Annotated in this window: 38 protein-coding genes, 1 tRNA gene and 2 pseudogenes (1 of these 41 running past the window's edge); 19 read left to right on the top strand and 22 right to left on the bottom strand. The window is 60.7% G+C overall.

The features are described from left to right. Positions 1-123: 123 nt before the first annotated feature. The 4 genes from CXR43_RS16710 to CXR43_RS16695 all read right to left on the bottom strand — a co-directional run bounded on the left by CXR43_RS16710 (position 124) and on the right by CXR43_RS16695 (position 4,336). Positions 124-1,635 (bottom strand): tripartite tricarboxylate transporter permease, encoded by a 1,512-nt coding sequence (locus tag CXR43_RS16710; protein WP_103336141.1) that lies wholly within the window; start codon positions 1,633-1,635, stop codon positions 124-126. Further along, complete coding sequence (locus CXR43_RS16705) at positions 1,636-2,118, bottom strand: tripartite tricarboxylate transporter TctB family protein (protein ID WP_103336138.1); 483 nt, start codon at positions 2,116-2,118, stop codon at positions 1,636-1,638. 70 nt (positions 2,119-2,188) lie between these two features. Beyond that, positions 2,189-3,187, bottom strand: coding sequence for a Bug family tripartite tricarboxylate transporter substrate binding protein (locus tag CXR43_RS16700; protein WP_103336136.1), 999 nt, complete (start codon positions 3,185-3,187; stop codon positions 2,189-2,191). A gap of 45 nt (positions 3,188-3,232) precedes the next feature. After that, positions 3,233-4,336 carry a dihydrodipicolinate synthase family protein gene (locus tag CXR43_RS16695; protein WP_146036548.1) on the bottom strand — a complete coding sequence of 368 codons (1,104 nt, stop codon included), beginning with the start codon at positions 4,334-4,336 and terminating at the stop codon, positions 3,233-3,235. On the opposite strand from CXR43_RS16695, the gene CXR43_RS16690 reads away from it, so the two are divergent. Together CXR43_RS16690 and CXR43_RS16685 are read left to right on the top strand one after the other, a co-directional pair. Beyond that, a complete protein-coding gene (locus CXR43_RS16690; protein WP_103336132.1) occupies positions 4,283-5,278 on the top strand; it encodes a Gfo/Idh/MocA family protein in 996 nt (331 codons plus the stop codon). The genes CXR43_RS16695 and CXR43_RS16690 overlap by 54 nt on opposite strands. Before the next feature lie 51 nt (positions 5,279-5,329). Further along, positions 5,330-6,001, top strand: coding sequence for a FadR/GntR family transcriptional regulator (locus CXR43_RS16685; protein ID WP_246831439.1), 672 nt, complete (start codon positions 5,330-5,332; stop codon positions 5,999-6,001). A gap of 203 nt (positions 6,002-6,204) precedes the next feature. Here the strand turns inward: CXR43_RS16685 and CXR43_RS16680 are convergent. From CXR43_RS16680 to CXR43_RS16660, 5 genes are all read right to left on the bottom strand, one after another. Continuing rightward, positions 6,205-6,279 (bottom strand) — tRNA-Glu (locus CXR43_RS16680). Between the two features lie 64 nt (positions 6,280-6,343). Then, positions 6,344-8,092, bottom strand: a complete 1,749-nt coding sequence (recJ, locus tag CXR43_RS16675) for a single-stranded-DNA-specific exonuclease RecJ (RefSeq protein WP_103336161.1) — start codon at positions 8,090-8,092, stop codon at positions 6,344-6,346. Between the two features lie 138 nt (positions 8,093-8,230). Continuing rightward, complete coding sequence (glpX, locus tag CXR43_RS16670) at positions 8,231-9,211, bottom strand: class II fructose-bisphosphatase (RefSeq protein ID WP_103336127.1); 981 nt, start codon at positions 9,209-9,211, stop codon at positions 8,231-8,233. A 390-nt stretch (positions 9,212-9,601) separates the two neighbouring features. Continuing rightward, on the bottom strand, positions 9,602-10,912 hold the full coding sequence (locus tag CXR43_RS16665) for a homoserine dehydrogenase (RefSeq protein WP_103336159.1): 1,311 nt from the start codon (positions 10,910-10,912) through the stop codon (positions 9,602-9,604). Positions 10,913-10,997: 85 nt separating this feature from the next. Beyond that, positions 10,998-11,309 carry a hypothetical protein gene (locus tag CXR43_RS16660; RefSeq protein WP_146036547.1) on the bottom strand — a complete coding sequence of 104 codons (312 nt, stop codon included), beginning with the start codon at positions 11,307-11,309 and terminating at the stop codon, positions 10,998-11,000. 132 nt (positions 11,310-11,441) lie between these two features. On the opposite strand from CXR43_RS16660, the gene CXR43_RS16655 reads away from it, so the two are divergent. Then, complete coding sequence (locus CXR43_RS16655) at positions 11,442-11,936, top strand: hypothetical protein (RefSeq protein WP_103336121.1); 495 nt, start codon at positions 11,442-11,444, stop codon at positions 11,934-11,936. Between the two features lie 12 nt (positions 11,937-11,948). On the opposite strand, the gene CXR43_RS16650 is transcribed toward CXR43_RS16655, so the two are convergent. From CXR43_RS16650 to CXR43_RS16640, 3 genes are read right to left on the bottom strand one after another with little or no spacing between them, the layout of a single operon-like run. Then, on the bottom strand, positions 11,949-12,548 hold the full coding sequence (locus CXR43_RS16650; protein WP_103336118.1) for a TadE/TadG family type IV pilus assembly protein: 600 nt from the start codon (positions 12,546-12,548) through the stop codon (positions 11,949-11,951). Between the two features lie 16 nt (positions 12,549-12,564). Then, positions 12,565-13,101, bottom strand: coding sequence for a TadE/TadG family type IV pilus assembly protein (locus tag CXR43_RS16645; RefSeq protein ID WP_103336115.1), 537 nt, complete (start codon positions 13,099-13,101; stop codon positions 12,565-12,567). After that, positions 13,098-14,693: a pilus assembly protein TadG-related protein gene (locus CXR43_RS16640; protein WP_168219871.1), complete on the bottom strand. Its 1,596-nt coding sequence runs from the start codon at positions 14,691-14,693 to the stop codon at positions 13,098-13,100. The genes CXR43_RS16645 and CXR43_RS16640 overlap by 4 nt, the downstream gene beginning before the upstream one ends. A 367-nt stretch (positions 14,694-15,060) precedes the next feature. Here CXR43_RS16640 and CXR43_RS16635 point away from each other — a divergent pair, with 367 nt between their 5' ends. The 5 genes from CXR43_RS16635 to CXR43_RS16615 all read left to right on the top strand — a co-directional run bounded on the left by CXR43_RS16635 (position 15,061) and on the right by CXR43_RS16615 (position 21,695). Continuing rightward, positions 15,061-16,491: a Glu/Leu/Phe/Val family dehydrogenase gene (locus CXR43_RS16635; protein WP_103336109.1), complete on the top strand. Its 1,431-nt coding sequence runs from the start codon at positions 15,061-15,063 to the stop codon at positions 16,489-16,491. Between the two features lie 116 nt (positions 16,492-16,607). Continuing rightward, a complete protein-coding gene (locus tag CXR43_RS16630; protein ID WP_103336156.1) occupies positions 16,608-17,858 on the top strand; it encodes a sarcosine oxidase subunit beta family protein in 1,251 nt (416 codons plus the stop codon). A 120-nt stretch (positions 17,859-17,978) separates the two neighbouring features. Then, positions 17,979-18,257 (top strand): sarcosine oxidase subunit delta, encoded by a 279-nt coding sequence (locus tag CXR43_RS16625; RefSeq protein ID WP_103336106.1) that lies wholly within the window; start codon positions 17,979-17,981, stop codon positions 18,255-18,257. After that, positions 18,254-21,172, top strand: a complete 2,919-nt coding sequence (locus tag CXR43_RS16620; protein WP_103336103.1) for a sarcosine oxidase subunit alpha family protein — start codon at positions 18,254-18,256, stop codon at positions 21,170-21,172. The genes CXR43_RS16625 and CXR43_RS16620 overlap by 4 nt, the downstream gene beginning before the upstream one ends. After that, the gene (locus tag CXR43_RS16615) at positions 21,165-21,695 is read left to right on the top strand and encodes a sarcosine oxidase subunit gamma (protein WP_168219870.1); all 531 of its coding nucleotides are present in this window, start codon (positions 21,165-21,167) and stop codon (positions 21,693-21,695) included. Before CXR43_RS16620 ends, CXR43_RS16615 begins: the two co-directional genes overlap by 8 nt. 121 nt (positions 21,696-21,816) lie before the next feature. Here CXR43_RS16615 and CXR43_RS16610 read toward each other — a convergent pair whose 3' ends face one another. Beyond that, entirely contained in the window at positions 21,817-22,245 is a 429-nt protein-coding gene (locus tag CXR43_RS16610; RefSeq protein ID WP_103336098.1) for a VOC family protein, read from the bottom strand. A gap of 231 nt (positions 22,246-22,476) precedes the next feature. Here CXR43_RS16610 and thyX point away from each other — a divergent pair, with 231 nt between their 5' ends. The 3 genes from thyX (at position 22,477) to parA (ending at position 24,851) form a co-directional block, all read left to right on the top strand. Continuing rightward, positions 22,477-23,382, top strand: coding sequence for an FAD-dependent thymidylate synthase (gene thyX / locus CXR43_RS16605; RefSeq protein ID WP_103336095.1), 906 nt, complete (start codon positions 22,477-22,479; stop codon positions 23,380-23,382). Between the two features lie 245 nt (positions 23,383-23,627). Beyond that, positions 23,628-24,113, top strand: coding sequence for a DUF4145 domain-containing protein (locus CXR43_RS16600; RefSeq protein ID WP_146036546.1), 486 nt, complete (start codon positions 23,628-23,630; stop codon positions 24,111-24,113). Positions 24,114-24,224: 111 nt separating this feature from the next. Continuing rightward, a complete protein-coding gene (gene parA, locus CXR43_RS16595) occupies positions 24,225-24,851 on the top strand; it encodes a ParA family partition ATPase (protein WP_103336089.1) in 627 nt (208 codons plus the stop codon). On the opposite strand, the gene CXR43_RS16590 is transcribed toward parA, so the two are convergent. Continuing rightward, a complete protein-coding gene (locus CXR43_RS16590) occupies positions 24,842-25,075 on the bottom strand; it encodes a hypothetical protein (protein ID WP_103336086.1) in 234 nt (77 codons plus the stop codon). The genes parA and CXR43_RS16590 overlap by 10 nt on opposite strands. Positions 25,076-25,197: 122 nt before the next feature. Here CXR43_RS16590 and CXR43_RS16585 point away from each other — a divergent pair, with 122 nt between their 5' ends. Beyond that, positions 25,198-25,767: an NYN domain-containing protein gene (locus CXR43_RS16585; RefSeq protein ID WP_103336084.1), complete on the top strand. Its 570-nt coding sequence runs from the start codon at positions 25,198-25,200 to the stop codon at positions 25,765-25,767. Here the strand turns inward: CXR43_RS16585 and uvrB are convergent. Next, the gene (uvrB, locus tag CXR43_RS16580; RefSeq protein ID WP_103336082.1) at positions 25,764-27,944 is read right to left on the bottom strand and encodes an excinuclease ABC subunit UvrB; all 2,181 of its coding nucleotides are present in this window, start codon (positions 27,942-27,944) and stop codon (positions 25,764-25,766) included. The genes CXR43_RS16585 and uvrB overlap by 4 nt on opposite strands. A gap of 345 nt (positions 27,945-28,289) precedes the next feature. Between uvrB and CXR43_RS16575 the strand changes: the two genes are divergently transcribed. Continuing rightward, on the top strand, positions 28,290-28,601 hold the full coding sequence (locus tag CXR43_RS16575; protein ID WP_103336080.1) for an ETC complex I subunit: 312 nt from the start codon (positions 28,290-28,292) through the stop codon (positions 28,599-28,601). A 302-nt stretch (positions 28,602-28,903) separates the two neighbouring features. Here the strand turns inward: CXR43_RS16575 and CXR43_RS16570 are convergent, their stop codons facing one another. From CXR43_RS16570 to CXR43_RS16560, 3 genes are read right to left on the bottom strand one after another with little or no spacing between them, the layout of a single operon-like run. Beyond that, positions 28,904-32,146: a type I restriction endonuclease subunit R gene (locus tag CXR43_RS16570; protein WP_103336078.1), complete on the bottom strand. Its 3,243-nt coding sequence runs from the start codon at positions 32,144-32,146 to the stop codon at positions 28,904-28,906. A gap of 15 nt (positions 32,147-32,161) precedes the next feature. After that, positions 32,162-33,235, bottom strand: coding sequence for a restriction endonuclease subunit S (locus CXR43_RS16565; RefSeq protein ID WP_103336076.1), 1,074 nt, complete (start codon positions 33,233-33,235; stop codon positions 32,162-32,164). Then, positions 33,232-35,328, bottom strand: coding sequence for a class I SAM-dependent DNA methyltransferase (locus CXR43_RS16560; protein ID WP_103336074.1), 2,097 nt, complete (start codon positions 35,326-35,328; stop codon positions 33,232-33,234). Before CXR43_RS16560 ends, CXR43_RS16565 begins: the two co-directional genes overlap by 4 nt. A gap of 492 nt (positions 35,329-35,820) precedes the next feature. Between CXR43_RS16560 and CXR43_RS16555 the strand changes: the two genes are divergently transcribed. The 3 genes from CXR43_RS16555 to CXR43_RS16545 all read left to right on the top strand — a co-directional run bounded on the left by CXR43_RS16555 (position 35,821) and on the right by CXR43_RS16545 (position 38,753). Continuing rightward, positions 35,821-37,083 carry a nucleotidyltransferase family protein gene (locus CXR43_RS16555; protein WP_103336072.1) on the top strand — a complete coding sequence of 421 codons (1,263 nt, stop codon included), beginning with the start codon at positions 35,821-35,823 and terminating at the stop codon, positions 37,081-37,083. An 80-nt stretch (positions 37,084-37,163) separates the two neighbouring features. Next, positions 37,164-37,589 (top strand): type II CBASS E2 protein, encoded by a 426-nt coding sequence (locus CXR43_RS18285; RefSeq protein ID WP_494338059.1) that lies wholly within the window; start codon positions 37,164-37,166, stop codon positions 37,587-37,589. A 12-nt stretch (positions 37,590-37,601) separates the two neighbouring features. Next, complete coding sequence (locus CXR43_RS16545) at positions 37,602-38,753, top strand: SAVED domain-containing protein (RefSeq protein ID WP_146036545.1); 1,152 nt, start codon at positions 37,602-37,604, stop codon at positions 38,751-38,753. 142 nt (positions 38,754-38,895) lie between these two features. On the opposite strand, the gene CXR43_RS16540 is transcribed toward CXR43_RS16545, so the two are convergent. Continuing rightward, positions 38,896-40,503 (bottom strand): ComEC/Rec2 family competence protein, encoded by a 1,608-nt coding sequence (locus CXR43_RS16540; protein WP_146036544.1) that lies wholly within the window; start codon positions 40,501-40,503, stop codon positions 38,896-38,898. 111 nt (positions 40,504-40,614) lie between these two features. Continuing rightward, a complete protein-coding gene (locus CXR43_RS16535; protein ID WP_103336064.1) occupies positions 40,615-42,495 on the bottom strand; it encodes a DUF6119 family protein in 1,881 nt (626 codons plus the stop codon). Positions 42,496-42,639: 144 nt separating this feature from the next. Between CXR43_RS16535 and CXR43_RS18010 the strand changes: the two are divergent. After that, positions 42,640-43,019: pseudogene (locus CXR43_RS18010) on the top strand (integrase core domain-containing protein); the annotation flags it as partial. A gap of 334 nt (positions 43,020-43,353) precedes the next feature. Here CXR43_RS18010 and CXR43_RS16525 read toward each other — a convergent pair. Both CXR43_RS16525 and CXR43_RS16520 read right to left on the bottom strand, forming a co-directional pair. Further along, a complete protein-coding gene (locus CXR43_RS16525; RefSeq protein WP_103336061.1) occupies positions 43,354-45,054 on the bottom strand; it encodes a GmrSD restriction endonuclease domain-containing protein in 1,701 nt (566 codons plus the stop codon). A 162-nt stretch (positions 45,055-45,216) separates the two neighbouring features. Then, positions 45,217-45,333, bottom strand: a pseudogene (locus tag CXR43_RS16520) (transposase); the annotation flags it as partial. 294 nt (positions 45,334-45,627) lie between these two features. Here CXR43_RS16520 and CXR43_RS16515 point away from each other — a divergent pair. Both CXR43_RS16515 and CXR43_RS16510 read left to right on the top strand, forming a co-directional pair. Next, entirely contained in the window at positions 45,628-48,777 is a 3,150-nt protein-coding gene (locus tag CXR43_RS16515) for an AAA domain-containing protein (RefSeq protein WP_103336058.1), read from the top strand. A gap of 118 nt (positions 48,778-48,895) precedes the next feature. After that, on the top strand, positions 48,896-49,837 hold the 5' portion of the coding sequence (locus tag CXR43_RS16510; RefSeq protein ID WP_146036543.1) for a coiled-coil domain-containing protein. The gene runs 426 nt beyond the window's last position; 942 of the gene's 1,368 nt are visible here — the first part of the coding sequence; its start codon is at positions 48,896-48,898; its stop codon lies beyond the right edge, outside the window.

The following is a 49,837-nucleotide window of genomic DNA, read 5'->3' as shown; positions in this document are numbered from 1 at the left end:
AAACCCAGTCGCCCGCGATAAGGTGCTTGCCTGTCAGCATGTCAGTCTCCGATTGTTGGCCGGCGGAACCGGGGGTTTCACACCCCCGGACCCCCGTGGGATATTTGAAAACAGATAATGGGGTCAGGCGGTCTGTCTTGTCCGTGAGGCGCGCACAAGCGCACTGAGCAGGGCGTAGCCCCAGAGCAGCAGGACGCAGATGCCCAGAACAGCGGCGATGGGACGGTCGAAGAATGCCGTCAGATCACCGCCCGACTTGATCATCGAGGTCATGAACATGCGTTCGAACATGGGGCCAAGCACAAGCCCAAGGATGACGGGCGCGACCGGAAAGCCGTTTTCTTCCATCAACCAGCCAAACACCCCCATGGCGAGCATGACAATGATACCGAACGGAGAGTTTGTCATGGCGAAGGCGCCGACCAGACAAAAGCTGAGCACCATGGGCAAAAGGATGCGGCGCGGCACGCGCAGCACCTGACGCGCGGCACGGACGGCGGCCCAGCCCAAAGGCAGCATGAGAAGGGTGGAAAGAATGAAAATGAGGAATACCGCGTAAATCAACTGAGGATTTTGCAGGAAGACTGTGGGTCCGGGGTTCAGCCCCTTCATGTAGAGCACGCCGATCACGATGGCCGTCACGCTGTCGCCCGGGATGCCAAAGACAAGGGCCGGGATCCAGGATCCGCCGACTGCGGCATTATTGGCAGAGGAGGCATCAACCAAGCCTTCGACATGGCCCTTGCCATAGGCCTGTGGCGTTTTCGAAAAGCGTTTCGAGACGGCATAGGCCATCCAGGCTGCGATATCGGCCCCTGCACCTGGCAAAGCTCCGATCAATGTGCCCAACATTGAACTTCGCAAGATGTTCTTGGGATGCTTGCGGACGACCGCACCCACACCTTTGAACAATGACCCGGGGGAGGGCGGCACGACCTGTACCGGTTCTGCGGCGTTGAGGCGGATGACGCCGCGCAGGATCTCGGCCAGCGCAAAGAGGCCGATCATGGCCGGAATGAACTCGACCCCCGCCAGCAGGTCTGTGCTGCCGAAGGTGAAGCGGGGGACACCGGTCGTGGGGTCAAGCCCGACGGTGGCAAGGGTGAGGCCGATCAGCAGCGCTATCCCCGCCTTGAGCGGCGCGGAGGAGGCGATGAAAATGGCACAGGACAAGCCAAGCGCTGCAAGCCAGAAGTATTCGTATGAGGTGAACTTGAGCGCAAATTCGGCGAGGGTGGGGGCGGCAAGGAACAGGACCGCGATCCCGAACATCCCGCCGATGCAAGACACAACCAGGCTGACCCCCAGCGCCAGGTTCAGCTTGCCTTGCTGCGCCAAGCGATGGCTGTCTTCCACATAGGCCGCAGATGCGGGGGTGCCGGGAATGCGCAGAAGCGCGCCGGGAATGTCTCCGGCAAAGATTGCCATGCCACTGGCGGTCACGATGGCTGCGAGGGCAGGGATCGGATCCATGAAGAAGGTGATCGGCACCAGAAGCGCGGTTGCCATTGTGGCTGTCAGGCCGGGCATCGCGCCGACAAACATGCCGAACATGCCCGCCAGCAAGGCGGTCAGCAGAACTGTCGGATCCATCACAAGAAGCGCGGCAACATAAATGGTGTCGAAGGTACCCATTCAAAGCACTCCTTCCAGCAGGCCACGGGGCAGGGGCACGCGCAGCAGCCCGGCAAAAAGCCACCAGCACAGCAGGCTGCCTGCGATGGCAAGACCCAAGGAGGAGAGTGCCGACAGCCGCACCGTTAGAAAGAGCAGCGTCAGACCCACAATCGAAACCGCCAGATAGCCAAATGTTCCGGCCAGCAGGATCTGACCGAGGATCAGGACCATCACCATTGCGACAGGCAGCAACCCGCGGGCCGTTTTGAGTTCGGGGTCAAGGGAGAGAACAGAAGGGGTGATTTTCGCCGTCCTGCGCGCAAGGATATCGCTGATGACCAGCAGGCCGCCGCCAATCATCAATCCCAGGCCCAGCAGGCTGGGAAGCAGGGATGCGCCGTGAGGCATGCCACCCGGATTGGGAAAGCCGGCTGCGGTCTGAAACACAAATAGCCCGACCGCCAAGAAAATCGCGCCCGAAAGGGCGTCTGTGACGCGCATGATACCTTCCCCCCAAATTCTGTAGGGGCGGGCATTGATTTATGCCCGCCCTTCGGTCCTGCGCCGGGGATCACCCCTGGCTCAGGCCCGCAGCACGCAAGGTTTCTCCCATTGCCACATCGGCCTCTGCCATCATGGCCGCATGCGCGGAGGGATCGAGGTATTCGATATTGAAGCCGCGATCGCCCATGAAGGCGACGAATTCGGGATCTGCCGCGATTTCGGCCAAGGCGTCAGAGATGGTTTGTGCCACATCGGCCGGCAGGTCCTTGGGTCCGCAAACGCCGCGCCAGGTTGCAAGCGCAAAATCGCCCCCACCGGCTTCGGCAAGCGTTGGCAGATCGGGGTGGCTGCTGGCACGCGCAGCCCCCATCAGCGCCAGATTAAGGGCGCGGCCCGCATCCACCATCGCCTTGGTTTCGGCCAGAGACACGGTGACGATATCGACGCCGCCGGCAATCAGATCCTGCATTGCGGGGGCAGAGCCTTCGGACGGCACCCAGATCACATGATCGGCGGCCAGACCAAGCGCCTTGAGCCAGCCGACGAGCGCCAGATGCCAGATACCGCCCTGGCCCGTGCCACTGGCCTTGAAGGTTCCGGGCGCAGAGCTGCGGATCGCTTCGGTGAGTGCCGCGATATCCTTGTAGGGGCTGTCCGCGGACACAGTGACAGCGGGGCTGTCCGCATTCATCAGGCCGAGCGCAGTATAGTTGTCAGGGCCAAGCTCGGTCAGGCCAAGGTGGTGCATCATGGTGATTTCCACCGTCACAATGCCCAAGGTGTAGCCGTCCGCTTCGGCCGAGGCGATGGCCGAATGCCCGACAACCCCCGCCCCGCCGGTGCGGTTGACCACAGAAAAGGGCTGACCCAACCGCTTTTCCAGCAAGGCCGCGATCATGCGAGCGGTCGCATCCGTGCCCCCGCCAGCCCCCCACGGAACCAGCAAAGTGACCGGGCGGTCAGGGTAGCCTGCCGCCAGAGCGCGGGCCGGGCTGAGGCCGAAGGCACCAAGGGCCGCAGCCCCTTGCAAGAGTTGCCGACGGGTTGGTTTGATGAAATTGGTCATAAGGTTCCTCCCTTTTGATCTATGGTCTGGCATGGCAGGCCAGTTTCAGGCGGCAGATGCGGCCCTGAAATCTTCTTCGGCTGCGCGCAGCAAGATGGCCGCCTTCGCGATCTCTGCGCGGCGATCGTCTGGCACAGGTGAACTTGGCAGCAGGATCGGCCCGGTCTCCGCGATGCCAGCAAGCGCAACAGCCTCGTGCAGCACACGGATCTCATTGATCTGCCCCCGAAGATTTTCGAGCGGCTGAATGGGCCGCAAAAGCGCTTCGGCGCGGGTTTTGTCCCCCTGTTTCAGGGCCTGGAAGAGGGCGTTGGACAAAGATGGCGCGATACAGACAGAGCCTGCGGTGAACCCCGGCAGCCCGAAGTCCAGCATGTGCGGAATTGCAGGCGGCTCGCCAAAGCCCGAGATCACGCGCTGTGCGCCGATGGCTGCGATGATTTCGCTCAGATACGGGTCATCGCCACCAAGGTCACGCGGCACCGCATATTTCACCCCGAAAACAACACCTTCTGCGACCAGGTCGGCCAGCGTCTGGGCTGGAATGTACGCATCGGTCTTGATGTAGACCAAGAGCTGCACGCCCGCGTCTGCGGTGAAACGGCGCAGGGCGTTCGCCAGTCCTGTGTGGGTCAGCGGTGCCCCCATCGGCAGCAGCAAAGCCACCGGAAAATTGCGGGTTTTCAGAATGGCAGCCTGATCCGCCAGTTTGCCGGCGTCCGGCCCGACCGATGGCAGCAACCAGCTGTCAGGGGCAACCAAAGCCTCCAACCTGTCCAGCCAATCGGCATAAACCGACATCGGCCAATGCTGCGCCAATGCGTTCCCGCCATAGAGAAGCGTCGTGACGCTGCCTCCTTCCAGATGACGGATCACCGCCCCGTTTGCAGCATCGTCAAATGTGCCATCAGCCGTGCGGGCCAAGGGCGGAACAGCCATGATGGACAGGGCCAGATCAACGGGGGTTACAGTATGGCGCATGGGCTCGGATCCTTGTTGGTCGTAAAAACGGGTAACTGTGATTCCAATATTAGTCAATAGTTGTAAACAAAGTAAAAAGCAGATATCAGAACCCAGCGTTTTCAGGAGAGCAGGATGAAACACATCAAGGTAGCGATTGCCGGGGCAGGAGCGATCAGCGAATTTCACTTGAAGGGATGGCAAGCCCAGGAGGCGGTGTCTTTGGTGGCCATCTGCGACCCCGACCGGGAAAAGGCCCAAGAGAGGGCGCGCGCGTTCGGTATTGCGCAGGTCTTTACCGACGTGGCCGAGATGTTGTCGGCAACCAAGCCGGATGCCATCGACATCATCACCCCGGTGGGCACCCATGCGCCATTGGTCAGGCTGGCAGCAGACCATGCTGCGCATGTGATGTGCCAAAAGCCGATGACACCCACTGTTGCCGAGGCGGAAGCGCTGATCGCGGATGTGGGCGATCGCGTTCGGTTCATGGTGCACGAGAACTACCGGTTCAGGCCGCATTACGCTGAAATCGCGCGCCGCGTTCAGGCGGGCGAGATCGGCACCCTGCGCCATGCGCGCCTCACGGTCAGATCGTCTTCACTGTTCGATTATCCCGGCAAGGTGCCATTCCTGCTGGGCCGCCAGCCCTATCTGGCAGGGTTCAAGCGGCTCCTGGTGTTTGAAGTGCTGATCCACCACCTTGATGCCTTGCGCTCGGTCTTGGGCGAGATGGAAATCTTGTCCGCCCGGTTGGACCGTATCAACCCCGATCTGCAAGGTGAAGATGTCGCGCTTGTGACCCTCAAGACCGCGCAGGGGGCGCTGATCCAGATTGATGCCAATATTTCCGCCCTTGGGTATCCGCCGCTGCCGACCGATCGCCTGGAATTGCTGGGCGATGCCGATACGCTGATCTTTGACCGTGATCGTATTTTCCGCCTGTCACGACCAGAAGAGTTGTCGTTGCATGACCTGACCGCGAATTATCAGGCTTGCTTTACCGGCGCTGTGACCGAGTTTGTTTCAGGTTTGCGCAGCGGCAAACCGTTTGCGACCGACAGGCTGGACAATTTGCAGACCCTGCGTCTTATGGAATCGATCTACCGGATCGCGGGCGTCGATGTATAGATCCAGCAGCAGGGGACGGTCATGACACCATCAGGACGGCGCGAACCGACTTTGGCCGATCAGGTCTATGATCGCCTGCTTTCGGATATCGTCGAAGGCCGGTATCCGCTGCAATCGCGCCTTCCCCCTGAAGAAGTGCTCGCGCAGGTCTGCGGCGTATCGCGCCCTGTCTTGCGCACGGCACTGGCGCGCCTGCGCGATGACGGGATGATCGCCTCTCGCCGCGGATCAGGGAATTATGTGGCGCGGCGTCCGGATCGGTCGGTGATGAAGTTTGTTCCCCTTGGGTCGATCACCGATATTCAACGGTGTTATGAGTTCCGAGCCGACGTCGAAAGCGCCGCTGCAGCCTGGGCAGCGCAACGGCGCGATGAAAACGATCTTGCCGCCCTCGAAGAGGCGCATCACCACATGGCGGCAAGCTATCTGCAACAAGCCCTGGGCGTCGAAGCGGATCAACTGCTGCATGTCTCGATTGCAAAGGCGACAAAGAACCCTTTCTTCCAGACGGTGCTGGAATCTTTGGCGACGCAGATCACCTTCGGCATGCAGCTTTCACGGTCCTTGACGTTGTTGGCGCCACCCGATCGCCAGGCCATCGTCCAGGCCGAGCATCAGGCCATCATCGACGCGATCAAGGACCAGAATCCCGAAGCAGCCGCCTTGGCAATGCGGCGTCACATCATGGGCGCGCGCGACAGGATGTTTGTCGGCAGCCCGTGACACCGGACATCTCAGCGCCGGGCGCAGCTTCAACAAGGGGCGGAAAGCGACAAGCCCTGGACAGGCGGGTATAAGACCGTGGCCTGTTCGGGCAGATCTGTCCTAGTCATAGGCCCGCCCACGCTGAAGCAGAAAACCTGCGAGATCCCTAATGGACAAGGAGGGCGGTCAGTAATTTTATCGACTGTGAAAGGCGGAAATGGTGGCAGCCCGTAGGGGAGTCGAACCCCTCTTCCCAGGTTGAAAACCTGGTGTCCTAACCGATAGACGAACGGGCCACGCTGTCGGTGGGGGGTGTGTAGTGGTACGGGCCGTGACTCGCAAGAGGAAAAACGCGCGATGTCAGCTGCGCGCGGGTGCGGCGTCTTCCAGCCGCAGTTGCACCTTGGTGCGGCCCCCCCAGTGGTTCAGCTCCAGCCGCCCGGCCAGATGGAAGCGCCGGTGCCCTGCATTGTCCAGCGCGGGACCAAGGGGGCTGTCATAGGCCCCGAAGGCCATCGCCTCCACCTTTGCGCCCATGCCGTCGGACACGGCCAGCTTCAGGTGCTTGTCGCCGATCCGGCGCGGGGTGACGGCAACATCGGCAAAGGCAAAGCGCGGTGCAGGGGCTCCTTGGCCGAAAGGGCCCGCCGCCTCGAGCTGTTCGACGAAGGCGGGGGTGCAGGCTGATGGCATCAGCAGGCTGTCGATGCGCAGCGCGCGCGGGCCTTCGACCCCGGCACCCTGGCGGCCCAACAGATCGGACAGACGCGCCATGGCCTCTTCCAGCCGGTCTTGTGCCACGGTCAGGCCCGCCGCCATCTTGTGGCCGCCCCCCTTGAGAAGCAGCCCTTCGGCGGCTGCGCGCTGCACGGCCGCCCCCAGATCCACAGCCGCGACCGATCGGCCTGATCCTTTGCCGATCCCGTCCTCCAGCCCGATCACGATGGCGGGGCGGTTGAACGCCTCTTTCAGTCGCGCCGCCACGATGCCGACGACGCCGGGGTGCCAGCCCTCAGCCGCGGCCCAGACCAGCGGGGCGTCCACCCCGCGCGCCTCGGCCTGTGCCATCGCTTCTTCGCGGACACGTTCGGTGATGTCGCGCCGCTCAGCGTTCAACTGGTCCAGCCTTGCGGCCATGGCGGCCGCCGCGCGCGGGTCGTCGGTGGCGAGCAGGCGCGCGCCCAGATCGGCCTGCCCGATCCGGCCGCCCGCGTTCACCCGTGGTCCCAGCACAAAGCCAAGCGCGTAGGGCGTGGGGGCCTGATCCATGCGGGCCACATCGGCCAGCGCCACCAGCCCGGCGCGGTCGCGGCGGGCCATCACCTTCAGCCCCTGCCGCACAAGCGCGCGGTTCACACCGATCAAAGGGGCCACATCGGCCACGGTGGCCAGCGCCACAAGGTCGAGCATTGCCATCAGATCCGGGCCCTGCACGCTTTCTGCCCGCAGGCGGCGGTTGGCCTCGACCAGCATCAGAAACACCACGGACGCCGCGCACAGATGCGCGAGCGCGCCGGTTTCGTCCTGCCGGTTCGGGTTCACCACGGCCACGGCTGCAGGCAGGGTATCGGTGCCAAGGTGATGGTCCAGCACCACCACATCGCAGCCCGCCGCCGCGATAGGGTCATGGGAAAGCGTGCCGCAATCGACGCAGAGGATCAGGTCATGCGCGGCCCCCAGCGCCTGCATTGCCTCTACATTGGGGCCATAGCCCTCATCAATGCGGTCGGGGATGTACAGCGTCGCCTCGCGCCCCATGGCGCGCAGCCAGATGATCAGCAAGGCAGCAGAGGCCCCGCCATCGACATCGTAATCGGCAAAGACCGCGATCCGCTGGCGCTGTTTCACAGCGTGCAGGAAACGGTCAGTCGCAGCTCCCATGTCGCGCAGGGTCAGCGGGTCGGGCAGCAGGTCGCGCAAGGAAGGGGCAAGGAAGGCGGGGGCATCGGCGGGAGATATGCCGCGCCGGACCAGCGTGTGGCACAGCGCCATCGGCAGGCGGGTCTGTTGCGCCATGGCTTCGGCCAGACGTTCCTCTTCCAGCCCGGGGCCGGTCCAGCGGCGGCCGAGGACGGAGGCGTCGACGTTGAGAAAGGCGCGTTGGGTCATGCGGGCGGTCTGCACCAACTGGGGCGGGTCTTCAACCTGAAAGGCCGCTTTGGCGCAAAGGGCGGGGGCGCGCCGCGCGGGAGTATTTGGGAAAGCTGCGATGCGAGGGGGCGCAGGGTTTGCCTGCGCCCCGACCGATCAGCGACGGATCGGGTTGCGGTAGGTCATGCGGCGGACCGAGCCGGTTTTGGACCGCATCAGGATGGTTTCGGTCGTCAGGTGGCCCGGCTCGCGCTTGATGCCGGCCAGCAGGCTGCCGTCGGTGACGCCGGTGGCGGCAAAGATCACGTCGCCGCGCACGAGATCATCACGCGTGTAGACGCGGTCGAAGTTCTCGATCCCGGCCTTGCGGGCGCGGGCGCGTTCATCGTCGTTGCGGAACAGGAGCTTGCCGAAGAACTGGCCGCCCATGCATTTCAGCGCCGCCGCCGCCAGCACGCCTTCTGGTGCGCCGCCCGACCCCATGTACATGTCGATGCCGGTGAGGTCTGGTTCGGCGCAATGCATGACACCGGCCACGTCGCCATCGGTGATCAGGCGGATGGCGGCACCGGTGGAGCGGATTTCGGCGATCATCTCTTCGTGGCGGGGGCGTTCCAGCACGCAGACGGTGATGTCATTGGTGGAGCAGCCCTTGGCGGCGGCCAGCGCCGACACCCGTTCGGAGGGGGTCATGGTCAGCGTCACGGTGCCGATGCGGTGGCCGGGGCCGATGGCGAGCTTTTCCATATAGACGTCGGGGGCGTGCAGCAGCGTGCCGCGTGGGGCCATGGCGATGACGGTCAGGGCGTTGGGCATGTCCTTGGCGGTCAGCGTGGTGCCTTCCAGCGGGTCCAGCGCGATATCCACCGCCGGGCCGTTGCCGGTGCCGACCTCTTCGCCGATGTAGAGCATCGGGGCCTCGTCGCGCTCGCCTTCGCCGATCACGACCACGCCTTTGATATCCAGAAGGTTCAGCTGGTCCCGCATCGCGTTCACCGCCGCCTGATCGGCGGCCTTTTCGTCACCGCGCCCGATCAGCCCGGCGCTGGCCAGCGCAGCTGCTTCGGACACGCGGGCAAGGCCGAGGGAGAGCAGGCGGTCCTGAAACTCGGCGACTTTGGGCGGGGCGACGGTCATGATCTGTCCTTTGGTTGGGAAATGCGTTGCCGTGGGTGTAGCCTGCCGGGTTCGCGCAGGGCAAGCATGATGGCGCTAACCGGGGCGGGAAAGGGGGAGGGGGCCGAGGCGGGGCGGGCCAGGGCTTCCCCCTGTGTTACAGGCTTTGAAGAGACATGAAATCAAAGGCTTGGCTTTGGATATTCATGATTTGTTAAAGGTTTGCCTGCGGGACTGTCACGACCGGGGGGCCAGCCCCCCCCCAGTCCATTGGTGTCTTGACCCAATGGCGAAACCAATGGACTACCCCCGGGATAGTTTTCAACAGATAAGGAAGGAAGGCGCGCAGTGCCGCAGCCCGCGCGGATGGGCCGCGGGTCTGGTCTGGTCTGGTCTGGTCTGGTGTGGTGTTCAGACCTGTTCGATGCGGATGGCCACGGGGGCGCCGATCAGCACGCCGGTGGGACCGAACTGATCCAGCGCGAAGGCCACATCGGCGGGCTGCGCCTTGTGGGTCACGATCAGCACGGTGGCCTTGTTATCGGCCGCGTCCGGCTGGTTCAGCTGGCGCATCTGGTCGATGGAGATGCCGGCCTCGCCCAGAGCGGTGGCGATCTTGGCCAGGGCACCGGGTTTGTCGAGCAGGGTCATGCGCAGGTAATAGGGGGCAGGCGTGGCGGATTTCGCCGCCACCGGATCGGCCAGAGAGGACGCCGGGCGGCCAAAGGTCGAGAGCCGCGTGCCGCGCGCGATGTCGATGACATCGGCCATCACGGCGCTGGCGGTCGGGCCTTCGCCTGCACCGGCCCCGCGCATCACGATCTGGCCGACGGAATCGCCTTCGAGCACCACCATATTGGTGCCGCCCTGCAACTGGCCGAGCGGGCTTTCGGCGGGCACAAGACAGGGGGTCATGCGCTGTTCCAGACCGCGCCCGGTCATCTGCGCCACGCCCAGCAGCTTGATGTGATAGCCCATGTCATCGGCGAGCGTGATATCCTCGATCGAGACATTGCCGATGCCTTCGAGTTCCACCTTGTCAAAGCTGACCTTGGTGCCGAAGGCGATGGCGGCCAGCAGCGACAGTTTGTGGCCCGCGTCGATGCCGCCGACATCGAGGTTCGGGTCAGCCTCCAGATAGCCAAGCTGGCGGGCCTCTTCGAACACCGTTTCATAGGGCAGGCCAGAGGACTGCATCCGGGTGAGGATGTAATTGCAGGTGCCGTTCATCACGCCCATGACGCGGGTGATCTGATTGCCGGCCAGACCTTCGGTCAGGGTCTTGATGACCGGGATGCCGCCGGCCACGGCGGCCTCGAACCGGATCACCCGGCCTTGCGCCTCGGCGGCCATGGCAAGCGCGTGGCCGTGATGGGCCAGCAGCGCCTTGTTGGCGGTGACCACATCCTTGCCCGATGCAATTGCGGCTTCGGTCGCCAGACGGGCCGGGCCTTCGTGGCCGCCCATCACCTCGACAAACACGTCGATATCCGCGCGTTGGGCCAGGGCCACCGGGTCGGTTTCCCAGGGGTAGTCGGACAGGTCGGCATCGCGGTTCTTTTGCGGATCGCGGGCCGAGACGGCCGTGATCACCACCGGACGACCCGCGCGGGCCGCGATCAGATCGGCATGGCGCTGCACGATCTTGACCACACCGATGCCGACGGTGCCCAGTCCGGCAAGACCGATGCGCAGGGGGGCGGGCTTGGAGGGGGCGGTCATGGGATACTCCGTCATCAGCATGTGCTGCGGTCTTAGCCTGACTGCGGGGCCAAGGCAACGCGGCGCGGGTGCGGTCGGAAGGGGGTTATTCGCTGCGCAAGGCTGCGGCCCGGGCGCGCAGGCGGCTGGCGCGCGCCTCGACCGGGGCGACGGCACCGGCACCGCTGCCCACCGCATCCGCCTGTGCCAGGACCCCGTCGAGGGGCACCAGAACCGGGGCGGGGCCGGGTGCTGGGGCGCTGCTCTGGGCCACGATGCCGGGCAGGGGGGCGCAGGCGCATAGTGCCAGGCCAAAGGCTGCAACGAACAGAGACCTGACCCGAGCGGGCAGGGGACGGGGGCGCGGGGGGGCAGGCGGTATCATCGGATCATCCATCGGCGGCCCGAGGGGGGCCATGCGCCGACCCTAGGCAGGTTCGGCGGACGGGGCAAGGGGCGGGGGGCGGCACAGGACGGGCGGTAACCCCCTATCGCCACGATCGGCGCTGGTCTAAGTCTGCGGGGCAGAGTGCCAACCCCGGAGCCGCCGATGCCTGACCAGAGTGCCCAGACCCAGCCCGTCCTTGCCGAGTTGCGGCCTTCGCCGCCGCGCCGGGGGGTGGGCGTCACCGTTCTGGCGGTGATGGGCGGCTTTATGGTCTATCTGGCCATGGCCCGTCCGTCAGAGCAGATCGGCTGGACCGTTTTTCTGCTTGGCTTCGGGCTGGCCGGTCTGTGGCTTGCGGTGCGGATGTGGCAATCGACCGGGCAAGGCTTGCGTCTGACCCGGACGGCGTTGATCGATCACAACGGGATGGTGCTGACGCGCGTGGATCAGATCCGCGCGGTCCGTCGCGGGGTGTTTGCCTTCAAGCCGGCGGGGGGATTTACCCTGTTGCTGGCAGCACCCGCCCCGCGCGGCTGGGCCCCGGGGCTGTGGTGGCGGTTGGGCCGTTCGGTCGGTGTGGGCGGGGTCACCCACCGGCACGAGGCGCGCTATATGGCCGAGGTGCTGGAAGAGATGATCCGCACCGGCCGGCCGTGACGCAGGCGCCGGTCAGCTGCAGGCAACGCCGCGCAGGCAAATTCGTGACATGAAGCGGGGGCGGGTCACGACAACCTGATAGACGCTGTCCATATCCAGCGCCTGCATCGCCCAGTTGGTCAGGCTGAACATCGGTTCGAAGTCCACCATCGCCTCGACCACAATCAGGGCGTCACCGTCAAACATCACCGGAAGATGGTCCTGGATGATGTCCAGCGAAGAGGTGGTCAGCCGCGGAAGGGTGGTGGCGCTGGACCGTGACCACAGCACGCGATAGCCGTCTGTATCGCTGAAAAAGATGCTGGTGACGCGGGTTCTGGTCGGCAGCGTGTCACCCATCATGTATTGCATGGTCGTGAACATGCCGTTCACATAGGTCTCGGACACGCCTTGCATGTCCTGGTTGCGGGTCAGCAGGTCGGAGACCGAATAGGCGGCCTTTTGCGACCGGTTGGACACGTCGAACGCGTCCCAATAGGTGAAGGTGCCGAAGATGCAGAACAGATAGAGCGGCAGCATCAGCATCATTTCCATCGAGGCGATACCGTGCTCGTCGCGGGCAAAGCCGCGCAGCCGGGGCAGGAAGCGTTTGAGGAATGCGGGGCGTTTCATGATGTTGCAGGTGTCCTCAGGACGGTTCGTTGACGAAGCTGGAGATGGCGGCGATGCCGATGCCGCCGGTGCTGTCCTTGGTCAACATGCGTCCGAACATGGCGTCGGGCAGCAGGACCGGGATGATGATGCAGGCGCGCACCAGCATCAGTTCCTGCTGACGCCCCGGCGAGAAGGCGACGACGGGCTGGATTTCCTCGTCGTTGTTGACGCAGGTCACCGGGGTCTGCGGCATGGCCCAGGTGGCGGTGGATACCGGCTGAAGCTCGATCATCATCTGATCTTCGCAATTGCCGATGATGGTGGCGCGTGAACAGATCGCAGCCTTGAGCTTGTCAGCGGTCGGGTCTTCGACCTGACCCAGCCGCAATTCGCGCATCGAGACGTCCAGCGCGTGGTCGAGCATGACCGATTTGATCGTGATGATCCCCAGGTCCGCCGCCCAGAAGAACAGGCCAAGGTACAGCGGGAAAAACAACGCGAATTCCACCGAGGCGAGGCCACGCTCATCCTTGCGGAAGGGGCGGAACAGGGTGCGGATGCGACGGATCATTGGGTCAGTTTCAACTGGCTGATGTTGGTGGCGATGGAGCGGAAGGCGGTCCGGATTTCCAGCCCGCGCGCGTTGAAGTAATGCGCGGGCGAGCTGGCACAATTGGCGATGGCGGTGCGGCCATTGGTCGGGGCCTCGAAGGCGATGCCATAGACCAGCACGTCGCGGGCGCTCGCCAGATCGCAGACCGCCTGCAACTGGTTGTTCATCGTGGAGATGGGGGTCTGGGTGCGCATCGCGTTCACCTGCGCCGAATAGTTGGTGCCAAGCGGGCGCGCATAAAGCTGGTAGGCGACCCAGGTCAGGCGGACACGTTCCCACATCTGCGGCCAGGTCTGGCGCACGGCGTTCGAGCCGTCATAGGGTTGCGAATTCCAGGAATTGTTATGCGGATAGTAAAAATCGTTTGATCCGGGCTGGTTGTGATACACCGAATACCGCCCGTCGCGACCGCGCCAGATTGGCGCGTCGCCAAAGCGGTAACCGGCATTCACCCGCTCTTCGGCAAAATGCTCGCCATCGGTCATCAGCACGATGATTTTCATCGCGTCTTCGGCGTTATAGGCAAAGGGACGGTCGCCGAAATAAGAGGGTGTCTGTCCGGCGGCGACCATGCCGGTGTAGAGCGAGTTTGCCGAAGGATCGAGCAGGGCCATGCCCCATTTCATCCCCGCATTGATCGAGGTTGCGCCAATGGCCGTCAGGTTGGAGATATGGCTTTTGAGCTGCGCCTTGTTGTTGGTCGGCGCGCGGATCACGTTTACGGTCGATGGCGGGCACCAGCGATTTCCGGGCTCGACCACTGCATAATCGCTGTCTGTCGGCGAGATGTAGCCACCTGCGGTCGAAGAGAATGTATCGGCATGGGCGGTCACCGGCATGGCTGCGGTGCGCGACAGCCCCAGGCTGCTATAGGTGGAGGCCGGCAGGTCAAAGCAGTTCACATTGTTGACGCCGTGATCATCCTGGGCGTTGAACATGTTTTGCATGTATTGCGGCAAGTTCACCTGACCGTTGTAGGGCACGATGCCGATCGAGACGCGGTTTTCGAAGTCCTGATCCAGAACCGTATCGATGAATTCATTGGCCGCCGATTTCAGGTTGGTCAGCTTGGTGCCGCTCATCGAGCCGGACACGTCCAGAACCAGCATGATTTCAATGTTGTTGATGCGCTGTTCGGCCTGAGACACGCCGGCTGCAAGCAGCTTGGTGCTGTCGGTCAGGTCATAGAGGTTCATGAAGATCGGCGTGAGTTCGGTTTCCGCTTCCGCGCGGACGGTTGAGCCATTGAAGGTGCGTTCGTATTGCACCAGCTTGAGATTGTCGGCCAATCCGGCTTTGGCGAAATAGTCGCGCACCACGTCTTCGGCGTCCAGTTCCTGGGTCAGGGACGCGGCGGCCAGCGTGGCGCGGTCCAGCGTCTGCTGCTGCTTGGTCCGGACCGTCTCAAAATGGATGATGTCGACGCCAATGCCTGCCACCGTCATCATCAAGGTCAGCATGACGACGGTGAAGGCGATGATATGCCCGTCTTCATCCCGGATGAAACGGGTGACAGCCTGGCGCGAGCGAGTTTTTGCAGCACTGAACATTCCGTGGTCCATTTCAATGTCCCTGATTGCCATGCCCCCGCCCCCACGGAGGTCTGGCCAGCGTTATCTGGGGATACTTGATGCACACAGCGCGGCGAAATTATGGCGCAGACCCGGCACAGGCTGCTGTACCGGGCTTGCGCGCAACGATCGGGCCCATGGCGGGGAATTGTCGTGCGAATCGCAACAGACCAAGGCGATTTTCTATGTGCCACAGGGCTGGATTCGCCGTCCAGCGCGATGTCGCTGCGAATCGATTCGATTTTTCATTGTCTGACGCGGTCGTTTTGCGGTGAACTGTTCACAAACTGCCGATAGGTTGGCCTTGGGTGCGGCACTGTGCACCCGGCCTGACAGGAGGGATGGCATGACCAGAGACGGCGAACTGAGCTTTCGGGATTCTGTGGATCTGATGTTCAACCGCGCGGTGCGGCTGATGGATCTGAGCCCCGGGCTGGAGCAGAAAATCCGCGTCTGCAATTCGACCTATACCGTGCGCTTTGGCGTGCGCCTGCGTGGCAAGATCGAGACCTTCACCGGCTATCGCTCGGTGCATTCCGAGCATATGGAGCCGGTCAAGGGCGGCATCCGCTATGCGCTGTCGGTCAACCAGAACGAGGTTGAGGCGCTGGCCGCGCTGATGACCTATAAATGCGCGCTGGTGGAAACGCCCTTTGGCGGGTCCAAGGGCGGGCTGTGCATCGACCCCCGCGCCTGGGATGAGCATGAGCTGGAGCTGATCACCCGGCGCTTTGCCTATGAGCTGATCAAGCGCGATCTGATTCATCCGGCGCAGAACGTGCCCGCCCCCGATATGGGCACGGGAGAGCGGGAAATGGCGTGGATCGCCGACCAGTACAAGCGGATGAACACCACCGACATCAACGGCAACGCCTGTGTGACGGGCAAGCCGCCGCATGCCGGCGGGATTCAGGGCCGGGTCGAGGCGACGGGGCGCGGTGTGCAATATGCCTTGCAGGAGTTCTTCCGGCACCCCGAAGACACGGCACGCGCCGGGCTGAGCGGCAGCCTGGATGGCAAGCGGGTGATCGTGCAAGGCCTGGGCAATGTGGGGTATCACGCCGCCAAGTTCCTGTCGGAAGAAGATGGCTGTCTCATCACCGCCATCATTGAACGCGACGGCGCGCTGCAATGCGATACCGGACTGAATGTCGAAGATGTGCGGCAATGGATGGTCAAGCAGGGCACGATCAAGGGCTATCCTTCGGCAGCCTTTGTGGATGATGGGACGCCCTTGCTGGAAGCCGCCTGCGATATTCTGATCCCGGCTGCGATGGAGGGGGTCATTCACAAGGACAATGCGGCCCGGATTCAGGCCCCCCTGATCGTTGAGGCGGCAAATGGCCCGGTCACCTTTGGCGCGGATGAGATCTTGCGTGAAAAGGGCGTCGTGATCATTCCCGACATGTATGCCAATGCGGGTGGGGTCACGGTGTCCTATTTCGAATGGGTCAAGAACCTGTCGCATATCCGCTTTGGCCGGATGCAGCGCCGCGCCGAAGAGGGGCGGTCGCGCATTCTGGTCGAAGAGCTGGAGCGGTTGTCGGCGGATCAGGGCTTGGGCTGGACGCTGTCCCCCGATTTCAAGGAGAAGTTTCTGACCGGTTCGGATGAGCTTGCTTTGGTGCGGTCTGGTCTGGATGACACCATGCGCACCGCCTATCAGGCGATGCGAAAGGTCTGGCACGAACGCGACGATGTCGATGACCTGCGCACAGCGGCCTATATCGTGTCGATCAGCCGGGTGGCGACGGCCTATCGGTCAAAAGCGCTGTAATCGCCTGGCGGGCCATCTGCGACAGATGATGTCGCGGATGGCATTGGCTTTGCGGCTGATCCTTGCTTATCTGCCCGCGACCCGGTTGAATGCCGCAGGTCAGGGAAAGGTCTGCCATGCGCTATTCCGGTTTCAGGGTGCTTGCTCAGGGTCTGTTCGGCAATACCGGTTGGCAGCCTGCCTGGCGCGACCCGGTGCCCAAGCCAGACTATGACGCGCTGATCATCGGCGGCGGCGGGCATGGTCTGGCCACCGCCTATTATCTGGCGAAAAACCATGGGCTGACCAATATCGCGGTGCTGGAAAAGGGGTATCTGGGGTCGGGCAATATTGGCCGCAACACCACGATTGTGCGGGCGAATTACTTTCTGCCGGGCAACTCGGAATTCTACAGCCATTCCCTGAAACTGTGGGAGGGGCTGGAGGCGGATCTGAATTACAACGTGATGCACAGCCAGCGCGGGCTGATCAACCTGTTCCATTCCGACGGCCAGCGCGATGCCTTTGCCCGGCGCGGCAATGCGATGATCAATCAGGGCGATGACGCCGTGCTGCTGGACCGTGAGGGCGTGCGCGAGCTGCTGCCCTATCTGGATTATGACAACACCCGTTTCCCGATCTATGGCGGGCTGTTGCATCCGCGGGGCGGCACGGCACGGCATGATGCGGTGGCCTGGGGCTATGCCCGCGCGGCGGATCGGCGCGGGGTCGATCTGATCCAGAATTGCGAAGTGACCGGGATCGACATCAAGGACGGCCGCGTGACCGGGGTGCAGACCACGCGCGGGGCGATCCGGGCCAAGAAGGTGGGCATGGTGGTGGCGGGCCGGTCCGGGCAGGTGGCGGCGATGGCGGGGCTGCGCCTGCCGATTGAGAGCCATGTGCTGCAGGCCTTTGTGACCGAGGGGCTGAAGCCGGTGATCGACCATGTGATCAGCTTTGGCATGGGGCATTTCTACATCAGCCAGTCTGACAAGGGCGGGTTGGTGTTCGGCGGTGATCTGGATTTCTACGCCTCCTATGCGGCGCGCGGCAACCTGCCGATGGTGGAACATGTGATGGAGGCGGGGATGACCCTGATGCCGATGATCGGCCGCGCCCGCGTGCTGCGGTCCTGGGGCGGGATCATGGACATGACGCCGGACGGATCGCCGATCATCGACCGCACGCCGGTGGACGGGCTGTTCATCGACGCAGGCTGGAACTATGGCGGGTTCAAGGCGGTGCCGGCATCCGGCTTTTGCATGGCGCATCTGATGGCCACCGGGCAAAGCCATGCCGTGGCCGCAAGGTTCCGGCTGAACCGTTTTGCCACCGGGCATCTTCTGGATGAAGAAGGCACCGGCAGCCAGCATAACCTGCATTGAGGGCGTGATGGGTCTGACCGCTTATGCCCCTGCTCTGGCGTTAGATGCCTCCGGGCTGAGACCGCAGGCCAAGGGGGACGCACCCTTTTTGACGCTGACCACAAAGAGAGGTTGTTCAAGATGCGCCTGACCTGCCCGCTGTGCGGACCGCGTGACCGGCGGGAGTTCTATTATTCGGGGGCGGCGGTGGCTCTGGACCGGCCGGGGGCGGAGGCCCCGCCCGAGGCATGGGATGACCATCTGCACAACCGCGACAACCCGGCCGGGGTAACGCAGGATCTGTGGTATCATGAACAGGGGTGCTGTTCCTGGCTGAAGGTCACCCGCAATACGGTGACGCATGAGATTTTGGCCGTGGAAACTGTGGGCGGTGACAGCACCGCAGGGGGTGTGGCATGAGGATTGACGGCAAGGGCCGGATCGACCGGACGCGGCCTGTCACCTTTACCTTCGATGGCCGCGCCTATGCGGGGTATAAGGGCGATACCCTGGCCTCGGCGCTGATCGCCAATGATGTGCGGGTGGTGGGCCGCAGCTTCAAATACCACCGCCCGCGCGGGATTTTGACCGCCGGATCAGAAGAGCCAAATGCGTTGGTCGAGATTGTCGGCCCTGCAAATCAGACCCCGAACACCCGGGCGACGGTGCAGGAACTGTTCGAGGGGCTGGAGGCGCGCAGCCAGAACCGCTGGCCCTCTTTGCGCTTTGACGCGCTGGAGGTGAATGATCTGGCAGCCCCCTTTCTGTCGGCAGGGTTCTATTACAAGACCTTCATGTGGCCGCGCCGGTTTTGGGAAGGCGTCTATGAGCCACTGATCCGGCGTGCCGCGGGGCTTGGCAGCCTGTCGGGGCGCCATGATGCAGGTGTCTATGAAAAGGCCTGGGCGCATTGCGACCTTTTGGTGATCGGCGCGGGACCGGCGGGGCTGATGGCGGCGCTGACGGCGGCGCGCGTCGGTGCGGATGTCATTCTGGCGGACGAGTCCTCCGAGCCGGGCGGGCGATTGTTGTCGGATGCGGCTGAAATCGGCGACCAGCCTGCGGCTGACTGGGTTGCGACTGTGCTGGCAGAACTCGCCAGCCTGCCCAATCTGCGGTTGATGACACGCACCACGGTGACGGGGGCCTATGATGACGGCACCTTTGGCGCACTGGAGCGGGTGGGGCTGCACCGCCGTCCGCGCCCCAACCTGCCGCGGGAGTGTTTCTGGCGGATCGTTGCGAAGCGGTCGGTCCTGACGGCGGGGGCTTTGGAGCGGCACATCGCCTTTGAGGACAATGACCGGCCCGGGGTGATGCTGGCCTCTGCGTTGCCTGCTTACATGAACCGCTATGGTGTGGTGCCGGGACAACGCGTGACATTGTTTGGCAATAATGATGGTCTGCGCGGCGTGGCGCGCAGCCTGATGGCGGCCGGTGTCACGGTGGCGGCGATCATCGACCCGCGCGAGGATGCCCCGGAGGAGCCGGGTGTCACTGTGCACAAGGGGGCGCAGGTTGTGCGCGCGCGCGGGCGGATGGGCCTGCGGGAGATCACGGTGCGGTCTGGGGGCCGAGAGTTCCGGCTGGAGACCGATTGCCTTGGCGTTTCAGGCGGCTGGAACCCGACCCTGCATCTGACCTGTCATCTGAACGGGCGGCCGCGTTGGTCTGACGAACTTGCGGCCTTTGTGCCGGTGGAGGGCGCGGTGCCGGGAATGCTGGTGGCGGGGGCGGCCAATGGCACGTTTTCCAACCATGGCTGTCTGGCGGCGGGGGCAGAGGCGGCGCGGGCGAGCCTTGCGGCGCTGGGCCGGGTGGCGGGGGCGGTGGATCTGCCGCAAGCTGAAGATGCGCCCTACCGCATTGCGCCCTTGTGGGCGGTGCCGGGCAAGGGCCGCGCCTGGCTGGATTTTGCCAATGATGTGACGGTCAAGGATGTGGGGCTGGCGGCACAGGAGGGGTTCCGCTCGGTCGAGCACATGAAGCGCTACACCACGCAGGGCATGGCGCCAGATCAGGGCAAAACCTCAAACGTGGCCGCGCTTGCGGTGCTGGCCGATGCCACCGGGCAGGCCATTGCGCAGACCGGGACCACCACCTTCCGCCCGCCCTATACGCCGGTGTCGATTGCCGCGATGGGGGCCGGCGGGCGCGGTGAAGGTTTTGCTCCGCAACGCTTTTTGACCAGCGATCAGGCCAGCCGGGACCGCGGGGCTCCGATGATCGAGGCGGGGCTGTGGTACCGGCCCGGCTATTTCCCAAAGCCGGGCGAGACGACCTGGCGCGAGGCCTGTGACCGCGAGGTCAGGATGGTGCGGACTGCGGTTGGGGTCACGGATGTTTCTACCCTCGGGAAGATCGACATTCAGGGGCCTGATGCGGGGCGGTTCCTGGATTTTGTCTATACCAACATGTTTTCCACCTTGCCGGTGGGAAAGGTTCGTTATGGGCTGATGCTGCGCGAGGATGGCCATGTGCTGGATGACGGCACCTGCGCGCGGCTGGGGCCGGACCATTGGTTGATGACCACCACCACCGCCGCCGCGGGGCTGGTGATGCGGCATCTGGATTTTGTGCATCAGGCGTTTTGTGCCGCCTGGCAGGTGCGGTTCGTGTCGGTGACGGAAAGCTGGGCGCAGTTCGCGGTGGCCGGGCCATTGGCGCGCGATCTGGTGGCGAGCGCGCTTGGCCATGCGCCGGACCTACCGTTCATGGGCTGCGTGCCGGTGACGGTGCAGGGGGTGGCGGGGCGGCTGTTCCGCATCTCGTTCTCGGGCGAGGAGGGGTATGAGCTGGCGGTGCCCACCCGCTATGGCGAGGCGCTGTTCCGCGACCTGACGGCGCGGGCGGAAACCATGGGCGGCGGGCTATACGGGATGGAGGCGCTGAATGTGCTGCGGATCGAGAAAGGGTTCATCACCCATGCCGAGATCCACGGTCGCACCACCGCCTTTGACATCGGCATGGAAAAGATGATCAGCGGCAAGAAAGACTGCATCGGCAAGGCGGCGGCTGCGCGCCCCGGTCTGCTGGGGGCTGCGCGTGAGCAGATGGTCGGCTTGGTGCCGTTGACCGATACGGTGCTGACGGCGGGCGCGCATCTGTTTGCGCAAGGGGTCGAGCTGACGCGCGACCACGCGGCGGGCTATGTGACATCGGTGGGGTATTCCCCGACCCTGCACAGCCATCTGGCGCTGGGCTTCTTGCAGAATGGCCGTGCGCGGCATGGTGAAACGGTGCGGCTGGTGGACCGGCTGCGCGGCGTGGATGTGCTGTGCCGGGTCAGCGACCCGGTGTTTCATGACCCGAAGGGAGAGAAGCTGCGTGCCTGACCTGATCGCCAAACCCGCGCTGGGCCTGCCCCCGCTGACGCATGCCGGCACCACTCTGGCCGAGGCAGCCTTGCCGCAGATCACGGCCATTGCGCCGTTTCCGGGCCAGTCGGCGGCGGTGGGCACCGCGCTGGGCCTGACCTTCCCCGCGCCGAACTGCGTGACAGAGGCGGGGGAGGCAAGGTTGGTCTGGGCCGGGCGCGATCTGGCGTTTCTGCTTGGCAAAGCCGCGCCCGAGGGCCTGCCGGCGGCGGTCACCGATCAGTCTGACGGCTGGGTTGCGCTGACCCTATCGGGGCCGCAGGCGGTGCAGGTGCTGGCGCGTCTGGTGCCTCTGGATCTGCGCGACATGCCGCGGGGGCAGGCGGCGCGCACGGCGCTGAACCACCTGCCGCTGGTCCTGATCGCCGAGGGGGAGGGAGCATTCACCCTGCTGACCTTCCGCTCCATGGCGCGCACGGCCTGGCATGAGATCGGTGAGGCGATGGAGAAGCTGGCGGCACGGGCGGCCCTGACGCCGTAACCGGCTGCGCCGGGCCGGGGAGTCTTTGCCAGACCGAAACGGAACAGCGCGTCTGTCCTGCTGGTCTGTCTGAAAGCCCCCCCCCGGATGGCAGACAGCCCCCCGCGGGGGGCTGCCGGGCTCACCAATGGCCGGTGTTTTCCATGCTGGACCAAGGCTCTGCCGGGGCCAGCGCCTCGCCCTTCTGCAGCAACTCGATCGAGATATTGTCGGGGCTGCGGACAAAGGCCATGCGGCCATCGCGCGGGGGGCGGTTGATGACCACGCCATTGGCCTGCAGATGGGCGCAGGTGGCGTAGATATCGTCCACCTCATAGGCCAGATGGCCGAAATGGCGGCTGTCAGAGGGCAGGCCGTCATCGCCATCCCAGTTATAGGTCAGCTCCACCGGGCAGTCCGGCTGGCCGGGGGGGGCCATGAAGATCAGCGAGAACCGGCCCTTTTCGCTGTCATTCCGGCGGGTTTCTTCCAGCCCCAGCAGGCGGTAGAAGGCCATCGATGCCTCCAGATCCTTGACCCGGACCATGGTGTGCAGATATTTCAGTGCCATCGTAAAATGCTCCTTTTGCGTTTGCGCCTATCTTAGCGCCCGCGCCGGGAAAGGCGAGGGGGGGCGGGCAGCTCCGGCCTGGCGCAGCATTGTGTCAATGAATCCATGCTTCTGCGCCTCTGCGTGACCGGGAAGGCCCGCACACCCTTGCGAGGGTTCCCCAACCTCTCGTATCCTGCGCGCCAACACGACCCACATCTTGTGAACGCCCGGATTCGAAAGGCCACCCCCATGCCGCTGTCCCCTGACCAGATCGCTGAAATCGACGCCGCGCGCGCCACGCCCCGCCAGACCCTGCGGGCGGTGTCCGAGGGGATGGAGGCGCATCTCTACCGCGCGCACGAAGTGCTGGATCACGGTTTCATCCGCGTCATCGACTATATGGGCGATGATGCCGCCATCGTGCAGGCGGCACGCGTCAGCTATGGCGCGGGCACCAAACATGTGTCGAATGATGAAGGGCTGATCCGCTATCTGATGCGGCACTGGCATTCGACCCCGTTCGAGATGTGCGAGATCAAGCTGCACGTCAAATTGCCGGTCTTTGTCGCCCGCCAGTGGATCCGCCACCGCACCGCCAACGTCAACGAATACTCCGCCCGCTATTCGATTCTGGACCGCGAATTCTACATCCCCGCGCCCGACCAGCTGGCCGCGCAAAGCACGGTCAACAATCAGGGGCGGGGGGCTGTGCTGGAGGGGGCAGAGGCCGCGCGGGTGCTGGAGATCCTGAAGCGCGACGCGGGGCAGGCGTTTGACAGCTATGAGCAGATGCTGAGCCAGGACGGCCAGCAAGGGCTGGCGCGCGAACTGGCGCGGATGAACCTGCCGATGAACACCTATACCCAATGGTATTGGAAAACCGACCTGCACAACCTGTTCCACTTCCTGCGCCTGCGGGCGGATGCCCATGCGCAATATGAGATCCGGGTGTTCGCCGAGGCGATTGCGGCCTGCGTGAAGGACTGGGTGCCTTTGGCCTTCGCCGCGTTCGAGGATTACCGGATGGGCGGTGTGACGCTGAGCGCGAAGGCGGTGGAGGTGCTCAAGCGACGTCTGGCTGGCGAGGTCGTGGGGCAGGCTGAGAGCGGGATGAGCAAGGGGGAATGGCGGGAGTTTGAGGGGGTTTGGGGGTGAGGATAATTCCTGAGAGCCACTGGCGGAACTTAGAGGCTGATGCTGCCGGTTTCGTGTATCCACATCGAGTGCGCGTGAAATGTGAAGAGTGTGACGCATGGTCAGTTGTGGCATTGGAGAACGCGTCTACAAATGCCGCCGCGTTCTTACGAACAGCCTCTGGAACTTGCCCATCATGCGAGGTCGTCTTTCAGTTTTTACTCAAGTATGACACCAAGACGCCAAAGGGAAATCAGAAACGAGCTGTGCTGCTTCTGTCCACGGGGGTATCAGAAAAATACATAATGCCGCACGAAGGCAGTAGCGCCATAGACGAAAGGATAAATAAACTTCTTTCAGAAGCTGTTCAGTCTTTTAACGCGGGGCGTTACGGGGAGTCGTCAAACCAAATAAGAAGAGCACTGGAGGGGTCTCTGAAAAAGTCTCTCCATGGAAAAGCCTTGAGTGATGGTGATCAACAAAAAACCTTGCATGCTTTGATAAATTTAGCTGTACAGCATGTTGACTTTTCTGATCCTCTAAAAAAGTTGGCTATTTTGGCGAAAGACATCGGGAACATGGGTTCTCACTTTAACGACGATGGCGATCCAAGCCCTGAACTGGTTAGGGAACAAATCGAAGCAACTAAGTATATAGTATCATATCTATTTGAGTTGCCGAACTCCATAAGCGAAATGCAGGCGCTTATAGATGATAATAAGCGCCCAGTAGGTGATTTAAGCAAACTGTGACAAGAAATGTGGCCGCCAGTAGCGGCGGTAGGTGTAACCTCGCTCCCTTACCTCCCCCCTATCCCCCCACCCCGAATCGCCCTATGCTGCGACGCAGAAACGGGGGTCCGCATGGGTCAGGTCATCACGATTGCGCAGCAGAAGGGCGGGTCGGGCAAGACCACGCTTTCGGTCAATCTGGCGGTGGAGCTGGTGCGGCGGGGGGTGTCGGTGGCGTTGCTCGACACCGATCCGCAAGGCAGTCTGGGCCGCTGGTTCATGGCGCGGCGCGAGCGGCTGGGCGATCCGGGGATGGATCTGTCGACCGCAAGCGCCTGGGGCGTGGGCTATGAGTGTGAAAAGCTGCGCAAAACCCATGACATCGTGATCATCGACACGCCGCCCAAGATCGACGCCGATCTGCGGCCTGCCCTTCGCGAGGCGACGCTGGTGCTGATCCCCGTTTCGGCCAGCCATGTCGATCTCTGGGCGACCGATGGGGTGCTCGACCTTGCCGCGCGCGAAAGCCGGCCGGTGATGATCGTGCTCAACCGCTGCAAGGCGGGCACGCGGCTGGGCGAAGAGGTGGCGAATGCCGCGGGCGATCTGGCCGAGGTGGCAGAGGCGCGGCTGGGCCAGCGGGTCGCCTATGCCGAAACCATGGGCAACGGGCTGGCCGTGGCCGAAGTGGGCAAATCCCCCGCATCGGGTGAGATTGCGGCGCTGGCGACCGAGGTGATGGCGCGGCTTCAGGCCTGAGGCGGATCATCCGGCCCGGTGCCGGTTCCGCGCGTGGGCTGATCCGGCCCGCGCACGATCAGCATCCAGAAGGCAAAGGCCCCAAGCCCTGCCGAGAGCATGCCCCAGCCGGTGCTGCCGTTGACGAATTCAAAAAACGCCCAGGCCACCGGCACCAGCGCCGAAACCCAGCGCACCCAGGCCCTGGCAAAGAACGGATGATTGGGGTCGAGGAATTTTTTCATGCGCGCCCTTCCGGTGTTGGAAGGGAGGTAGCGGTTACGCCCGCGCAATCCAAGCCCCCCTGCCGCGAAATCTGCCCGCTGCTGCCCAAGTGCTGCCGTGATCGGGGCGTCAGGCTGCGACCATGCGTGTGCCCTTTGTGCTTTTTGTGATCTCTTGGCTGGCGGCTTTGGCGGGCCTGTGGCGGACCGGTGCCTGGGATGCCCCGCCGGTGCTGCTGGCCCTGCTGTCGGCCCTTGCTGCCGCGATCCTGATGCTGCGGGCCAAGCCAAAGGCGGCGCCAAAGCCTGCGCCGCGCAGCATTGTGGTGGACGGGTCCAACATCATGCATTGGAAGGACGCGACGCCGCAGCTGGCGACGCTGCGCGAGGTGGTGGGGGTGCTGGCCGATCAGGGCTATCAGCCCGGCGTGGTGTTCGATGCCAATGCCGGGTACAAGCTGACGGGCCGCTATCTGGATGACCGGCCGCTGGCCCGCGCGCTTGGCCTGCCCGTCGACCGGGTGCTGGTGGTGCCAAAAGGTGAACCGGCGGACCCGGTGATTCTGACCGTCGCGCGCGAATTGGGCGCACCGGTGCTGAGCAACGACCGGTTCCGCGATTGGGTGAACGATTTCCCCGAGGTGGCGCAGCCGGGCCATGTGCGGCGCGGCGGCTACCGCGATGGGGCGCTGTGGTTGGAGACGGCGCGTTAGCGTTTGCGCCGCTTCACCCCGCCGCGCTGGCCGGGGCGGCCTGCGGTGGACCGGCCGGCCATTTTCTGGGCCTCGTCGACAGCCTCTTCGATCACCGATTGCCGGGCCAGCGGGTCGTCATGCACCGCAAGCTCCACCGCTTCCAGCCGCTTGACCTCATCGCGCAGGCGGGCGGCTTCCTCGAATTCCAGGTTCTCGGCGGCCTTGCGCATCTGCAGGCGCAGAGCGTCCAGATGGGCGGCGAGGTTCTGGCCGACCATGGGCTTGCCCACCTTGGCGGTGACGCGGGCCATGTCGGTATCGCCCTGCCACAGGCCTTGCAGCACATCCTCGACGTTCTTCTTCACCGTCATCGGCGTGATGCCGTGTTCAAGGTTGTAGGCAATCTGCTTGTCACGGCGGCGGTTGGTTTCGCGCAAGGCCCGTTCCATACTGCCGGTGACGCGGTCGGCATACATGATGACGCGGCCATCGGCATTGCGCGCGGCGCGGCCGATGGTCTGGATCAATGAGGTTTCCGATCGCAGGAAGCCCTCCTTGTCGGCGTCCAGAATCGCCACCAGCCCGCATTCGGGAATATCCAGCCCTTCGCGCAGCAGGTTGATGCCGACCAGCACATCGAAGGCCCCAAGGCGCAGGTCGCGCAGGATTTCAATGCGTTCGATGGTGTCGATATCCGAGTGCATGTAGCGGATGCGGATGCCCTGTTCGTGGAAATACTCGGTCAGGTCTTCGGCCATGCGTTTGGTCAGCGTGGTGACCAGAACCCGCAGATCCTGCGCCGCGACCTTGCGGATTTCATCCAGCAGATCATCGACCTGCATTTCGACAGGGCGGATCTCGACCTGCGGATCGACCAGCCCGGTCGGGCGGATCACCTGTTCGGTGAAGACGCCGCCCGCTTGTTCCAGCTCCCAGGCCGCCGGGGTGGCAGAGACAAAGACCGATTGCGGGCGCATCGCATCCCATTCTTCGAACTTCAACGGCCGGTTGTCCATGCAGGACGGCAGGCGGAAGCCGTGTTCGGCCAGCGTCATCTTGCGCCGGAAGTCGCCCTTGTACATGCCGCCGATCTGCGGGACCGAGACATGGGATTCGTCGGCAAAGACGATGGCATTGTCGGGGATGAATTCAAACAGGGTGGGTGGCGGCTCGCCGGGGGCGCGACCGGTAAGGTAGCGCGAATAGTTCTCGATCCCATTGCAGACGCCGGTCGCTTCCAGCATCTCCAGATCGAAACTGGTGCGCTGCTCCAGCCGTTGGGCTTCCAGCAGCTTGCCCTCGGCCACCAGCTGATCAAGCCGCTGACGCAATTCCTTTTTGATGCCAATCACCGCCTGCTGCATCGTCGGCCGCGGGGTGACGTAATGGCTGTTGGCATAGATGCGGATCTGTTTGAAGCTGTCAGTCTTGGCCCCGGTCAGCGGGTCGAATTCCACAATGGCCTCAAGCTCTTCGCCAAAAAAGCTGAAGCGCCAGGCCCGGTCGTCCAGGTGGGCGGGCCAGACTTCCAGACTGTCGCCGCGCACCCGGAAGCTGCCGCGCTGGAACGCCTGATCATTGCGGCGGTATTGTTGCGCCACCAGTTCGGCCATCACCTTGCGCTGGTCATAGGACTGGCCCACCAGCAGATCCTGCGTCATCGCTGAATAGGTTTCCACGGAGCCGATGCCGTAGATGCACGAGACCGAGGCGATGATGATCACATCATCACGCTCCAAAAGCGCCCGCGTGGCCGAATGGCGCATCCGGTCGATCTGTTCGTTGATCTGGCTTTCTTTCTCGATATAGGTGTCAGACCGCGCGACATAGGCTTCGGGCTGGTAGTAGTCGTAATAGCTGACGAAGTATTCCACCGCGTTTTCGGGAAAGAACCCCTTGAATTCGCCGTATAATTGCGCGGCCAGCGTCTTGTTTGGGGCCAGGATGATTGCGGGGCGCTGGGTTTCCTCGATGATCTTGGCCATCGTGAAGGTCTTGCCGGTGCCGGTGGCCCCCAGAAGCACCTGATTGTGCTCGCCCGCCCGCACGCCGGCAGACAGCTCTGCAATCGCGTTCGGCTGGTCGCCCGCAGGCTGGAACGGTGTGGACAGCACAAACCTGCGCCCGCCTTCGAGCTTTGGCCGCGTCAGCACCTCAGGGCGTTCGGTCAGGGCATTGGCGTTGTTATGGGGCATGGGTGGCTTTCCGTTCAGGACGACGTCTTTATCGTGCCTAATGTATTCCGTTTTTGTTCCCATGAAAGGGGGGTGGGCAACGGAAGATTAAGGCGAATTGCGGCAGGGTTGAGATAAATGATTCAATTTTAGCAAAAACAAGATGCAGACACTCATCTTTTGGTTGAAAGACGGTCGCAGCTTTGGCAAGGTGATTTTGCAAGCAGTAGACTGAAGCTGTCGGTTGATCGCATCACACCCCACCCACACCCCGTGATCAGCCGACAGCGACTGCTTCCCCGCTTGGCCCTTGCGTCCCCCCCCGGTTTTCAGTCATACAAGCCACGTCAATTCCGGAGGTTTTTCATGCGCGCCCGCATCTACCAGCCCAGCAAAACCGCGATGCAGTCGGGTACCGCCAAGACCAAAGGCTGGGTGCTGGATTTTGCGCCTGCCTCGGCGCGCGAAGTTGATCCGTTGATGGGCTGGACGTCATCAGGCGACACGCAGGCGCAGGTGCGGTTGAATTTTGACACATTGGATGCGGCAGAGGCCTATGCCCGCGCCCGGGGCATCGACTATGATGTACAACTTCCAAAACCACGCAAGCCGCTGATCCGCGCGCGCGGATACGGTGAGAATTTCGCCACAGACCGCCGCGGTGTCTGGACCCACTGACACGGTGTAAATCGGGGCATAGTTGCTGCCGTTTGGGGCAAGGTTTGGACGGTTCGGGGCAAAGGTTTTGTAAGTCTTTGATTTTGTGAGGAGGACCTTTTGGGTCATCTGTATGATCAGGGCCTTTTGGCCAGCCAAGGTAGGTAGCTCACACTTCGGTCGCCATGCGGTTGTCGATCACTTGATTGCTGCTGAATGCCTTCAGGTTCGAAGCACCGATACCAGACCAGTAAAGGCCTGTCGCTCTGGTGCCTTATACGTTTAGGGCCAGGATAGCCGCGGCAGGTGATCTGCCGCTCTCGTCAAGGGCTGGGATGCGCACCAGCGGCTGTGCGATAGTCAAATTGGTGCATGAAGTGTTGGAAGATGGCGTCCGTCTTTTCAGAAAGCGTATCTTCGCCATACTTTGACGCCGGAAGACCTGTGCGGTCATCGTAGAGCAGGTCATAAATCTCTTGGCGAAGCCCATCACGGGTGCTTTGCTTCTCAAAAAGGTCCTGCACCTCCTCCATTCGCCGCTGGATTGCCTTCAGAATTTCGACAGATACCGACTTGATCTGCCGGATTTCCTCTTTTGACAAATCGTCCCGCATCAGTAGATCAAAGACTGGTTTCTGCTCCTGTGTCAGGCCTAGCGCCACGTGGCTTTGTGCTTCCTCTTCGAGGTCGGCTGCGATCCTCATCAGCGCCTCGAAGGTGGCCTCAATCGTGTTCTTGTCCTTTTCTTTGTTGTATTCCGCCACGATCTTATCGAAGCGGTCCTGGAAATCGGTCAAGGTAGGATTGGCTGCCAGCATCTTTGCGAGTCGTTCCTGAAGAACCGTCCGGAGATCCTGCACGTCACTGGCCTGGCGCTCGCTCTTTGCAAATTCTCTTCGAAGCAGTTCGAAATTGACCTTCGAGATGTCGAAGACCCGCTCGCCCTCACGGTCGGGCCGGATGTCGATTGCCTCGGCCACAATTGCGTTCAGCTTTTGGATGATCGCTGACGTATCAGCGGCCAACTTGTCCTCTTGGAGCGAATTGTAGATATAGTTGATCGCCTGGTAGTCGGCCTTGAAAATCTCGACCTGCGCAAAGGTCAGGCAGGACTTGTATTTGCGAAACACCGCCCGCGCAGCAATTTCGAACCGCTTCCGGGACTCGTCGTTGGCATTGATGAGCTCCTTGGCATCCTTGAGCGCTTTCAGCTTCTTGAAGCCATCTTCCACATGCAGCCGTTCTAGGCCAAACCCATCCGCCCGCAATCCCTCGCGCACGATCTGGATGGCTTCTGCCAGTTCGGAAAGAAGTGCTTCCTCCGGGTTCAAGGGGTCGACGATTGGCTCATCCTCGCCGCCGCCCATTGGGCCACTGCCTCCAGTGTGACCGGCGAATGTTGCCAGTGCCTTCCGCAGGTTCTTCAGGATCCCGCAATAATCGACGATGAGGCCGTTGTTCTTGCCTTCCTTGACCCGGTTCGCACGGGCGATGGCCTGCATCAACGTGTGCGCCTGCAGCGGCTTGTCGAGATAAAGCGTCGACAGTGACGGCACGTCGAAGCCGGTCAGCCACATCGCGCAGACGATCACGATCCGGAACGGGTGGTCATCGCGCTTGAACGCTGTTTCCACGTCGAGCCGCTTCTCGACTTCCTGTCCACCGACCACTTCCTTGACCGTGAAGCCGTCCTTCATCCGCTTGCGGTGCGGGATGATATCGAGGCCCCAGTTCTTGAACTTCTGAACCTCACCCTGCTCGTCGCTGACGACGACGGCCATCTCGGTCTTGCGCATCCATTCGATCTGCTGGGTGCGGATCACGCGCTCCTGGTCGTCGGACACATGAACCAGATCCCTCTCCAGTTCCGCGATCCGGGCGGTCCAGGCTTCCGCGATGAAATCATACATCCGGACGGCCGTGACCTTGTCGATGGCAACGAACATCGCCTTGCCGCTTTCCCAATTCGAGGAAAAGTGCCACGCGAAATCCGTCGCGATATGGCGCAGGCGGGGCTCGGCCGTGACGATGTGGTATTCGCGCTTCAGGTCATCCGACAGCTTGGCCGCCACATCCGGGTCGTCGATTTCGGCATCGGCGATTGCGGCCGCCAGTTTTTCGTTCAGCCCGTCGCCTGACAGACGCAGCTTGTCGCCGCGCGCGTCGTAGTAGAGCGGCAGCGTCGCCCCGTCCTCGATCGCATCTTGAAAGTCATAGGTCGACAAGTAAGCGCCGAAGACCTTCTTCGTGACCTCATCATTGGAGAACAGCGGCGTGCCCGTGAACCCGATGAATGCGGCGTTGGGCAGCGCCTTTCGCATGTTCAGCGCCAGCGTGCCATATTGCGAGCGATGCGCCTCGTCCGTCACCACGATGATGTTGTCGCGGTCAGAATAGATGCCCGCCTTGGCCTGATCATCGGTGAACTTCTGGATCATCCCGAAGATCACCTTCTTCTGCTGGCCGAGCAGATCGCGCAGCTCTTGCGCCGATCCGGCGCGGCAGGGGTCCTTGTCGGTGTTGGCAAGGCCCACGCTGGCGAAGGTCTTGTAGATCTGGTTGTCCAGATCCGTCCGGTCGGTCAGCACCAGAAAGGTGAAATCACCGCCCAACCGCCGATGCACCTTCTGGGTGAACAGCGCCATGGAAAAGGACTTGCCCGACCCTTGGGTGTGCCAGAACACGCCAAGCTTGCCGTCTAGCGCGCGGCGGTTGGCCACTGCATCGACCGCGCGGTTCACGCCCAAAAACTGGTGGTTCTTGGCGAGGATCTTCACAGGGCCGTTCGCGGTATCGGCGAACAGGATGAAATTCTCGAACAGGTCCATGAACCGCCGCTTGTCGAAGACGACGCGCAGCAGCGCCTCCATCGGCAGCATCTCGTCGCGGCGATCGCGCTCGTCCAGTTTCAGCCAGTCCGCGAAATGGTCGTAATCCGCGCTGATCGAGCCCATCTTGGCCAGTTCGCCATTGCCCAGAATGACAAAGGCGTTGAAGTGGAACAGGTGCGGGACCGTGTCTTTGTAATCCGACAGGTTCTCGGCATAGGCACGCTTCAAGTCCTTGTCGGGGCGCTTCAGCTCGCAGAACATCAGCGGCAGGCCGTTGACAAAGCCCACGATGTCGGCGCGGCGGCGGTGGGCATAGCCACGCACCCACAGCTCGCGCACGGCGAGGAAGTCGTTGTTTTCAGCCGTGTCGAAATCGAACACCCGCAGCCGTTCGCTGCGCTGTTCGCCGTTCTGGCGGAACTTCACCCGCACGCCGTCGCGGATCAGGGCGTATTTGTCTTGGTTGATGTGCAGCAGGGATTGCGAGCCGAAGATGTCGGTTATCTCGCGCAGCGCCGCCTCATAGGCCATGTCGGGCAGGCCGGGGTTCAGCCTGAGCAGCGCCTCGGACAGATAGCGGGTCAGCACCACGTCCTTGTCGGACTTGCGGCCCAACGTGCCCTCTGCCCCGAAGACCTCCTTGTTCCAGGCCATGACCACGCGCCAGCCGTGCTGGGTGGCGAGGTAATCGGCCATGGTTTTCTGAACAAGCTGGTCTTCGGTGAAATCGTTCATGGGCAAACACTACACTTAAACGGGAATGCGTCCATCCATCAGGCGCGGGAGGAGCAGGTCGCCGGCGCGGGTGAGTTTTGAGTTCAGCATCTCAAGCTCGTGCATTTGGGCATGCATTGGTCGAACAAACTCTGCGAAACGGGCAGCGATATTTGCATTCGGAACGGGAATCTCCTTGATCTTGAATTCAGGCCAATGCCCTTTGTAGGCATTCAGCTTTACCAAGCCTAGCGTCGCATGATGAAGCCAATAGATTTCATTCGGAACATTCGATGACGGTTTGAATGGCAAAACGTTCTGGATGGCCGAAAAAGAAAAGTGAATAACTCTCTGATAGCATGTGTGATTTGCGAAAACGATCACGGGGTCATCAACCGATGCCACGAAAGATGGTTGCTCATCGTGAAAGCCAAGCTGACCTGATTTCCCTTGGTCAAGAATGGGAACTGTCCCCTTCGCAGATGCTGTCGCTTGTGAGAATAGCTTTCCCGGGGGCAACCGTTTCACTGAATCTTCAACACTGAGAATTCTCCACCCCTCCGGCAGGCCATCAACGGTCTTTACCGTCTCATGGCCGGGAAAGCGGAGGTGGACAAACCATTCGCGGTAAAGCAGCCGCGCCGCCTGCTCCAGCAACCCGATCCGCCGCCGGTTGTTCTCGATCAGGTCGTCATAGGCCGAGAGGATGGAAACGATGCGCTCCTGCGCCTGCGGGTCAGGGCACCTGACCTTGATCTTGTGCAAGACGTTCCGGTCTACGCCCGGAACAGCCGCTTTTTCGCTCTGATAGTTCTTCAGTTGGTTGCGCAGGAAATAGGCAACGAACTTTGGATCGTTGCCGTGAAAGTCGATGGCATAGAGAGCTGTGTTCAATGGCCAATACGGGCGATCCAGATAGAAGACTTCGCCAATTGTGCCATATCGCCCGGTCACGACACCTGGCGGTTCTGCTCTTGCCTCATTGTGCCAGCCTGTAATGCCTGACGATGAAACGACCGGGATATACCCATCAATTCGGCGATCATTGGGCAGATCGTGACCCCGTTTCAGCGTGACTACATCCCCGAGTTCGCAATCAGTCCAACTCATCCGAGCAACTCTTCAAAATTCTTCGCGATCACCTCGGCCAGTTCTACCGCCTCTGTGTTCAGCCCGTCCAGTTCCAGGTGGATTTCGCGCAGCGCCTCTTCAAATTCGAACTCGTCATCCTCGACCTCCGGCGCGACACCTACATAGCGCCCCGGCGTCAGGCTGTAGTCATTCGCGGCCAGCTCCGCGTGATCCACCAGCTTGACCAGCCCCTGCACATCGCGCAGCACGCCATCGGGGAAGCGCGACAGCAGCCAGTGCGCCTGCCCTTCGAAATAGCGGAACCGTTTCAGGCTGCCCGTCACCACCAGTTGCACCGCAGGATCGCCCGTCAGCGCCACCCGCGCATCTGCCACCGCGGCAAGCAGCTTTTTCCCCTCGGCCGCCAGTTTCCGCACCTCGGCCGTCACGCGCTTGGCGGCGGCCTCGCTCGTCTGCGCCTCGATCTGCCGGTCGCCCTTGGCCACCAGCGCCTCTTGCGCCTTTTGCAGCAGCTTTGCGGCCGCGTCGATTTCCTTGATCAGTGCCTTGGCCTTGTCGCCCACCGGCTGCATGACCGACAGCCGCGCATTCAGCGCGCCGATCTCAGCAGGCGCAGAGATCAGTTCGGCCGCTGCCGTCGCGAAGGCGTCGCAATCCGCGCGCAGCAGCTGCGCGGCCTCTGTTAGGCTGGCATCTTCCAGTTGCGTGGCGAAGAAGGCCGCGCAGGCGTCAATCGCCGCCAGCAGATCGGTGAAATCCGCCCCCTCGGCTTCGGCTCGCGCCGTTTCCAGATAGTCCTGCACAAGGGCGGTGAAGCGGTCGGTCTGCCCGCGATAGAGCCAGCTGATCGCCGTCAGGCTGCGCATTTGTTCGGGCGAAAAGTCATAGACCTTGCGTGTGACCTTGCGGAACACATGCCGCGCGTCCAGCATCAGCACCTTATCGCGCATGGCCTCTGGCTTGGCCTTATCAAAAAACCACAGCTCGCAGGGGACAGTGCGGGTGTAGAAGAAGTTGCCCCGGATCGCGACCATGATGTCGACATCGCCGGTCTTGACCAGCGCCTGACGGACATCGGCCTCTTTCCCGCCTGCGGAGGATGCCTGCGAGGACATGACGATCCCCGCCCGCCCGCGCGGCGACAGGTAGGAATGGAAGAACGACATCCAGATGTAGTTGCCGTTCGACACCTTCCCGCCCTTGTTGACGCCGGGCAGGCCGAAGGACAGGCGCTTGTCATCCTTCATCTTTTCCGCGTCGATTTCATCGACGTTGAAGGGCGGGTTGGCCATAACGTAGTCGAAGGGCCCCTGGTCTTTGTGCGGATCTTCGTAATAGCTGATGGCCTTCTGGATATCGCCCTCCAGCCCGTGGACGGCGAGGTTCATCTTGGCCAGCCGAATGGTAGTGGGGTTCTTTTCCATCCCGTAGAAGGTCAGCCGTTCGTTCGGGTTGGCCTTTTGCATTTCCACGAAATGCGCTGACTGCACGAACATGCCGCCAGAGCCGCAGGCCGGGTCGATCACCTTGCCGCGGGTGGGTTCGATGACGTTGACGATGGTTTCTACGATGCTGACGGGGGTGAAAAATTCGCCGTTGTCATGGGCCTTCTGGTCCGCGAATTGGGTGAGAAAGTATTCGTAGATGCGACCGAACACGTCGCCATCAGCCCTTTGAAGGGCGGGATCGTTGAAGATTCGGAGGATATGGCGCAGGTTGGTATCGTCCAGTTCCGCGTATTCCTGCTTGGGCAACAGGCCCTTCAGCGTCTCGTAGTCGCCCTCGATGCTTTCCATCGCGGCGATCAGCGCGGTCGCGGCGCTCTGCCCTTCGGGCAAGCTGACCAGCATGTCGAACTGGGCTTCGGGGCGAAGGTAGATGGAGCCGCGGCGGGAGAAGTCTTCCTTGGTCAGATCACGGACCACACCGCCCCGGCTGGGCAGCGTGGGGAGGATCTCGTCACGCACCTTCAGGAACCGGGAAAAGGCGTGGCGCAGGAAGATCAGCCCCATGACGGGCATGAAGTATTCGTTGCTAGCGAAGTTGGAGTTGGCGCGAAGGGTATCTGCCGAACCCCAGAGGCGTTTCTCGATGTTGCTGATCTGCTCCACAGAGCGCCCCCTAAATTCTTGCGGTATCGCCAAGCTATAGCCTTTGATGGCAACGGAAAGCCAGTCGATGAAGCTTGTCTCGCGGGCTGTTTCAATCGTTTCAGGCTGAATTAGTTGTGCTTGTCGCCATCCTGTTCTGAAGCTGGTCGCATAGCATCTGAATATGCTCGGCAATGCGCCGCTTTCTCGAGATGCCACGGGTGTGAATCGCGAACCGATCAATTCCAGGTAGGTAGCTACCTGAATCGTTATGGGCCTAACCCTGATTGATGCCACCGAGCTCCCACCAGTGACTGAAAGGCTTTTCTCGTGGTTTATAGGGTGATCCGCTCCCCAAGGTTTTAAGCACAACAGGTTGTGCGTTGAGGCCCGAGTTTACCCATAGAAGGTGGTCATCTTAACCAATCAGTTGCTTCATAGCTGCTTCTGGTGTAGAGTTGGCACTCGCATGCTTCGACTGCTAACGGCCCGTTCTGTGATCAGGAGGTTGACTTGCCTTTCGACGCCACCGCCCCAAACCTTGATTTCCTTTTGATCGCAGCGGCCATCGAGATGGAGTTGAGTGATCGCGACCTTCAAGTTGCTTCAAAGCGCTACGGCCTGATTGCTGAGCATCTCCAACGGACAGGAGGAGCCTTGGCAGATTACATGAACGATGCACTGGTTTATGCGCAGGGCTCTCGCGCCATCGGTGCAACCATCGTTGACGGCAGTTCGGATGATCGCTTTGACCTGGACGCGATACTTGAGTTCCGCACGCCGCCCGGCTGGCAGCCAAAGCGGGTTCTGGATGGACTATTCGACTCCTTCGAAGGCTTCCCAGGTGTCCGCAAGATCGTTCGTTGCACCAGATGCGTGCAGCTGCAGTTTGCCTTCATGCATCTTGATGTGACCCCGATGGACCCATTCGCAGCGCCAAGGCGAGAACGGGCAGGAAACATCTATCATAGTCCTGACAAGGGGGCAGACGCACTTTTCAGCGTGAACCCTTATGGTTTTGCGCAGTGGTTCCGGCAGACTGTTAAGCTGCCGAGCCACCAGTTTCAGGATCAGGTGCGCGCAATTCGCAGCCAGATGAGCATTCCAGATCGTATCGCGCTCAACGCCGTTTTTGCTGACGCCGAGACCGACAAGCTGCCTGAGCCCATCGACCCGCTTCGTGATGCCCCCCAAGTCATCGCTTTGAAGCTCATGAAGCGCTATCTTAATCTGCGCTACGCGCCGCGTGACCGAAAGCGCCCTGTGTCGATATACCTGTCCAAGGTTTCTGCGGAAGTGCCCCTGAACATATTTGGGCTTTGCGCGCAACTCGAGGCCCTTGCTTCGGAACTCGATCGGCGCATGGCTGTTGCATTGGCCAGCGGCCAGCAGCCGGAAGAGCGTAACCCTGTGTTCCAGGATGAGAACTTCAATGACCGGTGGCCGAAGGATGCGACTGACATGGTGGTCTTCCGCGGCGACCTGCAGCATCTACTTGCTGAACTTGCGCGCGCCCGAGATTCTGAGCTGTCAGAGATCCAAGAAATTTTTGATCAACTCTTTGGGGAACGTGTGACCCAGAGAGCCGTGCGGAAATACTTGGATGGGCTGTCCGACAAGGCCGCACCAGCAGCGTATGAGAGGGGCAAGGGCTTCCTCGCCGCCCCGGCTCTCGTTGCCGCGGCCGCACCCGCTGCCGCTAGCACTAGCACGGTAGCGGCGCCTCAGGTGTCGAGAGCGCCAGCTCACAGTTTTCACTCCGGATTGCTCAAGTGATCCAGAAGCGGGTCAAACCACGCTCTCCACATGCGCAGCTGACGCGAATGTCTTCACGTTAGCCGGACTTTGCGTTTGATCTGTCCATCGACAACACCACAATGATCTGGGAAGGGAAGTTGAGAGGCTTTCAGAAGTCCTTCTTGGTTTCCGTTCAATGGCGGTTCCGTGAAGCGGTCGTCATGCCCCATGTTTTCATTCTCGATCCCAAGCTGCGCCCGCGATCTGGGGGGCGATATGAGGACATCCCGCACCTGCTGTTCAACCGTCGAAACCCAACAGAGTCAGCGCTTTGCCTCTACGACCCGGACGCCAGGGAGTGGGATCCGACAATGTTGATTGCGGACACAACCGTGCCGTGGGCATCAGAGTGGCTCCACTATTATGAGTGCTGGCACCTAGATGGCATATGGCGAGGTTCCAACGCGCCCGGACCGAAATGTATTGGCGAACTCTATCTGGCCGGTGCCCCGGACGTGGCGCCGACCTCAGCGCAGAGTATCTAGCCGGAGTTGTTCATGACTGAAGCCGCTCCCCAAAAAGGTCGTCATGGGACAGTGGGTCCGCGGGCCGAGAAAATTGTGTGGGCTCGTGCGGCAGGTAGATGCCAGATTTGCAATGACAGCCTGATTGGACACTTGGTCTCCGGCAACCGCACCGCAAATAAGGGTTACATCGCGCACATCATCGGCTCCAGTGAGGATGGGCCCAGGGGCAACGCTGACAAGTCCAAGTCCCTGGCCAAGGATCCGAACAATGTCATGTTGCTCTGCGATGGATGCCACCGTGTGATTGATCGCGACGAGCGCGACAAGCATCCGGAGCCGGTGTTGCGCAGGATGAAGGCCGCACACGAGGGCTGGATCTCGCGGTCCGTGGGCCTACGCCCCGCCAGTCAATCGCACATTCTAAGATTTACAAACCAGATCGCTGCCAATGAGACGGCGATCCCAGTCGACATGTGTATTGCGGCGATGCAGGCAATTGGTCGGACTCCAGCAAATTTTGACCCGATTGACCTGAAGCTTGGCGTTACCGGCCAGCAAGATGACGGTGACCTTTTCTGGGCTGTTGAGCCAGACGATCTGGTGCGGTTCTTTCAGGAGAGGATAAAAGGCCGTATTAACAGCGGGCAGTATCGCCACATCTCGGTATTCGGCTTCGCCCCAATGCCTCTCTTGATGAAGCTTGGCCAGTTGCTTCCAGACATCCATGATGTCGAGATCTTCACACGACACCGGGAACCAGAACCGTCCTGGATCTGGCGAGAGGGAGAGTCTGAGATGGGTTCTCGACTTGCTGAAGGGACGCCAGACGGGAAGTTGGTGGCACTAAAACTGTCCATAACTGACCGCATTTCCGATGATCGGGTGATGTCCGCGATGCCGGATGTTCCCTTGTCCATCTGGGAAATCACCTGCTCAAGCCCACGGCATGACACACTGCGGACCCGTGAAGATATGAGACAATTTCGTGAGGTCGTGCGCTCAGCCTTCAACCGAGTGAAAGAGGTGCATGGTGAAAATGCGGAAGTGTTCGTCTTCCCTGCAGCTCCTGCCGCATGCTGCATCGAGTTTGGGCGTTGTTGGCAGCCAAAAGCTCATCGTCCAATGAAGATATTTGATCAGGTCCAGGATCGCGGCTTTGTTCAAAGGCTGTGCATTGAATGAACGCGATTTCAGCGCTTCTCATCTGCAACTGTGCGAAGAGCAGGATCAGGCGCTTTCCGCCAAAAGATCGAACGGCCGGACCAGGTTCGAAGACTGAGAGAACGCTCGGCCGCTCTGTCCCGAACGTCCATTCGCTTATGTGTCACAAAAACCGGTATACCCCCTCGACCTGCCAGCCATGCACACCGTCGACTTGCACCGGGTGGTAGCGCGCAAAATCGTTCCTGACCTTGGTGCCAGGATGACCCCATTTGCCGAGCGGATCGGAGCAATAGAGGCTCGCCACGGGCTTGACTAGGTCGGCGACGCCACCTTTCCAATTGGCATCCGACCCGTGATGCATCACCTGAAAGATTGCACCGCGTATCATGCGGTCGGCGACACGGTAGAAACGCTCGAAATCGTCAACCTGCTTCTGAGTGTGGAGAAAACCGTCGCCCGTCAACATTTGACCGAACCGATCCGTTTGCCGCCAGCCGCGCGGCACCTGACCAATGCGTGAATCCATTCCATGGCGCGGGATAGTCACTTCGGCGGTCAGAAGCTCAACTCGACCAATTGGCCCTGCATAGAGAAACAATGAAATCTCGTTCCGCCGCCGCGGCGTGATGGTCTTAGCACTTGGAGACTTAAACGTCGCATCGTATAATTTCTTCATATCACCTAGAGCTGACTTCCGGTCCTCCTCCTTTTCGGAGTGTGCGAGTTTGACCGCGAGGGGTCGGGCCGTGTCCTTAAATTTCTTGGTTGCGAGTGGCTCGAGGCGGCTGTCATTATAAGGAACGAACTCCCAGGCCTGCGAGACTAGGATGAATCCTCCGGCGTCGAGGGCGCGCACCCGAGGATCGGTCATTCCACCGTCGGCACCAAGCCCGTCGTTGTCGGCTTCGCCATCTGGCTCACGGTCTTTGATTAGCAGTGGCGGCAAGCCTAACGGCTCTTCCCCTCTTATCGGCGCGTCAGGTGGTGTCAGTGGAGCTGCCGCTTCTGCGCCCGGGCCTGGAGGCACTAGGACGATACGCTCGATCCGTCCGTCCGCGCGCGCCAGAAGGAAAGCCGTCGGCGCTTTCAGGAAGGCGAGCAGATCCGAGTCAGTAGCAGTGTCTTCGGAAAGGGCGACGATCAGCCTTTCCCAAGGTGTGAGATAGGGTATGAGTATGGTGCCAACGCTGAATGACTTCAAAAGATCGAGCATCCCGCTCAGATGATCTTCGTCGAAATGCGATAGCGTGACTAGGTCCAGATGGTCCGCCTCCTGATCACGCTGGAGCGCAGCAATCTCATTGCGGACGTGTTGGGCACGGGTCTCGCTACGCAAACCCGCCTCGGTGCCGCAGTCATAAACCCAGCGGAACGGCTGCTGGCCGGGTCGGTTGAAGTGGCCAGAGCAAAACAGGCCCTGACCGACGGGGTGAAATCGGTAGCCAAATTCGAGTGTATGCATTGACGAATTCGGCGCTCCCGCAATCGCTACTGCGCAAATGTGTTCGTCCCAGTCGCCAGTCCATGCGTTCAAATAATATTGACATTCCGCCAGATTGGCTGGTGGATAATCAATGTCGTCTGTGCCAGCTTGATTGCGCGCGATGGCGGAAACAACGTTATGATGTAAGGTCCGATGCGGGAACGAGAAATGGGCTATAATGCGTTGCTGATTGATCTTCAGCGGCTTGCAATGCTTGAGTAATCCTTTGACAAGGCAAATCTCGTGATCGCTGAGCGGAACGCTCGCGCGCGAAAGTATGGTCATGATATCGTCAACTTGGTGGCGGGTGGGCGGTGAGCGGCAGTCACTACGTGCCCCAGTATTGGAGCACTACGACCACGATCGCAAGCTCCTGTGTGTATGAAGAGGATCGTCTCAATCGTCACCATGTTCATCGACAACGTCGAAATCCCAACCGTGGTGGCTCCTTATCTTGCCGCCTTCCTTCAGACTAACTTGAAGGCGAAATTGCGCTCCTGGCAGAGCATCGCGGATTTCCTTGGGGCAATGCGTTATTTCTTGGTCTACATCGAAGCCGTCTTGACCCGCACACGGCTTTACTTGAACTTTTCCATTTTCATCGTGTGAGACGACGGCATTGATTTCGTGATATTTCTTGTGCCCCTCCTTCTTAGGACTTTGATCTTCGATGAAAACAAGCGAACATCGCACTGCGTAGAGCTCCAGTATCTGCATCGTCCGCATTAGGCTTAACCGAGAGAACAGGGGCAGATTTTCGGCCCGCAGCGCTTCAGCTTTGTGGGAAATGACCCCAAAGATAACACTATACTTCTTTTGGTCTAAAGGAGCGCAGAAATCATCACGAATCTCTGCAGAAACTCTGTCGGCCACGAGCCCTTTCAACTTGGTCGAGCATCCCTCTTCCTGCTTTAGTAACTCTACAGAATTTACGCCTTGATTGAATAGATGGCTGAGGTGAGCTGAACGGGTCGAAATTTTAATGTGATACATCTCAGCCGTCGCTTGGTCTGTTCCAGGGTGAGAAACAGAGTATATGTCACACGGCTCCACTTGGGTGGATCCGGCCGGGCTAATATCGGTTTGATCAAGGCATATGAAGGTTTCGTCCCATGCCGTGATCGCTGTGTTATATGCTTCTTCGCTGTAGACTTGCTTGCCTTTGACAGTTCGATCGTGGTTGTAGGGTGGCAGATGACAAGGCTGGCATCTATCGTTAATATATGTTGTCATCCGCTCTACGAACGCAGCCTCCGCTCGATACCAACTACCATCTGTCAAGTGAAATATAGCGGCATCGCCTGCCGCAGGGGTTTCGTAGACAAGGGAGCGCATTACTGTGTATGCGCGCCCTGGGCTACCCTCAACATCACAGAGGATGAGCTGATACTGGCGAAAAGAAGAAGCGCTCTCAGGGGTAACGTTGATCTCATCTAGGAAGCCCCAAAGCGCCTCAATCGTGATGTCAGGAAAAATCTCGCTTGTCGTGCCCTCGGCGCGAAAGAAACAACACGTTTTGTCATCCTGATAGTCAACTATCTCTGGGATAGACAAGACTATCTCGTCACTGCGGCTATTGAATGCTTGGAGTAAGCTTACGTTGAGATCATCCACTTGTGCGGGGTCATTTACTGGTGAGATATTCTGGATGTTGGGGAATGTTTCGTGAAACGCGGTGCTCTCATAAAGCTCCAGAAGGTTCTGACAAACGGCGGGAAGAATTTGTGGCGCCACTTTCATTCCGACTTTTAAGGATGTGGAGCCAGTAGCATTTTTGAAAATATGTTTGTATTCGTCTTTGACTTTGCCGGTAAGGCTGCGAATAATCTCACTATTTCCATCAAAATCTAGAAAAGTGAGGTCCGTAGAAATGGCAACTTGAGTGCGCTTCCGGCGCGCTGTGCCCGGAGAAACCATATCGGCGCTTTTCAACTCATTTGGATCAAGGCTGTTCAGTGTTACTTTAAGGCCAAAATCATACTCGTAAGAATAATCATTCAAGTGGTGGTAGACTTGTCCAAATGATATCGCGAAGCTGCGATCGTCAATAGAAAGGAATATTAAGGCGCCTTTTGAGGCCTGAAGTAAATCTTTTTGAACTCCAAAGAACCCACGCCACCACGGAGAGCGTGCTGGCGTATCTAGGATATAAAGTCGTGCACCTTCAGGAAGTGCCGTCGCAGCGTCCTCTTCTAGCGCATGACCTTCCTTCAAAGCATTTGTGTGGTTGAAACCTGCTTTTAAAAGGTAAATAGAAAATAGCTTTGTTTTTGACATTACTGGCACCGCAGTTGTTCTCCCGCGACGCTACACGTTCCAGACGATTGCGCAAAGCAATTCTAACTGAATTCCGGGGCGGGTGATTTGCTTGCGACAGCCTCATTGCGGCGTGGTTGAAGAAGCCCTCGCTGCACAGAATGCCGAACGGCAAGGCGAGCGTTGTCTTGCACTGCCACAGCTGAGCCAATTAGATTTCTGCATGACTGTCCCAAGACCATTCGCGTGGATCAGGGCAGTAAGTTCGTCTCGCGTGACATGGACCTTTGGGCCTACCAACGCGGCGTCGTGCTCGATTTCTCCCGGCCGGGCAAGCAGACAGACAATGCTTTCATCGAAGCGTTCAATGGTCGGTTCCGTGCCGAATGCCTGAATCAGCATTGATCCTGACCCTTGCGGATGCGGCTGAAAGGTTGGAGGTTTGGCGTTGATATTACAACGAGGAACGGCAACACGGTGCGATCGGCAAGAAAGTCCCGACCATGCTGACGAAATCGGGGGGCGTCACCGGCCCGTCACCCTGAGCGTAGCCGGAAAACTCTGCCTTGGGGCAGTAAAACGTTGGGGATCGGATCAATTCAAACCCGGAGTCTCGCTCACGCTGGATAAAAGGTTGGGGGCAACATCAATGGCAACGCGGTCACCCTGTCCCGCGATATTATCACACCGCTGCCGCCACAGAAAAGGCGCGACCGGCAACTCAAGAACAGAAACGCCAATCTCCTGCACGGCTAATTGCCGAATCTGATAGGTGGGGAATTTTACGCCAGCACTTTTGGAGAGTTTTGATCCAGTATTTACAGGCTTTAATCATTCAGATTTCACTGTCTGTGATTAAGCCCTTTGGCAAAGGCAGACCTACTCGGCTGAAACGCCAAGAAACTCATTGACTGCTTTCGCCAAAAGCAACCGCCGTGCCTCAAGGAATGCGCGATAGCTCTTGACATCGAACAATTCAGGGGCCGAAGGAATGCTTTGCAATGCGAGTAGGTCAGGCCCTTGCTTGGCCAGAAAATCGGCAAGATAGACCGACGGAGCTTTGTCGCTAATCTTACGGTTGGTGTGCCCACCTATGAATGTCAAATTCGCCACATCATCCGCTTCACGTGATGAAAAGCCGTTCTTGGTAAGCAGCGCTTTGGGAAAGAAATGGTGGAATTGCAGGCGATGCTGTGAACCCGAATGATCCAGAGAGATTTGCAGGTTCGAGGTCCAATCCTTTGCGCCAAGCCTTCGAAAAGTCAGGAACATTGTCTTGAATAGCGAGCTGCGCTGATCACGTCCTTCAAGGTCTTCGGGTGTGATGTCAAGTCTGCCAAATTGCAGTCGCACCCGGTCGATCAGTGCGTCGGCTGATCCGCCCTTTGAGATAATGCCCAAATCCTGATCGAGGATTGTTTCACTGGAGCCGCGTGAGAATCTGCCCTTAGCGTTGGCTAGCAATGCCCATTGCCGTAACCGGTCCGACTCATCGGGCGATAATGCGTAGCCCTTTGCATGGCCAAAGTAGGCCACAACAATCATCAGGAAGGGGGAAGACAGCAGCGCAGGGCTATCGATCCCAACATTGCTCTTTAGGAAGTTGATGGCAAACCGCATTCCCTCGGTCGCCTCTTTCCAGCCTGTTTGCAGCACGCCGAGCGAGAGACGCCCTGCGGTCAAAAACCTCGATTGCCCCGTAGCGAAGGCAATGAGTGCTTTAAGGTGAATGCCAAGGTCCAGTTCAAAACCCAGCTTGGCGCACTCAACTTGGAACTTCTGGAAGATTTCGAGGCTGTGCCGCCACCGGGCCGTGATCTGTGCCAGCGCCAGATCGGAACTGCGCAGCTTCGCACCCAGCGAATTTACGCGAACAAATATTTCGGTGACTTCTTCATAGGTCAACGACCGTTCGAGGACATCCATACGATAGACATACTTGCGAACGCGGCGCAGCTGGGCTAGCCGCTTGCTGTATTTTTCGTAGCGGGGATCATCAAATCCGACAATACCAGCGCGCTTCAAAAAGCTCTTGTCGCTATCGCTCTTGAAGACCTCGGACACTTTTACCCATTGAGGCAGCGCGGCGAGCTTATTGGTAGCCACCACAAAAGTCATTCGCTCAAACCGACGCTGAAGCTCATCCTCAGTCGAGTCTGCCTCGTCGATCTCGGTAGCCTCATCGTCGGCTTCTTCATCAACTTCCGTAATGATGTCCTGTCGTTCCGGGTGTTCAAGGTTGAATAGCAATTCGATCGGCTTGACCCGCCCCCGGACTTTCACCGGTTCGCCGCGAATGACGGCTGAAAGCGATGTCAGCCGCTGTTGGCCGTCCAGGAGGAGGCGCGTTGCGGCATAAGGATTCGCGGCCTGCGTGATCGCCATATCTTGCAGCGGAACTGCTTCGTCCGTCTCCCACAGAAGAATTGCGCCTGACGGGTAGCCGCGATATAGCGAATCCATGAGGTCTCGAACACGCGGAGACCGCCAGACATACTGCCTTTGCATCTCTGGCAGACGCAGTTCCCCTCGCTCTACCATCCCAACAAGTTCTTCTACCGAAGCTTCAGCTTTTGCCACGTGGCCTCCGTATATCCGTATTGAATGTATGCGTTTACTTGGAAACCAATTCCGCGCCTGTGACAAGTAGATGAGAGTTAGACAGCGATGGCAAGGTCAAGATGGCGGGTTAAGTGCTTTTGCCTTAATGGATTTTAGAACATTTACCGTATTCTGCTCCGTCTGCTTGCCTCCGGTTGAATGCTCTGCCGGAACGAGCCCCAGCCATGCGGCCAGATCACACGCCTTGCGGAACTGTTGTCCGTCCCCCGCTGCGGCGACAAGCGCGGTTGCGCTAAGCGCCAATATCCATGTGCCTCCTGAATGTATACGTTCGGCTGAACTTGGACGGTCGATCGCTTCTTTCACAGCCTATCGAATACCGCCCCGCATTCTCGGCGCAAACAGCTCCGCAAGCGCAGGATCGCGGTTACTGAATGCACGTTATCTTTTCAAGCTGGCATCATTCCCGTTGAGAAACAACATTGAACGTGCAACTCCTTGTTGAAGACAATCTACTGGCAGATCCGTGCTTTTCGTGAGCCTCAAGCTGCCATCGAGTTTGCGAATAGTCCTTTGGATCAATGAGCCTTAATGTCAGTCGTTCTCCGCACAATTCAGGCGTTTCCGCGCGGACGAACTATTGAGGAGCTCCAGGCTCTGCTGGGCAACGCCTTTTGTCATGACCAGCGCCTGGCCGTTCTTGCTGAGTTAGAGCATTTATCCGCCACCGGTGCTATCCGTCGTCGTGGGGACGGCAAGTGGATACCTGTGGCTCCGGCGGCATTGAGCGTCGTCAGGAGCCCTCGTGCGCACGAGGATGGCGCTGCGGCGGCTGGCTCGACACTTGTCGCCGCCCCTTTCAGCCGGTCTGTTCGGGATGTCGTGGATACAGAGATCCTGTCAGACGCCGAGACTGCCGGGCACCTCGATCCTCAGGCCTTGTTGCGCTACTGGCGGTCCGCGTTGAGGGCGGATCCGCGCGGCGCGACAACCGAGGCTCCAGACCGTCATGGCAGCGCATGGCACCTCGTTGCCGGTCGTGGCCCGATTCTGCCTGGGAAGGGGCAGACAACGCTTCTGACGATCGAACTCGATGCTTTGTCCTCGGATTTCCGGGCCGCCCTTCTGCGAAGAGAGGCCAATGAAAATGCCCTTGCCATCGGCTGGCCCATCGGAATCGGGCGCAGATCTGGTGTGCCAGCGATCTGGCCAATCGGGTTGATTGCCGCGGAGTGGCGGCGCGCTGACGGCAAGCTTCTGGTCGAGATCCCGGCCGATGATGTTTTGGTCAACCCCGACTGGCTGAAAGGCGCCGCGCGTATGACCGGGTGGCGGGCCAAGGAACTGGCTGAAGTGTTCGTCCATAGTGACGGCATAGGGTTTTCAGGTGAGGAGTTTCTTTCACGGCTGCGCGATGCTGCGGCCGGCCAAATGCGGATGAAGGTTACTGGAGACTGGACCATAGCAGAGCTCAGCCCGGACGGTCAGGGCATCTTCGACGCGGCAGCACTGTTCCTGCCGGATGACAGCAGCTTCACAGCTGGCGCGGTTCGTGACCTCGACCAGATCGCAACATGGTCACCGGATCGATTGGCCACCACCGCTTTGGCACCGGTGCTTGGTCTTACCTCGCAAACGCCTAACGCAGAGTTCCCGGCGATCAATGTCGGGCCGCTAAATGCCGAACAAATTGCGGCAGTGCGATCGGCATGTCGCGCGCCCCTGACCGTCGTCACCGGTCCACCCGGGACCGGTAAGTCGCAGGCTATCGTATCGATGGCCGCTTCGGTCCTGATGGCGGGCGGTTCCGTTCTGGTTGCGTCAAAAAACCATCAGGCGCTGGACGCGGTCGAGGACAGGATAGGGGCTCTGGCGCCTGAAGCCCCTTTCCTAGTTCGCACACTTGATCCCGCGCGCGATATCGACGTGTCGTTCTCCGCAGTGCTTACGGAAATCATCTCAGGACAGCACCAGGCCGGGCGGCCCTATGATGAACTGCTGCACGCCCGGCTCAGCCAACTGGCCGCTGATCGCGCGGCGTCGCTGGATGTGATGTCGCGGCGAGCAGAGCTGGAATGCAAAATAGCAGAGCTTATTGAGCGCCATGAATCTCGGGGTAAGCACTTGCAACCGAATGCTAATGCGGGCGCGACCAAGGAGGTTCAGGAGAGAGTAAGAGGCCTGAGAAAGCTGCTCGCGTGGTTGCGTAGCTTTTTCTGGAGCAGGGATTCGGCTGGAACGCTCAATGCCTCAGGGGGCACCGACCTGGAACGAGAACTGGCGCTTCGCCGTGCTGACAGAGATCGTCTTGGCGCTTCAGGTGACGTGATGGCGCTCAGCAATTCCATTGCTGAACTGTCCAGGACATTGCTGCCCGTTGCCCTGAAAACCCGCACCGCCATATCTTCCGAGGCACGAGAGAGCCTTGATCACGCTAAGGCCGACGTTGATTTTCATGGTGCAAACGGCCCGCTCCCCGGCGATCTCGCCCAAGCTGTCGTGCGGCACCGCCCTCTTTGGCTGGCATCTGTCCTTGGCACACCCAAACGTATTCCTCTGACAGAGGATCTGTTCGATCTGGTCATCTTTGATGAAGCCAGCCAATGCGACATTGCCTCAGCCCTTCCTCTGCTCGCCAGGGCGCGGCGGGCGGTTGTGGTCGGTGATAATCGACAACTCAGCTTCATTGCGCAGCTTGGCCAGGCACAGGATCGCAATCTGATGCAAGCGCAGGGTTTGCCGGTCGCCCGGATGAGCCGCTACGCTCAAAGCCGTAATTCTCTATTCGACTTTGCGCGGCGCGTGCCCGGATACGAACGTATTATGCTTCGGCAGCAATACCGTTCGGCAGGTCCGATCGTCGACTATATCAGCCGGGAGTTCTACGGGCAGGCCTTGCGGACGGCCTATGATCCGAAGACGATCAACCCGCCAAAGGGGCGCAAACCCGGAATCGACTGGACCCATGTTCCGGCGCCGATGGCGATGGAGGCGAACAACGTCAACCCGGCTGAGGTTGCTGCCATTGTCAGCCATCTCGAGTCGTTGCTCTTGCAAGAGGGCTATGAGGGAACCGTTGGTGTGACCTCCCCCTTCAGGGGCCAGGTCCATGCGATCGAACAGGCTGTTCGGGCCAGGCTGCCATCTCACAAGCTTGAGGCAGCAGACTTCCGCGTTGCAACTGTCGATGGCTTCCAGGGTCAGGAACGCGACGTCATGCTCTTTTCTCCCACGCTCGGTGCCAGCAGCCGAATGTCGGCAGTTACATTCGTGCAGAAAGATCACCGTCGCCTGAATGTTGCCATTTCTCGCGCACGCGCGGTTGCCCATGTTTTCGGGGATCTTGACCATGCCCGAAGCGGCAAGGTCCGATCCCTCGCGGCGCTTGCGGCCGCTGCAACGGAGCCGAGGAAACGCAGCGGCGAAGGTGTTTTCGACAGCGACTGGGAGCGCAAAGTCTATCATGCGCTTGTCGATCGCGGCCTGACCCCGAAACCTCAGTTCGAGATCGCCGGCCGCAGGCTGGATTTCGCGCTTTTTGGTGCCGGAGACATCAAACTCGACCTCGAAGTGGATGGTCGGCTTTTCCACGAGGGCACGGACGGTGGGCGAAAGTTGTCTGACCACTGGCGCGACCATCAACTGAAATCGCTCGGGTGGCGCGTGCGCCGCTTCTGGGTGGATGAATTAGCCAAGGATATGGAGGCATGTCTTGACCTCATCGAACGAGACCTCGCGTAGGCAGCGCACCCATACGACCGTCGCATCTGTTCTTGCGGTTCTAGCGGTCGGCGGGGTTGCTTGGCTGGGGGTTCAGACGAATGCCCTACATCGGACCTACGGCACAATCGCTGGTGATGTGGACTACTATACCGGTGAACGCGACAGGCTTAGCGCAGAGAGGGATGCTCTTTTGGCAAGCCGCGCCGAAGTTCAATCCAATTTGACGCTGCGGCAGGAAGAGTTGCGCGGTCTCAATGAGGATGCAGCCCGCACCGCTGCCGAGCGTGACGGATCGCTTGCGCGCCGTGATGCCTTGGCCGCAGAGATCGAGGGTCTGACAGCAAGATTGGCGGCCGCCAATGAGACCATCGCCGAAGCGGCGCGGCTTACCGGAAGCCTTTCAGCACTCGAAAGGTCGGCCCGCGAGCTTGAGCAACGTATAGCTTCGCTCACAAATGACCGCGATGCACTTCAGCGAGGCATTGCCGACCTGACAGCTACGCGCGACGGGCTGACCGACGAAATTGCCGGCCTGCGGAGCGAACGCACACGTCTTGACACCGAGGTCACTGCCAAACGAGACGAGTTGACAGGACTGCGCTCCGAGTTTGATGATCTTACGGTGCGGATGGCCGCGTTGACTGCCCGCTCTGACGATCTGGCCGACCTAGAGGCGCGTATCACGGCCGGACAACAAAGCCTTTCAGCTCTGGAGACAGAACGCGAAAAGCTTCGCGGGGAGGCCGGCACACTGCAGGCCGAGGTAAGTCAGGCTCTAGCACAACGCACGACCCTGACAGAGGCGATCGCCGGTCTGGCCGGACAACGTGATCGCTTATCTGCAGATGTTGGCACCGTTGAAGCGCGCGTCGCTGCTCTCGGCACTGAAAGCGAGACGCTTCAGGCGCGGCTTGATGGGCTGACCACCCGCATAAGTGAGCAACAACAGGCACTTGCTACGGCGAGACAGGAAGTCGCGACAGTGGTAGCCGAGCGGGATTCTGCACGGGATGAAGTGGCGCGCCTGGCCCTTGAGATTGCGAACCGAGGGGCAGTTCTCACCCGGATTACTGAGGCC

This window comes from Pseudotabrizicola formosa, assembly GCF_002900965.1.
In the GTDB taxonomy this organism is placed as follows: domain Bacteria; phylum Pseudomonadota; class Alphaproteobacteria; order Rhodobacterales; family Rhodobacteraceae; genus Pseudotabrizicola; species Pseudotabrizicola formosa.
This window is presented reverse-complemented; position numbering and strand designations above follow the sequence as displayed.

Excerpts from the sequence above, each read along its gene's own strand:
- CXR43_RS16585 (WP_103336084.1), top strand. The coding sequence starts at position 25,198 with ATGCGTGTGCCCTTTGTGCTTTTTGTGATCTCTTGGCTGGCGGCTTTG.
- CXR43_RS16610 (WP_103336098.1), bottom strand. The coding sequence starts at position 22,245 with ATGGCACTGAAATATCTGCACACCATGGTCCGGGTCAAGGATCTGGAG.
- CXR43_RS16690 (WP_103336132.1), top strand. The coding sequence starts at position 4,283 with ATGAAACACATCAAGGTAGCGATTGCCGGGGCAGGAGCGATCAGCGAA.
- CXR43_RS16665 (WP_103336159.1), bottom strand. The coding sequence starts at position 10,912 with ATGACCGCCCCCTCCAAGCCCGCCCCCCTGCGCATCGGTCTTGCCGGA.
- CXR43_RS16705 (WP_103336138.1), bottom strand. The coding sequence starts at position 2,118 with ATGCGCGTCACAGACGCCCTTTCGGGCGCGATTTTCTTGGCGGTCGGG.
- CXR43_RS16575 (WP_103336080.1), top strand. The coding sequence starts at position 28,290 with ATGCGCGCCCGCATCTACCAGCCCAGCAAAACCGCGATGCAGTCGGGT.
- CXR43_RS16640 (WP_168219871.1), bottom strand. The coding sequence starts at position 14,693 with ATGTTCAGTGCTGCAAAAACTCGCTCGCGCCAGGCTGTCACCCGTTTC.
- CXR43_RS16570 (WP_103336078.1), bottom strand. The coding sequence starts at position 32,146 with ATGAACGATTTCACCGAAGACCAGCTTGTTCAGAAAACCATGGCCGAT.
- thyX (WP_103336095.1), top strand. The coding sequence starts at position 22,477 with ATGCCGCTGTCCCCTGACCAGATCGCTGAAATCGACGCCGCGCGCGCC.
- CXR43_RS16515 (WP_103336058.1), top strand. The coding sequence starts at position 45,628 with ATGTCAGTCGTTCTCCGCACAATTCAGGCGTTTCCGCGCGGACGAACT.
- CXR43_RS16710 (WP_103336141.1), bottom strand. The coding sequence starts at position 1,635 with ATGGGTACCTTCGACACCATTTATGTTGCCGCGCTTCTTGTGATGGAT.
- recJ (WP_103336161.1), bottom strand. The coding sequence starts at position 8,092 with ATGACCCAACGCGCCTTTCTCAACGTCGACGCCTCCGTCCTCGGCCGC.
- CXR43_RS16630 (WP_103336156.1), top strand. The coding sequence starts at position 16,608 with ATGCGCTATTCCGGTTTCAGGGTGCTTGCTCAGGGTCTGTTCGGCAAT.
- CXR43_RS16700 (WP_103336136.1), bottom strand. The coding sequence starts at position 3,187 with ATGACCAATTTCATCAAACCAACCCGTCGGCAACTCTTGCAAGGGGCT.
- CXR43_RS16590 (WP_103336086.1), bottom strand. The coding sequence starts at position 25,075 with ATGAAAAAATTCCTCGACCCCAATCATCCGTTCTTTGCCAGGGCCTGG.
- CXR43_RS16635 (WP_103336109.1), top strand. The coding sequence starts at position 15,061 with ATGACCAGAGACGGCGAACTGAGCTTTCGGGATTCTGTGGATCTGATG.
- CXR43_RS16625 (WP_103336106.1), top strand. The coding sequence starts at position 17,979 with ATGCGCCTGACCTGCCCGCTGTGCGGACCGCGTGACCGGCGGGAGTTC.
- CXR43_RS16650 (WP_103336118.1), bottom strand. The coding sequence starts at position 12,548 with ATGAAACGCCCCGCATTCCTCAAACGCTTCCTGCCCCGGCTGCGCGGC.
- CXR43_RS16535 (WP_103336064.1), bottom strand. The coding sequence starts at position 42,495 with ATGTCAAAAACAAAGCTATTTTCTATTTACCTTTTAAAAGCAGGTTTC.
- CXR43_RS16645 (WP_103336115.1), bottom strand. The coding sequence starts at position 13,101 with ATGATCCGTCGCATCCGCACCCTGTTCCGCCCCTTCCGCAAGGATGAG.
- uvrB (WP_103336082.1), bottom strand. The coding sequence starts at position 27,944 with ATGCCCCATAACAACGCCAATGCCCTGACCGAACGCCCTGAGGTGCTG.
- CXR43_RS16620 (WP_103336103.1), top strand. The coding sequence starts at position 18,254 with ATGAGGATTGACGGCAAGGGCCGGATCGACCGGACGCGGCCTGTCACC.
- parA (WP_103336089.1), top strand. The coding sequence starts at position 24,225 with ATGGGTCAGGTCATCACGATTGCGCAGCAGAAGGGCGGGTCGGGCAAG.
- CXR43_RS16545 (WP_146036545.1), top strand. The coding sequence starts at position 37,602 with ATGACTGAAGCCGCTCCCCAAAAAGGTCGTCATGGGACAGTGGGTCCG.
- CXR43_RS16655 (WP_103336121.1), top strand. The coding sequence starts at position 11,442 with ATGCCTGACCAGAGTGCCCAGACCCAGCCCGTCCTTGCCGAGTTGCGG.
- CXR43_RS16540 (WP_146036544.1), bottom strand. The coding sequence starts at position 40,503 with ATGACCATACTTTCGCGCGCGAGCGTTCCGCTCAGCGATCACGAGATT.
- CXR43_RS16565 (WP_103336076.1), bottom strand. The coding sequence starts at position 33,235 with ATGAGTTGGACTGATTGCGAACTCGGGGATGTAGTCACGCTGAAACGG.
- CXR43_RS16660 (WP_146036547.1), bottom strand. The coding sequence starts at position 11,309 with ATGGCCCCCCTCGGGCCGCCGATGGATGATCCGATGATACCGCCTGCC.
- glpX (WP_103336127.1), bottom strand. The coding sequence starts at position 9,211 with ATGACCGTCGCCCCGCCCAAAGTCGCCGAGTTTCAGGACCGCCTGCTC.